This is a genomic window from Peribacillus sp. FSL E2-0218, assembly GCF_037992945.1.
Lineage (GTDB): Bacteria > Bacillota > Bacilli > Bacillales > DSM-1321 > Peribacillus > Peribacillus simplex_B.
In genome coordinates this window covers 3,203,432-3,261,102 of sequence record NZ_CP150304.1, presented here as the reverse complement: position 1 = coordinate 3,261,102, position 57,671 = coordinate 3,203,432, and the positions used below count along the sequence as shown (strand labels likewise).

The 57,671-nt window shown below is 44.5% G+C and carries 52 protein-coding genes (1 of these 52 cut by a window edge); 46 read left to right on the top strand and 6 right to left on the bottom strand.

Features of this window, described 5'->3' with window-relative positions:
* Positions 1-8 precede the first annotated feature (8 nt).
* The 17 genes from MHI53_RS15655 (at position 9) to MHI53_RS15575 (ending at position 18,745) form a co-directional block, all read left to right on the top strand.
* Entirely contained in the window at positions 9-626 is a 618-nt protein-coding gene (locus MHI53_RS15655) for a SpoIIIAH-like family protein (RefSeq protein WP_061144411.1), read from the top strand.
* A 596-nt stretch (positions 627-1,222) separates the two neighbouring features.
* Positions 1,223-1,714: an acetyl-CoA carboxylase biotin carboxyl carrier protein gene (accB, locus tag MHI53_RS15650; protein WP_061144410.1), complete on the top strand. Its 492-nt coding sequence runs from the start codon at positions 1,223-1,225 to the stop codon at positions 1,712-1,714.
* A 14-nt stretch (positions 1,715-1,728) separates the two neighbouring features.
* Complete coding sequence (gene accC / locus MHI53_RS15645) at positions 1,729-3,081, top strand: acetyl-CoA carboxylase biotin carboxylase subunit (protein ID WP_061144409.1); 1,353 nt, start codon at positions 1,729-1,731, stop codon at positions 3,079-3,081.
* Positions 3,082-3,109: 28 nt separating this feature from the next.
* The gene (locus tag MHI53_RS15640; protein ID WP_061144408.1) at positions 3,110-3,523 is read left to right on the top strand and encodes an Asp23/Gls24 family envelope stress response protein; all 414 of its coding nucleotides are present in this window, start codon (positions 3,110-3,112) and stop codon (positions 3,521-3,523) included.
* A 450-nt stretch (positions 3,524-3,973) separates the two neighbouring features.
* A complete protein-coding gene (gene nusB, locus MHI53_RS15635) occupies positions 3,974-4,366 on the top strand; it encodes a transcription antitermination factor NusB (RefSeq protein WP_061144407.1) in 393 nt (130 codons plus the stop codon).
* Positions 4,367-4,436: 70 nt separating this feature from the next.
* Entirely contained in the window at positions 4,437-5,312 is an 876-nt protein-coding gene (gene folD, locus MHI53_RS15630; protein WP_340371701.1) for a bifunctional methylenetetrahydrofolate dehydrogenase/methenyltetrahydrofolate cyclohydrolase FolD, read from the top strand.
* 150 nt (positions 5,313-5,462) lie between these two features.
* Positions 5,463-6,815: an exodeoxyribonuclease VII large subunit gene (xseA, locus tag MHI53_RS15625; protein ID WP_340371700.1), complete on the top strand. Its 1,353-nt coding sequence runs from the start codon at positions 5,463-5,465 to the stop codon at positions 6,813-6,815.
* Entirely contained in the window at positions 6,812-7,045 is a 234-nt protein-coding gene (locus MHI53_RS15620) for an exodeoxyribonuclease VII small subunit (protein WP_061144404.1), read from the top strand. The genes xseA and MHI53_RS15620 overlap by 4 nt, the downstream gene beginning before the upstream one ends.
* Position 7,046: 1 nt before the next feature.
* Entirely contained in the window at positions 7,047-7,940 is an 894-nt protein-coding gene (locus MHI53_RS15615; protein WP_340371699.1) for a polyprenyl synthetase family protein, read from the top strand.
* 246 nt (positions 7,941-8,186) lie between these two features.
* The gene (gene dxs / locus MHI53_RS15610) at positions 8,187-10,079 is read left to right on the top strand and encodes a 1-deoxy-D-xylulose-5-phosphate synthase (RefSeq protein ID WP_061144442.1); all 1,893 of its coding nucleotides are present in this window, start codon (positions 8,187-8,189) and stop codon (positions 10,077-10,079) included.
* Between the two features lie 4 nt (positions 10,080-10,083).
* The gene (locus tag MHI53_RS15605; protein WP_340371698.1) at positions 10,084-10,911 is read left to right on the top strand and encodes a TlyA family RNA methyltransferase; all 828 of its coding nucleotides are present in this window, start codon (positions 10,084-10,086) and stop codon (positions 10,909-10,911) included.
* A gap of 308 nt (positions 10,912-11,219) precedes the next feature.
* Positions 11,220-11,669, top strand: a complete 450-nt coding sequence (argR, locus tag MHI53_RS15600) for a transcriptional regulator ArgR (RefSeq protein WP_061144401.1) — start codon at positions 11,220-11,222, stop codon at positions 11,667-11,669.
* A gap of 21 nt (positions 11,670-11,690) precedes the next feature.
* Positions 11,691-13,406, top strand: coding sequence for a DNA repair protein RecN (gene recN / locus MHI53_RS15595; protein ID WP_340371697.1), 1,716 nt, complete (start codon positions 11,691-11,693; stop codon positions 13,404-13,406).
* Positions 13,407-13,576: 170 nt separating this feature from the next.
* Entirely contained in the window at positions 13,577-14,869 is a 1,293-nt protein-coding gene (gene spoIVB / locus MHI53_RS15590; protein ID WP_061144399.1) for a SpoIVB peptidase, read from the top strand.
* A gap of 340 nt (positions 14,870-15,209) precedes the next feature.
* A complete protein-coding gene (gene spo0A, locus MHI53_RS15585) occupies positions 15,210-16,001 on the top strand; it encodes a sporulation transcription factor Spo0A (protein ID WP_061144398.1) in 792 nt (263 codons plus the stop codon).
* 342 nt (positions 16,002-16,343) lie between these two features.
* Positions 16,344-17,921 carry a FapA family protein gene (locus MHI53_RS15580; protein WP_340371696.1) on the top strand — a complete coding sequence of 526 codons (1,578 nt, stop codon included), beginning with the start codon at positions 16,344-16,346 and terminating at the stop codon, positions 17,919-17,921.
* Positions 17,922-18,013: 92 nt separating this feature from the next.
* On the top strand, positions 18,014-18,745 hold the full coding sequence (locus MHI53_RS15575; RefSeq protein ID WP_340371695.1) for a glycerophosphodiester phosphodiesterase: 732 nt from the start codon (positions 18,014-18,016) through the stop codon (positions 18,743-18,745).
* Between the two features lie 243 nt (positions 18,746-18,988).
* Here the strand turns inward: MHI53_RS15575 and MHI53_RS15570 are convergent, their stop codons facing one another.
* Positions 18,989-19,225 carry a DUF2627 domain-containing protein gene (locus tag MHI53_RS15570; protein WP_061144395.1) on the bottom strand — a complete coding sequence of 79 codons (237 nt, stop codon included), beginning with the start codon at positions 19,223-19,225 and terminating at the stop codon, positions 18,989-18,991.
* A gap of 210 nt (positions 19,226-19,435) precedes the next feature.
* Here MHI53_RS15570 and MHI53_RS15565 point away from each other — a divergent pair, with 210 nt between their 5' ends.
* The 15 genes from MHI53_RS15565 (at position 19,436) to MHI53_RS15495 (ending at position 38,711) form a co-directional block, all read left to right on the top strand.
* On the top strand, positions 19,436-21,496 hold the full coding sequence (locus tag MHI53_RS15565; RefSeq protein ID WP_340371694.1) for a sigma-54-dependent Fis family transcriptional regulator: 2,061 nt from the start codon (positions 19,436-19,438) through the stop codon (positions 21,494-21,496).
* A gap of 402 nt (positions 21,497-21,898) precedes the next feature.
* Positions 21,899-22,996, top strand: a complete 1,098-nt coding sequence (gene bcd, locus MHI53_RS15560) for a branched-chain amino acid dehydrogenase (protein ID WP_061144393.1) — start codon at positions 21,899-21,901, stop codon at positions 22,994-22,996.
* 129 nt (positions 22,997-23,125) lie between these two features.
* Positions 23,126-24,547: a dihydrolipoyl dehydrogenase gene (lpdA, locus tag MHI53_RS15555; protein WP_061144392.1), complete on the top strand. Its 1,422-nt coding sequence runs from the start codon at positions 23,126-23,128 to the stop codon at positions 24,545-24,547.
* 24 nt (positions 24,548-24,571) lie between these two features.
* A complete protein-coding gene (locus MHI53_RS15550) occupies positions 24,572-25,567 on the top strand; it encodes a thiamine pyrophosphate-dependent dehydrogenase E1 component subunit alpha (protein ID WP_061144391.1) in 996 nt (331 codons plus the stop codon).
* A 12-nt stretch (positions 25,568-25,579) separates the two neighbouring features.
* Positions 25,580-26,563 (top strand): alpha-ketoacid dehydrogenase subunit beta, encoded by a 984-nt coding sequence (locus MHI53_RS15545; protein ID WP_061144390.1) that lies wholly within the window; start codon positions 25,580-25,582, stop codon positions 26,561-26,563.
* Positions 26,564-26,589: 26 nt separating this feature from the next.
* The gene (locus MHI53_RS15540; protein ID WP_340371693.1) at positions 26,590-27,885 is read left to right on the top strand and encodes a dihydrolipoamide acetyltransferase family protein; all 1,296 of its coding nucleotides are present in this window, start codon (positions 26,590-26,592) and stop codon (positions 27,883-27,885) included.
* Positions 27,886-28,212: 327 nt separating this feature from the next.
* A complete protein-coding gene (locus MHI53_RS15535; RefSeq protein ID WP_340371692.1) occupies positions 28,213-30,084 on the top strand; it encodes a methylmalonyl-CoA mutase family protein in 1,872 nt (623 codons plus the stop codon).
* A 1-nt stretch (position 30,085) separates the two neighbouring features.
* Positions 30,086-32,278, top strand: a complete 2,193-nt coding sequence (gene scpA / locus MHI53_RS15530; protein WP_340371691.1) for a methylmalonyl-CoA mutase — start codon at positions 30,086-30,088, stop codon at positions 32,276-32,278.
* Positions 32,278-33,399: a methylmalonyl Co-A mutase-associated GTPase MeaB gene (meaB, locus tag MHI53_RS15525; RefSeq protein ID WP_061144386.1), complete on the top strand. Its 1,122-nt coding sequence runs from the start codon at positions 32,278-32,280 to the stop codon at positions 33,397-33,399. The genes scpA and meaB overlap by 1 nt, the downstream gene beginning before the upstream one ends.
* 210 nt (positions 33,400-33,609) lie before the next feature.
* Positions 33,610-34,047, top strand: coding sequence for a BrxA/BrxB family bacilliredoxin (locus tag MHI53_RS15520; protein ID WP_061144385.1), 438 nt, complete (start codon positions 33,610-33,612; stop codon positions 34,045-34,047).
* 624 nt (positions 34,048-34,671) lie between these two features.
* On the top strand, positions 34,672-35,481 hold the full coding sequence (locus MHI53_RS15515) for a transporter substrate-binding domain-containing protein (RefSeq protein WP_061144384.1): 810 nt from the start codon (positions 34,672-34,674) through the stop codon (positions 35,479-35,481).
* Between the two features lie 127 nt (positions 35,482-35,608).
* Complete coding sequence (locus tag MHI53_RS15510; RefSeq protein ID WP_061144441.1) at positions 35,609-36,268, top strand: amino acid ABC transporter permease; 660 nt, start codon at positions 35,609-35,611, stop codon at positions 36,266-36,268.
* Positions 36,261-36,983 (top strand): amino acid ABC transporter ATP-binding protein, encoded by a 723-nt coding sequence (locus MHI53_RS15505; RefSeq protein ID WP_061144383.1) that lies wholly within the window; start codon positions 36,261-36,263, stop codon positions 36,981-36,983. The genes MHI53_RS15510 and MHI53_RS15505 overlap by 8 nt, the downstream gene beginning before the upstream one ends.
* Before the next feature lie 191 nt (positions 36,984-37,174).
* Positions 37,175-38,164: an aromatic acid exporter family protein gene (locus tag MHI53_RS15500; RefSeq protein ID WP_061144382.1), complete on the top strand. Its 990-nt coding sequence runs from the start codon at positions 37,175-37,177 to the stop codon at positions 38,162-38,164.
* Positions 38,165-38,195: 31 nt separating this feature from the next.
* Positions 38,196-38,711 carry a L,D-transpeptidase gene (locus MHI53_RS15495; protein WP_340371690.1) on the top strand — a complete coding sequence of 172 codons (516 nt, stop codon included), beginning with the start codon at positions 38,196-38,198 and terminating at the stop codon, positions 38,709-38,711.
* Between the two features lie 38 nt (positions 38,712-38,749).
* Here the strand turns inward: MHI53_RS15495 and prli42 are convergent, their stop codons facing one another.
* A complete protein-coding gene (gene prli42, locus MHI53_RS15490) occupies positions 38,750-38,845 on the bottom strand; it encodes a stressosome-associated protein Prli42 (RefSeq protein WP_155645590.1) in 96 nt (31 codons plus the stop codon).
* Between the two features lie 157 nt (positions 38,846-39,002).
* Between prli42 and mce the strand changes: the two genes are divergently transcribed.
* The 5 genes from mce (at position 39,003) to gndA (ending at position 45,506) form a co-directional block, all read left to right on the top strand.
* Positions 39,003-39,428: a methylmalonyl-CoA epimerase gene (gene mce / locus MHI53_RS15485; RefSeq protein WP_340371689.1), complete on the top strand. Its 426-nt coding sequence runs from the start codon at positions 39,003-39,005 to the stop codon at positions 39,426-39,428.
* Positions 39,425-40,978 carry a carboxyl transferase domain-containing protein gene (locus MHI53_RS15480; RefSeq protein ID WP_340371688.1) on the top strand — a complete coding sequence of 518 codons (1,554 nt, stop codon included), beginning with the start codon at positions 39,425-39,427 and terminating at the stop codon, positions 40,976-40,978. Before mce ends, MHI53_RS15480 begins: the two co-directional genes overlap by 4 nt.
* 197 nt (positions 40,979-41,175) lie before the next feature.
* Positions 41,176-42,294 (top strand): tripeptidase T, encoded by a 1,119-nt coding sequence (locus MHI53_RS15475; protein WP_061144378.1) that lies wholly within the window; start codon positions 41,176-41,178, stop codon positions 42,292-42,294.
* A 483-nt stretch (positions 42,295-42,777) separates the two neighbouring features.
* Positions 42,778-44,052, top strand: a complete 1,275-nt coding sequence (locus MHI53_RS15470; RefSeq protein ID WP_340373697.1) for a DNA polymerase IV — start codon at positions 42,778-42,780, stop codon at positions 44,050-44,052.
* A 41-nt stretch (positions 44,053-44,093) separates the two neighbouring features.
* A complete protein-coding gene (gene gndA, locus MHI53_RS15465) occupies positions 44,094-45,506 on the top strand; it encodes an NADP-dependent phosphogluconate dehydrogenase (protein ID WP_061144439.1) in 1,413 nt (470 codons plus the stop codon).
* A gap of 67 nt (positions 45,507-45,573) precedes the next feature.
* Here the strand turns inward: gndA and MHI53_RS15460 are convergent, their stop codons facing one another.
* Entirely contained in the window at positions 45,574-45,747 is a 174-nt protein-coding gene (locus tag MHI53_RS15460) for a hypothetical protein (RefSeq protein ID WP_034308217.1), read from the bottom strand.
* A 571-nt stretch (positions 45,748-46,318) separates the two neighbouring features.
* Between MHI53_RS15460 and MHI53_RS15455 the strand changes: the two genes are divergently transcribed.
* A complete protein-coding gene (locus MHI53_RS15455) occupies positions 46,319-46,543 on the top strand; it encodes a hypothetical protein (protein ID WP_061144376.1) in 225 nt (74 codons plus the stop codon).
* Positions 46,544-46,588: 45 nt separating this feature from the next.
* Here MHI53_RS15455 and zwf read toward each other — a convergent pair whose 3' ends face one another.
* On the bottom strand, positions 46,589-48,088 hold the full coding sequence (gene zwf, locus MHI53_RS15450; RefSeq protein WP_340371687.1) for a glucose-6-phosphate dehydrogenase: 1,500 nt from the start codon (positions 48,086-48,088) through the stop codon (positions 46,589-46,591).
* A 229-nt stretch (positions 48,089-48,317) separates the two neighbouring features.
* Here zwf and rnz point away from each other — a divergent pair, with 229 nt between their 5' ends.
* The 5 genes from rnz to MHI53_RS15425 all read left to right on the top strand — a co-directional run bounded on the left by rnz (position 48,318) and on the right by MHI53_RS15425 (position 53,183).
* Positions 48,318-49,259, top strand: a complete 942-nt coding sequence (rnz, locus tag MHI53_RS15445) for a ribonuclease Z (protein WP_340371686.1) — start codon at positions 48,318-48,320, stop codon at positions 49,257-49,259.
* Between the two features lie 64 nt (positions 49,260-49,323).
* Positions 49,324-50,142, top strand: a complete 819-nt coding sequence (locus MHI53_RS15440; RefSeq protein ID WP_061144373.1) for a phytoene/squalene synthase family protein — start codon at positions 49,324-49,326, stop codon at positions 50,140-50,142.
* A 212-nt stretch (positions 50,143-50,354) separates the two neighbouring features.
* On the top strand, positions 50,355-51,350 hold the full coding sequence (locus MHI53_RS15435) for an ABC transporter substrate-binding protein (RefSeq protein WP_340371685.1): 996 nt from the start codon (positions 50,355-50,357) through the stop codon (positions 51,348-51,350).
* 32 nt (positions 51,351-51,382) lie between these two features.
* Entirely contained in the window at positions 51,383-52,414 is a 1,032-nt protein-coding gene (locus MHI53_RS15430; protein WP_061144371.1) for an ABC transporter permease, read from the top strand.
* Positions 52,389-53,183, top strand: a complete 795-nt coding sequence (locus MHI53_RS15425; RefSeq protein WP_340371684.1) for an ABC transporter ATP-binding protein — start codon at positions 52,389-52,391, stop codon at positions 53,181-53,183. Before MHI53_RS15430 ends, MHI53_RS15425 begins: the two co-directional genes overlap by 26 nt.
* A 98-nt stretch (positions 53,184-53,281) precedes the next feature.
* On the opposite strand, the gene MHI53_RS15420 is transcribed toward MHI53_RS15425, so the two are convergent.
* Positions 53,282-53,836, bottom strand: coding sequence for a MerR family transcriptional regulator (locus MHI53_RS15420; RefSeq protein ID WP_061144369.1), 555 nt, complete (start codon positions 53,834-53,836; stop codon positions 53,282-53,284).
* A 232-nt stretch (positions 53,837-54,068) separates the two neighbouring features.
* Here MHI53_RS15420 and MHI53_RS15415 point away from each other — a divergent pair, with 232 nt between their 5' ends.
* A complete protein-coding gene (locus MHI53_RS15415) occupies positions 54,069-54,500 on the top strand; it encodes a VOC family protein (RefSeq protein ID WP_061144368.1) in 432 nt (143 codons plus the stop codon).
* A 108-nt stretch (positions 54,501-54,608) separates the two neighbouring features.
* On the opposite strand, the gene proC is transcribed toward MHI53_RS15415, so the two are convergent.
* A complete protein-coding gene (gene proC, locus MHI53_RS15410; RefSeq protein WP_061144438.1) occupies positions 54,609-55,454 on the bottom strand; it encodes a pyrroline-5-carboxylate reductase in 846 nt (281 codons plus the stop codon).
* 498 nt (positions 55,455-55,952) lie between these two features.
* Between proC and MHI53_RS15405 the strand changes: the two genes are divergently transcribed.
* Together MHI53_RS15405 and MHI53_RS15400 are read left to right on the top strand one after the other, a co-directional pair.
* Positions 55,953-56,921 carry an MBL fold metallo-hydrolase gene (locus tag MHI53_RS15405; RefSeq protein WP_340371683.1) on the top strand — a complete coding sequence of 323 codons (969 nt, stop codon included), beginning with the start codon at positions 55,953-55,955 and terminating at the stop codon, positions 56,919-56,921.
* A gap of 23 nt (positions 56,922-56,944) precedes the next feature.
* Positions 56,945-57,671 carry the 5' portion of an SDR family oxidoreductase gene (locus MHI53_RS15400; RefSeq protein WP_061144366.1) on the top strand. It continues 65 nt past the right edge of the window, so the window shows 727 of its 792 coding nt (coding positions 1-727); its start codon is at positions 56,945-56,947; its stop codon lies off the right edge, out of view.

The following is a 57,671-nucleotide window of genomic DNA, read 5'->3' as shown; positions in this document are numbered from 1 at the left end:
AAATTATCATGTTATTAAAAAAGCAAACGGTTTGGTTATTGACTATGCTAAGTCTGGTCGTTGTCCTTTCAGTCTATTATTTAACCGCTCCTGAAGAAAATGCTGCCGATATGACGGCAACGGAGCAAGCGGAAAAGGCGGAAAATAAGGCGGAAAATAAGGCAGAAAACAAAACGGAAATGAAAACAGACAACAAAGCTGACACAAAAGGTGAAAGCAAAGGGAATAAAGAATCGTCCAAAAATGCAGAAGGTTCATCTGTAACGATAGCATCAGGGGATGAATTCGAATCATTAAGGATGCAGATCGAGGATGAACGCGCAAAGCTGAATGAAGAATTGACAGAAAAGATGGGCAATACAGACCTTTCGGCTGAAGAAAGAGACGAAGCGTATGCTAAAATCGAACAATTAAGTGAAACGAAGGTTAAAGAAAATATCATTGAAAACTTAATTGTGGCCATGGATTATAATGCTGCATTGGTTCGCGTCGATGGTACGGATGTTAAGGTAAGTGTCAAGGCTGATAAACAAACAAAAACAGAAGCCAACAACATTATCCGCCTGGTCCGCAAAGAAGTGAGCGATGCACAAAATGTAGTGGTCGATTTCCAACCTGAAAAATAATCTCAAATCAGAAGGAAACTCTGATACACAACAGCTCTAGTTTGAAGGTCTCCCTTTATAAAAAAAGGGATTTTTTTTTTGTCTTTTTCTCGTTAGTGCATCAGGAGTAAATTTTAGAGGAAAAGCTTTTTTATGCCATTTGATAGTGGGAAATCAACCAGGTATAAAGAATATACTTTTCTAAAATAGTAATATAAAGGGGAGTAACTGTTACTCCAGAAGGATAATCGCTGAAATATCCAGGTAAATGCAAAGGAAATGAAGGGTAAAGAATTCACAATATTATAATAAAGGTGTAGAATGGAAGTATGGATATCAACTTGCAACTAATCTATCATTGAATTTGTATAAGCTAATATTGTATGATGTTAGAAGCTGGTCATAAACTTTTCAATTCTCTACAGGAAACAATATTTTGGGAAAGTGAAATTTCTGTTATAAAACAGGTAGCGTGAATTCGCTTTCGGATGGAGGACCGGCTTCATCTTGCAGAATTGGACAAGATAGAGATAAGCTGAGGGTAAGAGGGTATAAGATGTTACATAAAATATTATTGCCTCACAAACTCATATTAAATTAGACAAGGGGTGCACAAAATGAAAGTGCAAGAAATTCGTGAAATCATCAAGCTAGTCGATCAATCCAATATAAGTGAATTCGTTTATGAAAATGAAGGAACGAAAATTAAATTAAAGAAAACTGAAACGGTTACAGCCATCCAGCCGGCAATTTCTCTGGACGCCCTTCAAGCCAATGCAGCTGTCGAGGTTAAGCCTGCCGCTGCTCCTGAGGCGGTAAAAGCTGTTGAACCGGCAGCACCGGCTCCTGCCGTCTCTGAACGGGAAAATTTACATAAGATCACATCTCCTATGGTAGGGACATTTTACCAATCACCTGCACCGGATTCTCCGGCCTACGTAAAAGCGGGCGATAAAGTGACAACGGATTCGATTGTCTGCATCGTCGAGGCGATGAAACTCTTCAATGAAATCGAAGCCGAAGTTAGCGGTGAAGTCGTTGAAGTCCTTGTAAAAGAAGGACAACTTGTAGAATATGGTCAACCATTATTTTTAGTAAAGCCGGAATGAGGAGCTGTTTCTAAATGATTAAAAAGGTATTAATTGCCAATCGAGGCGAAATTGCTGTCCGAATCATCCGGGCATGCAAGGAGCTGGGGATTGAGACTGTAGCGGTTTATTCGGAAGCTGACAAAGAAGCCCTTCATGTCCAAATTGCCGATGAAGCCTATTGCATCGGTCCCAAACTATCCAAAGACAGTTATTTAAATACAACGAACATCATCAGTACGGCCAAGAAAACGGGATCGGATGCGATTCACCCTGGATATGGTTTCCTTGCTGAAAATGCGAATTTTGCGGAGCTTTGCCGTGAATGCAATATCATATTCATCGGTCCTAGCCCTGAAGCGATCAATAAAATGGGAACTAAGGACGTGGCAAGGGAAACGATGCGAAAAGCTGGGGTTCCGATCGTTCCCGGTTCCAAAGGCATCATCAAAGATACCGATGAGGGAGTGGCCCTTGCCAATGAAATGGGCTACCCAGTCATCATCAAAGCCACTGCCGGCGGCGGCGGTAAAGGGATCCGGGTCGCAAGGACCGAAGAAGATCTCATCAAGGGCATTAACATCACGCAACAGGAAGCCGCGACGGCATTCGGCAATCCGGGTGTTTATATTGAAAAATTCATTGAGGATTTCCGTCATGTTGAAATTCAAGTCATGGCCGATAACCATGGCAATGCCATCCATTTAGGTGAGCGTGACTGTTCCATTCAACGACGCTTGCAAAAGCTGGTTGAAGAAACTCCATCTCCGGCACTGGATGGTGAAACACGTGCGGAAATGGGGCAGGCTGCAGTTACGGCGGCTCTTGCGGTTAATTATTCAGGAGCCGGTACCGTCGAATTTATTTATGACTATGTGAATAGAAAATACTACTTTATGGAAATGAATACACGTATCCAGGTTGAACACCCAGTCACGGAAATGGTGACAGGAGTGGATTTGATCAAAGAACAAATCAAAGTCGCTTCAGGTGATAAACTATCCCTTTCACAAGAGGATGTAACGTTTAACGGCTGGTCCATCGAATGCCGGATCAATGCGGAAAACCCAGAAAAGAATTTTATGCCTTCAGCTGGAAAAATACACATGTATTTACCTCCAGGAGGGTATGGAGTAAGGGTGGACTCCGCAGCATACCCAGGGTACTCGATACCGCCATATTATGATTCCATGATTGCTAAATTGATTGTCCATGCACCGACAAGAGAAGAAGCGATCGAGAAAATGAAGCGCGCTTTAGGTGAGTTTGTCATTGAAGGAATCAGCACAACCATTCCGTTCCATATTAAGCTGCTTCAGCATGAACAATTCGTATCGGGAGAATTTAATACCAAATTCCTTGAAATATATGATGTAATGAACTCATAATGTAAAGGAAGACAGGAGGTGCTTTTGAATGAGTGAAATGGAAGGCCAATTACTCGAAATGAATGATTTTAATAGTGGACTAGGCAAAGTGGAGATTGCACCTGAGGTGATTGAGGTAATTGCGGGCATTGCTGCATCGGAAGTTGAAGGTGTTGCACATATGCGCGGTAATTTCGCTACTGGTGTAGTTGAAAAGCTTGGTAAAAAGAACCACGGTAAGGGTGTTAAAGTGGACTTGACGGGAGAATCGATCAAAGTCGAACTTTATTGCGTCATGAAATTTGGTGTTTCAATTCCGAAAGTTGCCCAAGAAGTGCAAGACAACATTCGTGAAGCCTTGTTGAACATGACGGCCATCGATGCTGGTGAAGTGAACATCCATGTAGTGGGCATAGCATTTGAAAACGCGAAGCAAGAAGCGGATTACGAACAAGAAGTGTAAGTGGCACCATTCGATTCACACCTGCAGAAACCCGGCAAAAAGCCGGGTTTTTGTTTGTTTGGATGCCGGCTCAATGATTGCATCGCTATTCATCCGGGCTGGACTGATAATATTATGGTAAATGAACATAATAAGGCGGTGTCTGGAAGTTTCCCTTTAATTCAAGGGTGATTTCTGTTATTGTGTAAAAGGTGAAATATGAGCATGAAAGCCAGGCAAGCACTTTTTTTGGCACATTCAAATGATTGAATCGTGTTTTCTTGCTGGAAAAGATCGGGGGATGATAGGTTAATCAAGGTGATTATGCCTTTTTCTCCTTTGATTTTGTGAAAAGCAGCTGAAATACGGAAAAACACGCTGTAAATCTTAATGTTTTTGAAAAAAAGTTATTTAATGTTCGTTTGTTCTGGCGTTTTCATATATAATAGTAGATGTTAAAGGAGTAAGATTATGAAAAGAAGAGTAGCCCGTGAAAAATCCCTTCAAGCACTATATCAGATCGATATTGCCAAGTCGGGTGCCGAAGAAGCAATGGAAAGCGTATTGGATGGCGCTCCTACTGATGAATATTTCAAGAAATTAGTCATGGGGATTACGGAAAATCGAGAACAGCTTGATGGAATGATCAGGGACAATTTAGAGAACTGGACGCTGGAAAGATTAGCGAACATTGATCGGAATTTACTGCGAATCGCGATTTATGAAATGGTTCACAGTGAAGATGTGCCTGTAAGTGTCGCAATGAATGAAGCTATTGAAATTGCTAAGAAATTCGGTGATGATCAATCAAGCAGCTTTGTGAATGCCGTTTTATCCAAAGTGAAGGTGAAAAGCGACAGCTAAGGCTGCAGTCTAAAGCCATGAATCTCCCGGCAATTTCTTTAGCAAAAATTAACTTGGGAGGAATATACACATGTCAGCTCAAATCATTAATGGTAAAGAAATTGCAGAGGCAGTTAGGCAGGAAATCAGCAAGGAAGTTCAACATTTACGTGAAAAAGATATGGTCCCGGGTTTGGCTGTCATTCTCGTCGGTGATAACCAAGCCTCACAGACTTATGTACGTAATAAGCAAAAAGCCTGTGAAGACGTGGGGATGCATTCCGTTTTGATCAAAAAGCCTGCAGATCTATCTCAGGAGGAATTAATGCAGAGCATCAATGAACTGAACCAGGATGAAAGCATCCATGGCATATTGGTGCAGCTGCCATTGCCAGGGCATATTTCTGAAAAGGCGATCATCGAAGCGATTTCCCCGGAAAAGGATGTGGATGGGTTCCATCCGATTAACATTGGGCGGATGATGACTGGTCAGGATGCTTTCTTACCTTGTACGCCATACGGGATTATGGTGATGCTTGAGCATATCGGCTATGAGCTTGAAGGAAAGCATGTGGTCATTGTCGGAAGAAGCAATATCGTCGGGAAACCAGCCGGACAATTGTTTTTAAATGCGAACGCAACCGTTACATACTGTCATTCTAAGACAAAGGATCTTGCGTATTTCACCAAGCAAGCCGATGTGGTCGTGGCAGCTGTCGGTAAGAGGGATACGATCACAAGTGATCATATTAAAGAAGGTGCGGTCGTCATTGATGTTGGGATGAACAGGAATGATGAAGGAAAGCTTTGCGGTGATGTGGCGTTTGAAGAAGTGAAAAACAAGGCTTCATACATTACCCCTGTTCCTAAAGGCGTCGGTCCCATGACGATTACGATGCTTATGAAGAATACGGTCAAATCTGCTCAAAAAACATTTGAACAGAGAAAATCAGCATTAAAAAGCTGAAAAAAGCGTTAAAACATTTAAAGAAGCGGACCTCTTGTTTTATAATAACGGGAGACCGCTTTTTTCCATTCATAAATTTTAATGACGTATTACGTGTAACCTATAGGTGAGCTTTCTTTATATCCGATTCCCGTCGGAAGGAGACATGATATGAGTAACCAGCAATATTTGAGCGTGTCGGCATTAACGAAGTACATTAAAAGGAAGTTTGACGTCGACCCCCATTTACAAAATGTGTACATAAAAGGTGAAATTTCGAATTTTAAACAACATACGAGCGGACATATGTATTTTACGCTCAAGGATGAAAAGGCCCGCCTCCTCTCCGTTATGTTTGCCGCTAATTCCAAGGGGATGAAATTCATGCCCGAAAATGGAATGAAGGTACTTGTAAAGGGTGATATTTCATTATATGAAGCGAGCGGACAGTATCAGCTTTATGTGAAAAGCATGGCCCCGGACGGAGTGGGCGATTTGTATCTGGCTTATGAGCAGCTGAAGAAAAAGCTGGAAGCGGCAGGGTTGTTTTTGGCCGAACATAAGAAAATGATTCCACAGTACCCTAAATCGGTAGGGGTCATAACCTCTCCGACCGGTGCTGCATTGCGGGATATCCTGACGACCATCAAGCGGAGGTACCCTATTGCGAAGATCATCGTATACCCTGCGCTTGTCCAAGGGAATAATGCCGCTAAATCGATTGCAAAAGCGATCTCGATGGCTAATGCAAGGGCGGAGAGCGATGTGCTCATAGTCGGAAGGGGCGGCGGTTCGATCGAGGAGCTATGGGCTTTCAATGAAGAAATCGTGGCTGAATCGATCTATGATTCCGATATTCCGATCATTTCCGCTGTCGGACACGAAACTGATTTTACGATTGCTGACTTTGTCGCTGATATGCGTGCGCCGACACCGACCGGTGCCGCAGAGCTAGCGGTGCCGCATCTCAATGAAATACTGGAACGCCTGATGAACCGAAAGAATCGCTTGACCCGTTCGATTCGTGAGGCGGTGAATTTTGAACGCACCAAATTGACGAGGCTGGAGAGATCCTATGCTTTCCGTTATCCTCATAAAATGTATGAACAAAAGCTTGAACAGCTTGACAGGACGAAGGACAGGCTTTTGAAGACAAGTACCCGGTACTTCTTGAAAAAGAAGGATGGGCTAAACCAGTTGAACGATATTCTTAAGAAGCAGCATCCTGAACAAGCGGTAAAAAATGCTCAGGAAGAATTGCAGCAGCATGAAAAAAAATTGCGTCGGGCGATGGAAGCAATCTATCGGCATAAATCGCAGCAATTCGTCCATATGACGGCCACATTATCTGCCCTCAGCCCGTTGAAAATCATGGAGCGGGGCTATGGGTTGGTTTTTACTGGAGATGAGACGCTCGTGAAAAGCACGCAGCAGGTATCCATTGGGGAGAAGATAGCCGTTTCCATAAAGGATGGCACTCTTGAGTGTGAAATTAAAGATATTAAGGAGCGAATTGAACCATGACAAAAAAACAGGAAGCTACATTCGAAGAAGCGATGGAGAATCTGGAAAAAATTGTGGAACAGCTTGAAGAAGGAGATGTGCCCCTTGAAGAAGCCATTTCCATATATAAACAAGGTATGGACTTATCCAGGCTGTGTCATACGAAGCTTAAGGCGGTTGAAGATCAGCTGACCCAAATTTTACGGGAAGACGGGGAACTTGAAAACTTCGTTGTCCAGGAGGAAGAATAACATGAGTCCAACATCCTTCGATCTTTTTTCTAAAGAATACAAAGCAATAATCGAAACGGAAATCATTGAATACGTTAAAAAGCTTGAAGCTCCGGCTGTGGTGAAAGAGGCGATGGCCTATTCACTCGAAGCCGGCGGAAAAAGAATACGCCCTTTATTGGTTTTTGCAGTGTTGGGGGCATTCGGGAAAAACTTGAGAATGGGAATTCCGGCAGCGGCAGCGATTGAAATGATCCATACCTATTCTTTAATTCATGATGACCTTCCCGCGATGGATGATGATGATCTCCGCCGCGGAAAACCGACGAACCATAAAGTATTTGGTGAGGCCGTAGCCGTTCTTGCCGGTGATGCCTTACTTACATATAGCTTCCAATTGATCTCGGGTATGAACGATCCCGAGGTGACGGCCCAAATGAAACTGGACCTTGTAAGCGAAATCGCCAAGTCTGCCGGAGCAGAGGGGATGGTTGGCGGTCAAGTCGCCGATATGGAAGGGGAAGATAAGCAGTTGACCCTCAGGGAATTGGAGTATATCCATGAACATAAAACGGGCAAGCTGCTGACGGCAAGTGTTCTCTCCGGAGCCATATTATCAGGAGCGAATGGAGAGCAGCTTCAGCATTTACGTAACTTTGGCTATCACCTAGGGCTTGCTTTTCAGATACGGGATGATATTCTGGATATTGAAGGATCTGTTGAGTTGATTGGCAAGCCGGTTGGCAGTGATGAAGGAAACCATAAAAGCACATATCCTTCACTGCTTTCGCTCCAAGGGGCGAAGGAGAAGCTTGAACAGCATATTGGCCTTGCCCATGCCTCTTTAGCAAAAACGGCCCTGGAAACCGATTTGCTGAATGAGCTGACGGATTTAATAGCCACCCGAGATCATTGATTGTGGCTAAATTTGTTATCAATTAAGGTTTTATGGTATACTCATTGTGCAAAAATATGTGAAAAACAAGATCGCTTTTTAATGGAGTTACGTGATTAAATAGGTAATGAAGCCGCCGAAATCACCTGGGTGTTGGCGGCTATTTTTAACTTAAAACCAATTTTTCGGTCAAGTCTTCAATATATCCCTCTTGATGAGGATTTGTTTTGCTTCCAACCGAAAATGACAGAAAGTGAGTGGTCCTATTTGGATCTTCTATCTATAAAAGACCCTTCTTTTTTGAAGAAGATGAATAATGAAGAACTAGTCGAGTTAAGTGTGGATATTCGTAAATTCCTTGTAGAAAAACTATCGGTCACCGGCGGGCACATCGGCCCCAATTTAGGAGTCGTGGAATTGACCATTGCTTTGCATAAAGAGTTTGACAGTCCCAATGATAAAATCCTTTGGGATGTCGGACATCAATCATATGTCCACAAAATCCTGACAGGCAGGGCTGGGGAGTTCGATTCCTTAAAGAAATACAAAGGGCTGTGCGGCTTTCCGAAAATGATTGAAAGCCCCCATGATGTATGGGAAACCGGCCACAGTTCAACTTCCCTTTCGGCTGCCATGGGAATGGCTGCTGCCCGTGATATCAAGGGTGAAAAAAGTTTCATTTTACCTGTAATCGGTGATGGAGCCCTTACAGGCGGCATGGCACTTGAAGCCTTGAATCATATCGGGGACGAAAAAAAGGACATGATCGTCATTCTTAATGATAATGAAATGTCGATCGCCCCTAACGTTGGAGCATTGCACACCATATTGGGAAGATTGCGTACGGCAGGTAAATATAACTGGGCAAAAGATGAATTGGAGCTGCTATTGAAAAAAATTCCTGCCGTCGGAGGAAAGCTTGCAGCTACGGCCGAACGCTTGAAAGATAGCATGAAGTATTTATTGGTTTCAGGAATTTTCTTCGAAGAACTCGGTTTCACATACCTTGGCCCTGTAGATGGCCATAATTATGAAGAACTGCTGGAGAATTTAAGATATGCGAAGAAAACGAAGGGACCGGTCCTGCTGCATGTCATCACGAAAAAAGGCAAGGGCTATTCCCCAGCCGAATTGGACACTACAGGAAATTGGCATGGGACAGGCCCATACAAGATCGAAACAGGCGATTTCGTCAAATCCCCTACTAAAGGGCCTGCGTGGAGTGCGCTTGTGAGCGATACCGTCAGCAGGCTTGCCCGTGAAGACGAACGGATAGTCGCCATAACGCCTGCCATGCCTGTCGGTTCGAAATTGGTGGGATTTGCTCAAGAATTCCCTGAACGTTTCTATGATGTAGGGATTGCCGAGCAGCATGCTGCCACTTTTGCAGCTGGCTTGGCTACGCAAAACATGAAACCATTCCTGGCCATTTATTCGACCTTTCTCCAAAGGGCCTATGACCAAGTGGTCCATGATATCTGCCGCCAGAATTTGAACGTATTCATAGGCATCGATCGTGCCGGGTTGGTTGGCTCCGATGGGGAAACGCACCAAGGCGTTTTCGATATTGCTTTCTTACGGCACGTTCCGAATATGGTATTGATGATGCCTAAGGACGAAAACGAAGGTCAGCATATGGTCAATACGGCCATAAGCTATAATGATGGCCCCATCGCTATGCGTTTCCCGCGCGGAAATGGCTGGGGCGTTGCGATGGATAGCGAATTGAAGCAGATACCAATCGGATCATGGGAAGTTCTGAAAGAAGGAACGGATGCTGCCATCTTGACGTTCGGCACAACGATTCCGATGGCCCTTGAGGCTGCAGAACGGCTGGAGAAAGAGGATTATTCCGTTAAGGTGATCAATGCCAGGTTCATAAAACCTTTGGATGAGAAGATGCTAAGCAGCCTACTCGGTGAAAAAATGCCGATCCTGACGATAGAAGAAGCTGTGCTGCAGGGCGGTTTTGGAAGTTCTGTACTGGAATATGCACATGATCAGGGCTTTTATGGAGCCATCATCGATCGAATGGGCATTCCGGATTATTTCATTGAACATGGAAGTGTCGATGAATTGCTGGAAGAAATTGGCTTAACGACCGAAATTGCCATTAAAAAGATAAAAATGATAACACCCAAAAAAGAAAAAAGGGCCTGACAATATGAAAGTAATGAAAGAAAGAGTAGATGTATTGCTTGTAGAACAGGGCTTGGCCGATACACGTGAAAAAGCTAAGCGGATGGTTATGGCCGGTCTTGTCTACGCGAATGAAGAGAGGTACGAAAAGCCGGGGGAAAAGGTGCCAGTCGATCTCGAATTTACGATCAAAGGTAAAGTCATGCCTTATGTGTCAAGAGGCGGGCTGAAACTGGAGAAAGCCTTAAACGAATTCGACTTGCAAATGGACGGAAAGATCCTCCTGGATATCGGATCATCAACTGGCGGGTTCACCGATTGCGCTTTGCAAAATGGTGCGACGATGTCTTATGCACTGGATGTCGGCTATAATCAACTTGCCTGGAAGCTTAGGCAGGATGAACGGGTAAAAGTGATGGAACGGACTAACTTCCGCTATGTTACACCGGCAGATTTGGATGGGGAGATGCCGAACTTTGCAAGCATCGATGTTTCTTTCATCTCGCTCACCTTAATTTTACCTGTGTTAAAGACCCTGCTGGTTCCTAACAGTGACGTCGTTGCCTTAGTGAAACCGCAATTCGAAGCTGGAAAGGATCAAGTGGGAAAAAAGGGAATTGTTCGTGATCCTAAAATTCACAAGCAGGTGCTGGATAAAATCATTTCTTTTGCAAAAAAAGAAGGCTACGATATTATGGATGCCTCCTTCTCGCCAATTACAGGCGGCGATGGAAATATTGAATTCCTGCTTCATTTACATTGGCAAGGATCCAAAGAAGATGGAGAATTCAAGCTATCCAAAACGGTTGATGAGATCGTTTCGGAAGCACATGCCCAGTTTAAAAAAGAATAGCTTGAACTTTAGAGGGCTCCTTTGGCTGAATGGTTGGCTAAAAGGAGCTTTTTACCTTCTGGGGAATCTTTTGAAGGAGCCTTGGCAGCATAGAAACAAATAATGAAAGCACAACGCATGCCATTTAGAGAAAAAATTGTACAATTGCATAAAAATCCGCTACCATTAATATTAACCACCGTAAGGGGGGGCTATTTGCACACAGTGAAGATTGCGAAGCCTTACTAAACCGGAAGCTTTATCCATGATATGAAAGTGATGCGCATGACCAATAGATGAACAACAGTTGAGAAGAGGTGCTTCTGCTTATGAATAAAGGGCAACGACATATAAAAATTAGGGACATTATCACCAATAACGATATCGAGACGCAAGATGAGTTGGTTGAAGAACTGAAATTGGCTGGATACAACGTGACTCAGGCCACGGTATCGCGGGATATCAAAGAGCTCCATCTTGTAAAGGTCCCGTTAACGGATGGCAGGTATAAATACAGCCTGCCTGCCGATCAACGCTTCAACCCGCTTCAAAAATTAAAGAGAATCCTTGTTGATGCTTTTGTACGCATCGATGCAGCGAACAATTTACTCGTCATGAAAATGCTTCCGGGTAATGCCCAGGCAATCTGTGCATTGATTGATAATTTGAATTGGCAAGAAATACTCGGAACGATCGGCGGCGATGATACGTGCTTGATCATTTGCCGCTCTGAGGAAGATGCAAAGATCATTTCCGGCAAATTCTTGGACATGCTCTAATAATTTTGTGAGGTGACCCGTTTGTTAACAGAACTATCGATTAGGAATTTTGCGATCATAGACAGCCTGTCCGTTTCGTTCGAGAAAGGCTTGACTGTCTTGACCGGTGAAACAGGGGCAGGTAAATCAATTATTATAGATGCCGTCCACCTTTTGGTTGGGGGGCGTGGTTCCTCCGAGTTTATTCGTCATGGAGAGTCAAAGGCGGAAATAGAAGGGCTGTTTCAAATAGATGATGAAAAACATCCGGTCTTTGCCAAGGCGGAAGAATTCGGCTTGGACATGCATGATGGGATGGCCATTCTTCGAAGAGACATCTCGCTTAGCGGAAAAAGCGTATGCCGGGTAAATGGAAAACTGGTGACGATTGCCATTTTACGTGAGATAGGGCGAACTCTGATTGATATCCATGGCCAGCATGAACATCAGGAATTAATGGATGAACGACTCCATTTGCCGTTGCTGGATCAATTTGGCGGTGAAAAAATCGCGTCTGCACTTACCGAATACCAAAAGCTATATAAACAATATGAATCCGCTTCGAAGCAATTGAATGATTTAAGTCAGAATGAGCAGCAAATGGTGCACCGTCTTGACTTGATCCAATTTCAATTCGATGAAATCCAAAAAGCCGACTTGAAACTTCAGGAAGATGAAGAATTGATGGAAGAGCGGAAAAAAATTAATAATTTCGAGAAAATCCATGAAGCGCTGCAAACGAGCTATAATGCATTAAACGGTGAGCAGCATGCAATTGATTGGCTGTCGGTAGCCATGAATAACATGGAAGAGGCGGCAGGGCTGGATGAGGGGCTACAAGCCAGCTCAGAAATCGTCTCCAATAGTTACTTCCTGCTCGAGGAAGCCGTATCGAATATCCGAGATCAATTGGATTCCTTGGATTATGATACGGAACGTGTTGAATTCATCGAGGGACGCCTAAATGAAATAAATCAATTGAAACGGAAATACGGACGGTCCATCGAGGAAATCCTCGAATATGGCGCAGGCATTGAAGAGGAAGTCGAAAAGCTGCTTAATAGGGAAACGCATATCGCTAAGCTTGAAAAGGAAATGAAATCGATTAAGGCCGATTTAATTGTTGAAGCAAAGAACCTGTCTGAATTACGCCAGGGGTTCGCTCAACAGCTTACAAAAAAAATTCATCAGGAATTAAAAGATTTATACATGGAAAAAACAATTTTCGAACCTCATTTCCATCAAACGGCTTATACGTTCGATGAGTTGTCAGATAAGGGAATCAATCAGTCCGGGCTGGACTCCATGGAATTTTATATTTCCACGAATCCCGGCGAACCATTAAAACCCCTTTCCAAAATTGCCTCGGGGGGAGAGCTGTCGCGGATCATGCTCGCGCTGAAAAGCATTTTTTCCAAGCATCAAGGCATTACTTCGATTATATTCGATGAAGTGGACACTGGTGTCAGCGGGCGGGTTGCACAATCCATTGCCGAGAAGATTTATAAAGTGGCCACGGGGTCTCAGGTTTTGTGCATATCTCATTTGCCACAGGTCGCAGCCATGGCGGATACCCATTTATTCATTGCGAAAAATGTCAGGGCAGGACGGACGAATACCTCCGTGAAGCCTTTGATTGAAACGGAAAAAATAAAAGAAATCGGCAGGATGATTTCGGGGGTCGAGATTACCGACTTGACGAAGCAGCATGCCAATGAGTTAATACAGCTGGCCAAAAGGCTGAAGATCACTTCTTGATGGGCGCGTAAGAAGATTATGAACATTTATTAACTTCCTCATAAGCATTCATTGTAAAGCTATCCAAAAACGGATAGCTTTTATTTTTTGCTCCTGTTATAAATGATTGTCATGAGGGCTAAATTAAAGGTGTAGCCATAAAGTTTCAGAGAGCGAGGAGAGTGAATGGATTGAAATTTGTATGGATAAACAGGATCATCGGTGGAATTCTCCTTGTTTCGCTATTAACATTAGGGTTATACCAGCCATCTCGTGAATATTTTTTAATTCCAAATCATCTTGTACTATTTGAAGGAAGTCAATATAGTATTTCCAAATCATTGCCTGTTTCTGCAAAAGCTTCGGGATCCAGTGACGGGATTTCGCTTCATGATGAGCAAGCTTCAATTACGCTTGGTGCCGAGAAACCAGGAACGAACGAAGTGTTACTTGATGTGGCGGGATTGCCTGCCAAAAAGGTCGACATTCGGGTGTTGAAGGACTTTAAAGTCATGCCCGGGGGCCAATCCATCGGGGTGAAACTTAATACTCTTGGGGTGCTCGTTGTAGGTCATCATCTCATTGATACTGCGCAGGGGAAAAAATCACCAGGAGAAAAAGCGAAGATTGAAATCGGCGATATTATTACAGAAATCAATGGTCAGACGATAAAGAAGATGGGGGATGTAACCCCTTTTGTTCAGCAGGCAGGTGAGAAGGGGGAAGCGTTGAAACTTGTCATCAATCGTGATAACGAAGTGCTTCATAGTACCCTTTTACCTTTGAAAGATAAGAATGAAGGAACATACAAATTGGGTTTATATATCCGTGATTCAGCAGCTGGCATAGGAACGATGACCTTTTATCACCCGGATTCGAAAAAATATGGGGCATTGGGACATGTTATTTCTGATATGGACACGAAAAAACCGATTGTTGTAAAGGATGGACAAATTGTTCAATCGACGGTCACTTCCATTGAAAAGGGAAGTAATGGTGACCCGGGAGAAAAATTGGCACGCTTTTCATCCAATAAAGAAAAAATAGGCAATATCAATCGAAATAGTCCCTTTGGAATCTTTGGAAAATTAAATCAGGATTTCAAAAACGGAATCAGTGACAAAGCACTTCCCATCACCCTTTCCCATGAGGTAAAGGAAGGACCAGCAAAAATCCTGACTGTGGTGGATGGCTCCAAAGTAGAAGAATTCGATGTGGAAATCGTCAGTTCCATCCCTCAAAAATTTCCTGCCATCAAAGGAATGGTCTTGAAAGTGACGGATAAAGAATTGCTTCAAAAAACGGGCGGGATCGTTCAAGGTATGAGCGGCAGTCCTATCATACAAAATGGGAAATTAATCGGTGCAGTCACCCATGTATTTGTCAATGATCCTACAAGTGGGTATGGAGTCCATATTGAATGGATGTTAAACGAAGCCGGTATCAATATATACGACAAAGATAATTATGAAAAGGCAAGTTGAAGACCGGGTATCCTTTAGGATGCCCTTTTTTTGATTGAGCCACGGAGAGAATAGCGGCAAATAAGGAGAAGCGAAGGATTTACAGCTGTTTTATTTAAAAAGTAGGAGGTTTTTTTGAAACGATGTGATAAAATGATAACGATGTGAAGATTTTTCGACAATCGATTTATTCGAATAGCAAACGAAGTCGAAAACAAGAGATATCGGGAGAATAATATTGAATTCCTTATATTTTTTCAAAAATAAAAGGAATTTAGTTTCCATTGTCGAAAAGTTCAATTACAATAGAATTTAGTCATATAGAAAAAAAGACCAATTGTAGTTGAGGAGGAAATCAAGCGTGAAAAAAATTAAGGTGTGCGTTGTAGATGATAATAGAGAACTTGTTGGCCTTCTGGAAGAATACATTTCTGCACAGGAAGATATGGAGGTAATCGGGGTAGCCCATAACGGTCAAGATTGCCTGGGGATGCTGGAAAACGTTGATCCCGATATATTGATCCTCGATATTATCATGCCTCATTTAGATGGGTTAGGTGTATTGGAGAAGCTTCGTGAAGTAAAACGGGGTGCCATGCCTAACGTAATTATGCTTACTGCCTTTGGTCAAGAAGATGTCACGAAAAAAGCCGTTGATTTGGGCGCGTCCTACTTCATCCTGAAGCCTTTTGATATGGAGAATTTGGCCAATCATATTCGTCAGGTGAGCAATAAAGGGCAGGCAGTATTGAAAAATCATAGCCAATTCAGTTATCGTCCCCAAAATGAATCCAAGCCCAAGAACCTGGATGCCAGCATTACAAGCATTATCCATGAGATTGGTGTGCCTGCACATATTAAGGGTTATTTGTATTTAAGGGAAGCCATATCCATGGTGTACAACGATATTGAACTGTTGGGGTCGATCACCAAAGTGTTGTATCCGGATATTGCCAAAAAATACAATACAACCGCCAGCCGTGTTGAGCGTGCCATCCGCCATGCGATTGAAGTGGCCTGGAGCCGCGGTAACATCGAATCCATTTCATCCCTATTCGGTTATACCGTCAGCATGACTAAGGCAAAGCCTACGAATTCCGAATTCATCGCGATGGTCGCCGACAAGCTCCGTCTTGAACATAAAGCTTCTTGACAGGGATACGGGGAACCTGTTGATAAGATTCGTATGTAATCCATTGATCAGATAAAGGCTAGAGCCGCTAAAGATAAATAAGAATCCCCTTGCTGGTGGCACTAGACAGGAAGAAGATGCTTGTGGTTTTGCAACTTCGACTTTTTACATGCCGGCTAAAAATTAAACGCCTTTTATTTATTGGATTTTGCAGGAAGAATCCAATAAATAAAAGGCGTTTTTGTTTGTAATGTTATCAGAATATTCAGTGTTATGGAAAAGGTGGTTCCTTTTGTGGCTTTTATCTTAATTTTTAGATTATAATCATAGGTATATATAATCGTACGATGAGGGGGGATGTACTTGATCTTTGAAGAAAATGAGCATTTTGTATTAGAATCGGCGTCAGGATTGGTATATATAACCGTTTTTCTGAAGGGCTTTTCCATTCTGGGTTTTAACCCAGTCCTGCTCAAGTTCCCACAAATCATGCTGGAGCATGTAAAAGACTTAAAACAAGCCCTGACGGAGGCTACCGGGGAGAGAATTCCGGTGGGCCGGCTGAAACCCATAATCGAGTTGGACATGGCTGAGGATAAAATGTCTGCACGTGTAAAACTCAATTGTTCAGAAGCTCACCTTAAAGAAAATCATTCAGCCATCGTGGGAAATATTCTCGAGAGCCTTCAAAAGGAACATATTACAGACGGCATATTGATGAATGTTTTGCAAAACGAACTGACCATCAACGATCGTAAGGTCATTGCGATTGGGAAAGAACCAGTCCATGGCAAGGATGCCGTCGTTACCTATTTTAAACGATCGGAACGAAAACCTGCGGTCAGGGAAGATGGTAAAGCTGATTATTATGATATGAGTTTTCTTGATGAGGTGAAGAAGGGCGATTGGCTCGGTGAAAGGATACCGCCTTCCTCAGGAGAAATGGGGCAGTTGATTACAGGGGAGCTTGCGTTGCCTAGAAAAGGAAAAGACAAACACCTTGTTTATGACAAAAAAACGGTTGAGCCATATGAGGAAGACGGTAAGATCGTACTCAGGGCGTTGATTGACGGGGTAGTGGACTTCAGGGATGGGAAGATCACGGTAGGCCCCCACTTATCGATTGATGGAGATGTAGGGATTGAAACCGGGCATATCGAATTTGATGGAAGCGTTACGGTTAAAGGGACAGTCGTGGACCATTTTTCCGTGACGGCTACAAAGGATATTTCCATACTAAGTGAGCTCGGTATAAGCAATGTGAAAGAAATCAAATCAAAAGAGGGAGACGTTTTCATTAAAGGCGGCATATTCGGTAAAGGCCTATCAAAGGTTTCTGCAGAAAGGAACATTTTTGTGAAACACGCCAATGAATGCCACTTGACGGCAGGGGAAAATATACATATCGGATCATATTCACTAGGCAGCTTCCTTAAAGCAAAGAATATTTTCACTGATGAAAAAAAGGGGAAATTGATTGGCGGCGTTATCGAAGCTCAAGCAAAGGTGAGGGCGGCAGTGATCGGTAACCGTATGCAACGGAAAACGGTCATTAATGTTAAGGGGTTTAACCGTAATCTTATCAAGGATGAATTGAACCAGATCTTGCTTTTATATAAATCAAAGCTTGAACAATTGGAATTGATCAAGGAAAGGCTTGAAGTGTATGAGATGTTTCTTGGTGAATGGACTGAAGTGCAGCATTTCCAATATGAACAAACCAGAAAGCGGTTGGAAAGTATGCTCGCCCAAATTTTTCAAATTGATGAGGAACGGAAATCGATCATGGATATGCTTGAATCTAAAGGGGAAGGGGAAATCATGATTGGACAAATGGCGTTTCCCGATACACGGTTGCAAATCAAAAGTCTGGAAAGGAAATTGAATGTTATGACGAAAGGAACCTTTTATGCCGAAAATAATCACCTGCATTTTGATTGAATTCCGCTGAAGGCTTGATATTGATGTAAATATTTTTGCTTTGCTTTTCATAAATTGGGATATGACGGTTTATGAGAGGTGGGGGCGTTAACATGACCTTAATCTTTGCTCATCGAGGCTCGGCAGGAACACATCCGGAAAATACGATGTCCGCATTCAATGAAGCGGTACGCGTCGGAGCGGATGGAATTGAAACGGACGTCCAGCTCTCGAAAGACGGGGAAGTGGTCATCATCCATGACGAGAAGCTCGACCGAACGACAAATGCATCGGGATATGTGAAGGATCGGACACTGCGGGAGTTGAAAACCCTCAATGCATCCTTCGGTACAAAGGGGAAATGGGGAAGAGAAAAAATACCGACCCTCGTGGAATTATTGAACTGGCTAAGCCATAATCAGTTGTTGTGCAATATTGAATTGAAAAACACGCTTTTTCTGTATCCAGGCTTGGAAGCGAAGGTCATACAACTCGTCCGTGCCTACAAAATGGAGGATAGGATCATTCTTTCTTCCTTCAATCATTATAGTTTGGTGACTTGTCACCAATTAGCGCCTGAACTGGAAACCGCACCGCTTTATCGGGATGGTCTTTACATGCCGTGGGTTTATGCAAAGGCAATTGGCGGAAGCGCCATCCACCCGAATATTCGTGCTGCCCCCGATGTCATCATTCAAGCCTGTTTGAGCATGGGTATGCCTGTACGGCCCTATACCATCAATAAAGCAGCCGAAATGAGGCGATTATTCGACTTGGGATGCAGCGCCTTCATCACCGATTTTCCGGAAGAAGCGGTTCGGGTCAGGGAAGGACATCATAGGTAGTATAGAAAAGGCTCTTTTCGTAAAGATTGTTGTTTTTTAATTTTAGGGCAGGGGAGCAGATTCCTGCAGGTGCAGCGGGACAGGTGCGGCTAAAACGGGCGTTCAAGCCGGGGAGGCTTACCGTTTAGCCCTCTGTCATGCTGAAACCAACCACTGCATGACTTGGCGAATAACAATAAAGTATGAAAATGGCCAATAAGAAGAAGGTGCCCATATTTTGAGAGGGCACCTTCTTTTTAAGAATCAAAACTTATTGAACCTGCTTTGGACTTTGTTTTGTTTTCGATCCCGATGAAGGATGAACCCTGCAATAAAGGCAATCCCGCCAATGGTAATGATCAGGCCGATCAAGAATTGCATCCAAAGGAGTGGATAGGGAGGCTGTAAAATACCGAACACCATGTCCCTCATTATTTTTATGCCATAGGCGGCAAAGGCGCCGGGTATAAAAAGAATCATAAAAGCGAGTAAGCGTTTCATGCGGTCAAATCCCTTCCGATAATTCCGTCTTAAAAAAATGATAAAGGATATAAAAAATTTGTCAAGTTTCGGGAATGCAGAAAAGGACTGGAAGCTGCAAGCTGAATGACTGTTTTTCAAGGGATTTCAATATGGTAAAATGAGGGGAGAGCACGAAAAGGATTGTAGGGAGATTTTCTCATTGGGGATTAGTTGGAAGGGAGATGGCTCATGCAAAAGGTCATGATAGTAGGAGGGGGCGTCGGGGGCACAACCGTGTTGAAACTCCTTTCGGAAAGTGAAGTATTCTCGATGGTTTGTATGGCTGATACGAATGGATTAGCAGAAGGGATGCTGGTTGCAAAAGAACGAAGGATTCCTACAGTGACTAGCTGGAGCGAGGGGATGAACGAGGATCTGGACATCATCGTCGATACCACGGGAGATCCATCAGTCTATAAAGAGATCAAAAGGGAGATGGGCGAAAAAACGATCCTCATTCCTGGCAGCGTAGCCCTCATCATGTCCAAGCTATTTGAAGAAAAAAATCGGTTGATCAATAAATTGGAGAACGCTTCGGCAAAAATGGACTTGATCCTTAATACGACCAGTGAAGGAATGGTCGTGATCGACCATGACGGATTGGTCGTCATGTTCAATGATAGTGCCGAACGAGCAGCGAATGCAAAACGTAAGGATGTCATTGGCAGGCACATTACAGATCTCGTCCCTTCAACGGGGTTATTGCGTGTCATGGAAACGAACCGGAAAGAAGTAAATCAACGAATCATCCTGGATAATGGATTGGAGCTCATTGCGACAAGAATTCCTCTCGTAAATGCCGAAAAGCAAGTAATCGGTGCGTTTTCCATGTTCAGGAACAAGACGGAAGCGGTACAATTGGCGGAGCAAATCACGGATTTGAAAGAAATTCAGACGATGCTGCAAGCGATCATTCAATCCAGTGATGAAGCCATTTCAGTCGTTGATGAGAAGGGTAGGGGACTTTTGATCAATCCTGCGTATACACGAATCACTGGCTTGACAAAGACCCAAGTGATTGGGAAGCCGGCCTCCATTGACATTTACGAGGGCGAGAGCATGCATATGAAAGTGCTCCAGACAAAAAAGCCTGTAAGGGGTGTCAATATGCGTGTCGGCCCGAAGCATAAGGAAGTCATTGTGAATGTTGCTCCGATCATTGTCGATGGACACCTGAAAGGAAGTGTGGGCGTCATTCATGATGTTTCGGAAATTCAAAACCTGACGCATGAATTGAACCGGGCACGACAGATCATCAGGACGCTACAGGCCAAATATTCCTTTGATGATATAATAGGGGCTTCCGAAGAGATGAAGCTTCCCGTTGAACAGGCGAAATTATCGGCAAGGACACCGGCGACTGTCTTATTGAGGGGCGAATCAGGGACAGGCAAGGAGCTTTTTGCCCATGCCATCCATAATGCGAGCGATAGGAAATTCAATAAATTCGTTCGAGTCAATTGTGCAGCCATCTCTGAATCATTACTGGAAAGTGAACTGTTCGGATATGAAGAGGGAGCCTTTACAGGAGCAATCAGGGGCGGAAAGGTCGGTTTTTTTGAAGAGGCCAATCAAGGGAGTATCTTTTTGGACGAAATTGGCGAATTGCCAGCCAATATCCAAGCTAAATTGCTTCGGGTTTTACAAGAGCGGGAAATCATCAGAGTAGGCGGAACAAAGCCAATTGCCATCAATGTCAGGGTCATAGCCGCCACGAATATCAATCTTGAAAAAGCGATAAGAAATGGAACTTTCAGGGAAGACTTATATTTCAGGCTGAACCGCATGCCCATTTTCATCGCTCCCCTTCGAAAGCGAAAGGAAGATTTGAGGGAACTGGCGGAACATTTAATCCATAAAATCAATCAGGAGTATGGCAGGAGCATAGAGGGAATCACCGATGCTGCCATAGAGAAGATGCAAAACTATGACTGGCCGGGGAATGTCAGGGAACTGGAGAACATTTTAGGACGGGCGATCATTTTCATGAAATTGAATGAGACAACCATTGATATCCAGCATATTCCGGATTTTATCGAAACGATATCATTCAAACATGATAAAGAAGCGACGACGAAGCCGCCTTCATACGTATCAGGTAAAAAGCTATCGGAGATAATAGACCAGTATGAAGCAGAAATCATCGAGCAGGCGGTACATACCTTTAATGGAAATAAAACGCTTACGGCAAAAGCGCTGGGGATTTCAGTCAGAAATCTATATTATAAAATGGAAAAATTAGAACTATGATAATTATTGCACGCAAGATATTGCGCAGTGTGCAAGATGATGCATGGAATTTTCTGATTTATTTTAATTTAGGTGAGAATTCACTTCCGGCATGAAATTTTTTTAATTTTGGTATAGGCTATAATGGGTAAACTTTTCAACAGGCATCCACATTCTGTTGTGACCGGGGCTTTTGGCATCCTTTTATTGGCATGTTATTTGCATATTTATTGAAGTGTACGCAATGAGTTAAGGCGTACGATAGGCGGCAAAGTTTCATGTTACGAGCGCACTTTTTCCAGTGGGGAAAATATCATGTAAGCAGCAAATTTAAATCCAAATGAACGTAGTAACCGGTAAGGCTGAACCTTTTCATCCTTGCATAAACTGTCACGCATTAAAACACCTAGGGAGGATTTCTTTATGGAAATTTTTAAATATCTTGAGAAGTATGATTACGAACAATTGCTATTCTGTCAGGATAAACAATCAGGATTGAAAGCGATCATAGCCATTCATGATACGACGTTGGGACCAGCGCTTGGCGGTACGAGGATGTGGACGTATGCTTCCGAGGAGGATGCAATCGAAGATGCCTTGAGGCTCTCAAAAGGAATGACCTATAAGAACGCGGCTGCCGGGTTGAATTTAGGCGGAGGGAAAACCGTCATCATCGGCGATCCGCGTAAAGATAAAAATGAAGAAATGTTCCGTGCCTTCGGAAGGTATATCCAAGGGTTGAACGGACGTTATATAACAGCTGAAGATGTAGGGACAACGGTGGAGGATATGGATCTTATACATGAAGAAACGGATTTTGTAACCGGGATTTCCCCTGCATTCGGTTCTTCAGGCAACCCGTCCCCTGTAACGGCTTATGGCGTTTATCGCGGAATGAAGGCCGCGGCAAAAGAAGCTTTCGGCACGGATTCATTGGAAGGGAAGGTCGTTGCCGTTCAAGGAGTCGGGAATGTAGCCTATAACTTATGCCGTCATCTTCATGAGGAGGGAGCTAAGCTCATCGTTACGGATATCAATAAAGATAGCGTGGCCCGTGCGGTTGAAGCGTTTGGCGCAACTGCCGTGAATACGGATGAGATTTATGGAGTCGAATGCGATATCTATGCACCTTGTGCATTAGGTGCCGTCATCAATGATCAAACCATCAACCAAATCAAGGCGAAGGTCATTGCAGGAGCAGCCAATAATCAATTGAAGGAAGCTGTTCATGGTGACCAAATCCATGAGAAGGGCATTATCTATGCTCCTGATTATGTCATTAATGCAGGCGGAGTCATAAATGTCGCCGATGAGCTTTTAGGGTATAATCGGGAAAGAGCCCTTAAGAAGGTGGAAATGGTTTATGACACCATTGAACGAGTGATCGAGATTGCAAAACGTGATCAAATTCCAACTTATAAAGCGGCGGACCGGATGGCAGAGGAACGAATTGCACGAATGAGGAATTCAAGAAGCCAATTTCTGCAAAATGAAAAGCATATCTTGAATGGACGTAAATGATTTCAATGATGCAACATCAAGATTCCTGTGATTATTTTCAAGTGAACACAGGAATCTTTAACATGGATAACGTAATAAATAGGGACAGGGAAATCAGGACCCATTGTTTAATAGTGAGGAGGAGTCATTTTGGCTGAAGAATTTGACCTCGTTATCCTCGGAGGAGGAACTGGCGGGTATGTGGCTGCAATAAGGGCTGCTCAATTAGGTTTGAAAACGGCTGTCGTGGAGAAAGGAAAACTCGGCGGTACGTGTCTACATAATGGATGTATCCCTTCAAAAGCACTTTTAAGAAGTGCGGAGGTGTATCAGACTGCCGTGAAAAGTGAGGAATTCGGTATTGTTACCGGAGATGTCCAGGTGGATTTCTCAAAGGTGCAGGACAGGAAAAATAAAGTCGTCGAACAACTTTATAAGGGTGTCCAGCACTTGATGAAACAAGGGAAGATAACGGTGTATGAAGGATTGGGGCGTATCCTTGGTCCATCGATCTTTTCGCCGATGCCAGGAACGATTTCCGTGGAAATGAACAATGGCACTGAAAATGAAATGCTGATTCCCCAGAATATCATCATCGCTACCGGTTCACGTCCAAGGACACTTCCAGGATTGCAAATCGATGGCGAGTTGGTGCTTACTTCGGATGAAGCTCTTAAGCTTGAGAGCCTGCCAGGTTCGATCATAATTGTAGGTGGCGGAGTCATCGGGATTGAATGGGCATCGATGCTGAATGATTTTGGTGTGGACGTAACGGTACTGGAATATGCGGATAGGATCATTCCGACCGAGGACAATGATATTTCAAGTGAAATGAAGCGTCTCCTCAGCAAGAAAGGCGTCAAAATCGTCACGGGAGCCAAGGTGCTGCCGGAAACCCTGAAAAAGGATGGTTCAGTAGCCATTTCTGCAGAAGTAAATGGAGTGACACAGGAATTCACGGCTGAAAAAATGCTAGTTTCCGTAGGCCGATCGGCAAATGTTGAAGGAATCGGCCTTGAAAATACTGATATCGTGAAAGAAAAGGGCTTCATTGAAACCAATGAGTTCTTCCAAACGAAGGAAACGCATATCTACGCGATCGGGGACTGTATCGGCGGTTTGCAATTGGCTCACGTCGCTTCACATGAAGGGATTACAGCCGTTGAACATATGGCTGGTCAAAAACCGGAACGATTGGATTATTCACTTATATCTAAATGTGTATATTCAAGTCCTGAAGCGGCCAGCGTCGGCTTGACAGAAGAGCAGGCGAAAAAGGAAGGGTACGAGCTTAAAATTGGTAAATTCCCATTCCGGGCCGTCGGTAAGGCACTTGTTTTCGGGGAAGCGGATGGCTTCGTCAAAATCATTGCAGACAAGAAAACGGATGATATCCTGGGGGTTCATATGATAGGACCGCATGTCACGGATATGATTTCCGAAGCTGGTCTTGCCAGTGTGCTTGATGCGACGCCTTGGGAGATAGCAAAGACCATTCATCCGCACCCAAGTCTTTCCGAAGCAATCGGCGAGGCTGCGCTTGCTGTCGATGGACTTGCCATTCATTCATAAAGAATAAGGTCAGGAGGTTTTATGATGTCAGAAAAACGTCATGAACAATTAGGCTTAAATGAAGAAACGGTTCTGGATATGTACCGGACCATGCTATTATCCCGGAGGATAGATGAGCGGATGTGGCTGTTGAACCGATCCGGGAAAATCCCCTTCGTGATTTCCTGTCAGGGGCAAGAAGCTGCACAGGTCGGGGCAGCGTTTGCGCTTGATCGGCAAAAGGATTATGTATTGCCATATTATCGGGATGTAGGTGTAGTGCTGACCTTTGGAATGACTGCAAAAGACTTGATGCTATCAGGCTTCGCGAAAGAGGAAGATCCCAATTCCGGCGGCCGTCAAATGCCTGGCCATTTTGGTCAAAAGAAAAATAGGATCGTCACTGGTTCATCACCTGTTACGACACAGGTCCCGCATGCAGTCGGGATTGCCCTTGCAGGGAAGATGGAAGGGCAGGATTTGGTAACCTTCGTAACGTTCGGGGAAGGCTCATCAAATCAGGGTGATTTTCATGAAGGTGCAAACTTCGCAGGTGTACATAAGCTACCGGTGATTTTCATGTGTGAAAATAATAAGTATGCGATATCGGTTCCTATTTCGAAACAGCTTTCGTGTGAAAATGTTTCCGATAGGGCAATAGGCTATGGCATGCCCGGCATAACAGTGGATGGAAATGATCCATTGGAGGTATATGCGGCAGTGAAAGAAGCGGCAGACCGTGCGCGAAGGGGAGAGGGACCTACCCTGGTGGAAACCGTTTCCTATCGGCTAACGCCACATTCCAGTGATGATGATGACCGGAGCTACCGGACTGCCGACGAAGTGGCCGAAGCAAAAACAAAGGATTCCATCAAAACGTTCGGAGCCTATTTGAAGGAAGTGGGCATCTTGGACGATGAGTCTGAAAAACTAATGAATGATGAAGTCATGAAGATAGTCAATGAAGCGACTGATTATGCTGAAAATGCTCCATATCCGAAGGCTGAAAGTGCGATGAACCATGTGTATGCACAAAAGTAAGGGGGTAATAGAATGCCAGTGATTTCTTATATAGATGCCGTAACGATGGCAATGAGGGAAGAGATGGAAAGGGATTCCCGTGTATTCGTACTAGGGGAAGATGTTGGTAAAAAAGGCGGCGTCTTCAAAGCCACCAATGGTTTATATGAGCAATTCGGTGAAGACAGGGTCATTGATACCCCGCTGGCCGAATCTGCCATTGCAGGGGTGGGAATTGGGGCGGCCATGTATGGGCTACGGCCAATTGCGGAAATGCAATTTGCCGATTTCATCATGCCTGCCATTAACCAAATTGTTTCGGAGGCAGCGAAAATTAGATATCGCTCTAATAATGACTGGAGTTGCCCCATGGTAATTCGTGCTCCATATGGTGGAGGAATCCATGGAGCCCTGTATCACTCCCAATCGGTGGAAGCCATTTTTGCCAATCAGCCTGGATTGAAAATTGTGATGCCATCCACGCCATATGATGTCAAGGGCCTGCTCAAAGCAGCCATTCGCGATGAAGATCCCGTGCTTTTCTTTGAACATAAACGCGCCTACCGCTTGATCAAGGGAGAGGTGCCAACCGAAGATTATGTACTGCCCATCGGTAAGGCGGATGTGAAAAGGGAAGGAGAAGACATAACGGTCATTTCTTATGGACTATGCGTGCATTTTGCCCTCCAGGCTGCAGAAAAATTGGCAGCAGATGGGATTTCCGCACACGTTCTGGATTTGCGGACGGTCTATCCTTTAGACAAGGAAGCCATCATCGAAGCAGCCTCGAAAACGGGGAAAGTGCTTCTGGTTACCGAGGATAATAAGGAAGGGAGCATCATGAGTGAGGTGGCAGCCATCATCGCCGAAAATTGCCTGTTCGATTTGGATGCTCCTGTAAGGAGATTGGCCGGACCTGATGTACCTGCCATGCCTTATGCCCCTACGATGGAAAAACATTTTATGGTCAATCCCGATAAAGTGGAAAAAGCGATGAGGGAATTGGCAGAGTATTAATGACTGTTAAGAAGGAGGAACGATTTATGGCTATGGAATTAATGAAGATGCCTCAACTAGGCGAAAGCGTCACAGAAGGAACCATCAGTAAATGGCTTGTTAAGCCTGGCGATCATGTCACGAAATACGACCCGTTGGCTGAAGTGATGACGGATAAAGTAAATGCTGAGGTTCCTTCTTCCTTTACCGGCATCATCAAGGAACTGAAGGCGGATGAGAACCAAACGTTGGCCGTCGGGGAAGTCATTTGCTCGATTGAAGTTGAATCGGCAAACACGGATAACGAAAATCAAGGACAAGCAGCTACTCAAACGGAAGAAAAAGCTGGAGCGCCCGTTACAGGAGAAGTACAGCAAACAGCCGACCAATCAAGGAAGGCTCGGTATTCACCTGCCGTATTGAAGCTTTCCCAGGAGCATGGAATCGATCTTTCCAAAGTGAAGGGTACGGGGAGTGAAGGGCGAATCACCCGCAAGGATTTACTTAAGCTTGTAGAGTCCGGGAACGTTCCTGGCGCTGATGAACCATCCCAATCAACAGAGGCTGCCCCGGTGGAAGAAGCCCCTGCAATGACTCGGCGCCCAGCAATAGAAGGTACCGTGCCACAGGTTCCGACTGCTGCTGGCGATAAGGAAATTGCCGTTACCGGCGTGCGTAAAGCAATCGCCTCCAATATGTTAAAAAGCAAGCACGAAATACCGCATGCTTGGACGATGGTGGAAGTGGACGCAACCAATATGGTAAAACTGCGTGATAATCTTAAATCCGGCTTTAAACAAAAAGAAGGATATAATTTGACGTACTTTGCCTTTTTCGTAAAAGCAATCGCTCAAGCATTAACGGAATTTCCCGAGCTTAATTCAATGTGGGCAGGAGATAAAATCATCCAAAAGAAAGAGATCAATATATCGATTGCCGTTGCGACGGAGGATGCCTTATTTGTGCCTGTCATCAAAAATGCAGATGAAAAATCAATTAAAGGAATTGCAAGGGAAATTCAAGAGCTTGCCTCAAAAGTGAAGGCCGGAAGGTTAAAAGCGGAGGATATGCAGGGCGGCACCTTCACGGTGAATAACACGGGGTCATTCGGTTCCGTGCAGTCCATGGGAATCATCAATTATCCACAGGCGGCCATCCTCCAAGTCGAAACGATCGTAAAACGTCCAGTTGTGATTAATGACATGATTGCGGTACGGGATATGGTGAATCTCTGCCTGTCTCTTGACCACCGTGTTTTGGACGGTCTTGTATGCGGCCGGTTCCTTGCCAGGGTCAAAGAAATCATCGAAAATATTTCCAAAGATAACACTTCAATATACTAAAAGAAAGAAAAAGGAAGGCCGGTTTAAATAGGTCCTTCCTTTTTTTGTCCGCCGTTTTCCTTAGAAAAACATCGACAAAAATTTTATTTTTGCTATTATTTGAATATAGAGCTGTTCTAATACAGGTATTAGATACTGTACTTCACCTTTCGTAGGTAAAAAAGTTCCATTACCTTAAATTGCAAGAAAATTATGATAGAATGTTAGTATGATCCAGATCATATCGATGGGAGGGTGGCTTTCTTATCTAAACTGACTGAGCGTTCGTTCTCCGCAAAAAAAAGGATAGGACGTTCGAGCTGACTCACGATAAGAAAGCGATTACAAGTGGAGCTTAAAGATGTAAAAAACATAACCTTTCCGAAGCCTTCTTTTGCGGAATGGAAAGAAGCTGTGGAAGTCACTTTAAAAGGAAAAACGATTGAACAATTAAAAACGCATACATATGAAGGCATCACCCTTGATCCCCTCTATACGGCGGATTCAAGAGCAAAAAAACCGGAATTACCAGGATTCTTTCCTTTCACGCGCGGAACATCTCCCATGGGTTATCATGAAAAACCTTGGCTAGTCGTCCAGCCTGTAAGCGGTAACACGGCGGAAGAGGCAAATGAAAAAATGCTGGCAGCATTCAAGCGCGGCCAAAATTCCGTCGCATTCCCGGCTCGAATGCTTGCTGAGGGGGCAAGGTTTGTAAATTTGACCAAGAACATTCCGCTAAAGGACATACCGGTTTTCATTGATTTAAAGGGGGGCCAAAAGGAATTCCTGCCACAATTCAAAGCTGCGGCCGAATCCCAAAATGCCCAATTGACAGGCGTGCTTGCTGAAGACCCGATCGGCCAATGGCTCATAGGCGGCCAGATGCCGGTAGATACGGATGGTTACTTTGCAAAATGGCTGAAAACGATTGAAGAGTATCAAAAGATAGGTCAAGATTTAAAAACCGTCCTGATCAATACGGCGATATACCATAACGGCGGAGCCAATGCCCTGCAAGAAATCGCGTACGGGTTATCGGCTGCTGTCCAATATTTATCGGAAGGGCAAAAACAAGGCCTGTCTATCGCTTCCTTGGCCGAAAAATTCGTCTTTTCTTTTGCAGTGGACTCCAATTACTTCATGAACATCGCTAAATTAAGGGCTGCGAGGCGGCTTTGGGCCTGTCTTGCAGAAGCCTTCGAGACAGCCCCGGAACATTTTAAAATGGCGATACATGCCGTTACGTCCGAATTGACGGAAACGCTGTATGATGAGCATGTCAATATCCTTCGGACCACCAACCAAGCCTTTGCGGCTGCCATTGGGGGCATTGAGTATCTTCAAATCCACCCATTCAATCATGCTAGTGGCGGAACGGATGATTTTTCGGAAAGGATCGCCCGTAACACACACTTGATACTGAAAGAAGAAACGAATATAACGACCGTCGTCGATCCTGCAGGCGGTTCTTGGTATGTAGAGCAATTAACGGATGAATTGGCTGAAAAAGCTTGGGGAAAATTTCTTGAAATCGACGAAGCAGGCGGGATATTGGCGATAATCAAGCAAGGAACCCTTCAGAAGGAACTAACGGATGTCTTCCAAAAAAGAATCCAAAATGCAGCTTATAGAAAAGAAAGCATGATCGGGACGAATGTATATCCCAATCCAGCAGATCGGATCAAAGCACCTGCACATGCTGACCGTGAATCATATATGAAGACAGGGAAACCGATGGATATTATGCCGATTACCTTGGAGCGGTTATCTGTCCAGTTCGAACGGATCAGACTGAGCAGTGAAAGGCATAAGGTCAATGGCGGTGCGTCACCGAAAATCGGATTGATTAATTTGAAAGACATCAAATGCTATAAGCCGCGTGCCGATTTCATAAAAGGGCTTGCTGCGGCAGGAGGCATCGAAACGCTGGAAAGTGAAGGATGTCAAACCATTGAGGAAGCAGTCGAATACGTGGCTTCGACCAATCTTGCCATCTATTGTGTTTGTGCCAGCGAAGCCGACTGCAGCGATTTTGCGGCACCTGTCATTAGTATAATTAAAAAGCAATTCCCACATATCCTGATTTATTGCGCCGGCAAGCAGCAAAAGGAAACGGAAATCGCACTAAGCGAAGCTGGTGTCAAAGATTTTATCCATATAAAAACGAATGCCATAACCATTTTAGAGGAATTATTGCATGAGCTAGGGGTGAAATGAAATGAAAAAACCGAATTTTTCAACGATAAACCCAATCAGGACTGAAGGAAAAGGGAACCTTGAGGCTTGGAAAAAAGAAGCTGAAAAAGCCGTTGGAGAGAAAATTGATGATTTATTGTTTGAGACGAATGAACAAATAAAGGTCAAACCGCTTTATGTAAAAGCGGATAATAACGATTTGGAGCATATGGATAGTATGCCGGGCATCGCTCCATTTACAAGGGGACCCTATCCTTCGATGTACGTCAACCGTCCTTGGACGGTACGCCAATATGCAGGTTTTTCGACTGCGGAGGAATCCAATGCGTTTTACAGGCGTAACCTGGCGATGGGGCAAAAGGGACTTTCCGTTGCTTTTGATTTAGCCACACACCGTGGATATGACTCCGATCATCCCCGTGTTGTCGGTGATGTGGGGAAGGCGGGTGTTGCCATTGATTCCATTCTTGATATGAAAATCCTTTTCGACGGGATTCCGCTCGATCAGATGTCTGTTTCAATGACCATGAACGGTGCCGTCTTACCCATTCTGGCTTTTTACATCGTGACAGCTGAGGAGCAAGGCGTCACACAGGATAAACTATCAGGTACGATCCAGAATGACATCCTAAAGGAATATATGGTTCGGAATACGTATATTTATCCCCCCGAAATGTCGATGAAAATCATCGCCGACATTTTCGAGTATACATCCAAATATATGCCGAAATTCAATTCCATCTCCATCTCCGGTTATCATCTGCAAGAGGCTGGCGCACCGGCGGATATCGAGCTTGCCTATACGCTGGCAGATGGCCTGGAGTATGCGCGTACGGGCATGAAAGCAGGCATAGCAATCGATAAGTTCGCTCCGCGGCTATCATTCTTCTGGGCTGTAGGGCTGAACTACTTCATGGAAGTGGCGAAAATGAGGGCGGCTCGTTTCATCTGGTCGAAACTGATGAAACAATTCGAACCGAAAAACAAAAAAGCGATGGCATTGAGGACCCATTCCCAAACCTCTGGCTGGAGTCTCTCCGAGCAAGATCCGTTTAACAATGTCGCGCGGACGTTGATCGAAGCACATGCCGCTGCCCTTGGACATACACAGTCCCTGCATACGAATGCTTTGGATGAGGCCATTGCCCTGCCTACCGATTTTTCGGCACGGATTGCGCGTAACACACAACTATATTTGCAGGAGGAGACGGGAATTACAAAGGTCATCGATCCGTGGGCAGGTTCATACTATGTGGAAGCGCTTACGGAAGAACTGATCGAGCGTGCCTGGTCCCATATCGAAGAAATCGAAGAGCTTGGAGGAATGGCTAAGGCGATTGAAACCGGACTGCCAAAAATGAGAATCGAGGAGGCAGCGGCAAAACGGCAGGCTAAAATCGATTCCCAAGATGAAACGATCGTGGGCGTCAATAAATATCGTTTGAAAAAAGAAGATGCCATTGAAATACTGGAGATCGATAATACCGCCGTGCGCGAAAGCCAGCTTAAGCGTTTACGTGAATTGAAGGGGAAACGCGATCAAGCAAAGGTGGATGAAGCCCTTCAGGCGTTATCCGTGGCTGCCGGAACCGGCGTGGGGAACCTGCTTGAATTGGCTGTGCAGGCTGCTAGGGTAAGGGCCTCGTTAGGTGAAATCTCGGATGCGATCGAAGAGGTTGCCGGCCGCCACAAGGCCACGATCCGTTCCATCAGCGGCGTTTATAGCGCTGCATACTCCAGAGAAGCGGAGATAGAGGAAGTTGTCCGCATGACGGAGGAATTCCTTGAAAATGAAGGAAGAAGACCGCGTTTGCTCATGGCGAAAATGGGTCAGGATGGTCATGATCGCGGAGCAAAAGTGGTGGGAACCGGGTTTGCAGATTTGGGCTATGATGTCGATATCGGTCCATTATTCCAAACACCGGAAGAAACGGCGCTGCAGGCCGTCGAAAATGATGTGCACGTAGTGGGCATGAGCTCACTGGCTGCCGGGCATAAGACCCTGTTGCCGCAGCTTATGGCTGAACTGAAAAAGCTTGGACGTGAAGACATCATCGTGATCGTTGGCGGTGTCATCCCTGCACAGGATTACGAGTACTTAATGGAAAATGGTGCTTCTGCCATTTTCGGACCTGGAACGGTCATTCCCCAGGCAGCGAAAAAGGTGCTTTTCGAAATATACAGACGCCTGGGATATGAAGAAGTGGCCCAATAATGAGTGATCACAAGAAGCCGGAATGGTTTGATCCTAACAATCAGGAGGGTTTTGCTTCATCATTAAAACCAGGTGTGGAATTGGCCGCCGACCGCAACAAAGGATCAACAAGCAAATTCGTTAAAAAGCAGGATGCCTCCGTATCGGTCCAAGAATTGAAAAAGGGAATTTTATCAGGGGACCGGGCAAGGCTCGCTAAAGGAATTACATTGATTGAAAGCAACGCTGCCCATCATTTTGATTTTGCACAGGAATTGCTGCATTCCGTCCTCCCCCATACAGGCCGGTCGATAAGAATCGGGATTTCAGGAGTGCCAGGTGCGGGGAAAAGCACATTCATCGAAACGTTTGGAAGCTATTTATGTGACAGGGGCCATAAGGTTGCGGTCCTTGCGGTCGATCCGAGCTCGTCCATTAACGGGGGGAGTATCCTTGGCGATAAGACGAGGATGGAGGAGCTGGCAAGGAATCCCCGCGCCTTCATCAGGCCCTCGCCTTCAGAAGGTACTTTGGGCGGCGTTCATCGCAAAACAAGGGAAACGATGCTGCTTTGTGAAGCGGCAGGATTTGATGTCATTCTTATTGAAACGGTCGGTGTGGGTCAAAGTGAAGCGATCGTCCGAAGCATGGTGGATTTCTTCATGCTCCTTGTCCTGACAGGCGCAGGCGATGAATTACAGGGAATGAAAAAAGGGATCATGGAGCTTGTGGATGGAATTGTGGTCAATAAAGCCGATGGTGATAATGTCCCGCTTGCGACTAGAACGAAGTCCGAATATAACAGAATACTGCACTTTCTCCAGCCAGCAACGAAAGGGTGGGCAGGGAAAGCCTATACATGTTCTGCCATAACCGGAAAAGGAATACCCGAGCTTTGGGATGTATTGACGGATTTTTCCGATACGACAAAGAAATCTGGTGTTTTCCAAGAACGGAGAAGGATGCAAGCCAGGGAATGGCTTTATTCGTTAATGGATCATCAGCTTAAAAGGATGTTCTATAAAAATGAAGCCATCAAGGAGCTGCTCCCCATCCTCGAAAATGAGGTGATGTCGGGTAATAAAACGGTCACCGCTGCCGTTAAGCAGGCATTTCAAGCTTTTATGGACACACTTAAGTGAAAAAAGGAGGGGGCACGCATGGTTTATGCATACCTCCTCCTTTTGTGTGAAGTGAAGCTTTCTCGCTGTTACCCATATGTTTCCCAGTTCCATTTCTTTTTAAACTTGTTTGTCTGAACCTTTAGGAGAAATAGCAGGTAAATTTATTGAATCAGGATGTGGCAATTGTTATGATAGGATGGAAGAGAAAACTTGGAAGGGGCATAAACCATGAATATGGATTTTAATTTTTTGATGAACGATGTGGTCAAACAGGCTCGCGATGAGATTAAGACTGCTGGATATACAGAATTGACGACTCCCGAGGAAGTGGAAGAAGTATTCGCACAAAAAGGAACCACGCTTGTCATGGTCAATTCCGTTTGTGGCTGTGCCGGGGGAATAGCGAGACCGGCTGCAGCACATGCAATCCATAATGATAAACGCCCGGACCAGCTTGTAACTGTTTTTGCAGGGCAAGATAAAGCGGCAACGGAGAAGGCGCGCGATTACTTCGAAGGTTATCCGCCATCCTCCCCATCATTCGCATTGCTTAAGGATGGAAAGATCATCACGATGATAGAGCGCCATGAAATAGAAGGGCATCACCCGATGTCAGTGGTTGAAAAATTACAAGACTACTTCGATCAATATTGCGAAGAAGTGTAAGTCCTATACTTATGAAGCAAAAGGGGTTCGGGATTCCGGACCCCTTTTGCTATTCTGCGAAAGAACCCATCTTTTATGCGAGGAAGTGCATAGGGTGATCTTTGCATATTTTCCCTGGCAGGCAAGAAAGTCCCCGTACAAATTTTACATAGCTGCAAAAACTTTGACCGTTTCGCGTATGTTGTTGCGATTCACCAAGTCATGCGGTGTGGTTGATTTCCCTCGGGTGCTGAGCCCACATGGAGACTCACCTACGCTCCAATCAAGCTTCCATCATTTCTTTGTAAAAATCCGAAAAGAGCTTTAACCTAAGTCGAAGGTCTGGACCCAGCCACGATCGGCGGGTTTTTCCATTCATGAATCTGCATAAAAAAGAAACATTTAGGAAAAAAGATAAACAAGGGTGCCAGATAGGCAATGATAGTGGAAATATAATGGTCGCTGCAACGGAAATTATATTAATATTCTGAAAAATGAATCTATTATTTACGTTATTGAATAATTTTTAGAGTGTGTTAAAATACAAAATAGTGTATGAATATTAGTTATTTAAATTAATTGATATTTCAACTAAAACCAAATTTTATAACAAAAAATTGAAAATATCATTTTGGAGGAATAATTATGAAGTTGAAAAAACAGTTAGCGTTGTTGCTTGCTACCGTATTATTGGTTGGCATTTTAGCGGCATGCGGGACATCAGAGAAAGAAGATAAGAGCACAGCTGGCAATGGGGACAAAAAGGTACTGGTAATGGGTACATCTGCGGATTATCCGCCATTTGAATATGTTGAAACTTCCAAAAGTGATGAAATAAAAGGGTTTGACATTGATATCGCAAAAGCGATCGGAAAAAAATTAGGATATGAAGTCCAAGTGAAGGATATTGATTTTAACAGTCTTGTTCCTGCGCTTGAAAACAAATCCATCGATTTTGTCATTTCTGGAATGACTCCTACAGAAAAACGTGAACAATCCGTCGATTTCAGTGATATTTACTATACGGCTAAAAACATGATCATTACGACACAGGATAGTAAAATCAAAACGGCTGAAGATTTAAAAGGAAAAACGGTAGGCGTACAGCTTGCATCCATTCAGGAGACATTGGCGACAGACTTGAATAAAGACAAGAGTCTTGGGATGAAAATCGAAAAACGGAATCGGATTCCAGAGGTTGTTCAGGAAATGTCGACAGGTCGTTTTGACGCCGTCATCATGGAAGATACTGTGGCAAAAGGCTATCTAAAAGACAATAAAGATTTGGTTGGCTACTTAATCAAGTCTGATGAACAAGATGCCGGTTCAGCCATCGCCTTCCAAAAAGGAAGCAAGCTGACTGACCAGTTCAATGCTGAATTGAAGAAAATGGAAGATAATGGTGAGATGGAAAAATTAATCCTGAAATGGTTCGGTGGCAGCGAAACTGAATAATACAGAGAGAGAGGAAAAGCGTTCAGAAGTATAGAGTATGCCTTCTGAGCGTTTTTCCGCGCTTTGTTGCCGTTTAAATGAAGCAAGGAAGGTCAACGGAGACCGTCTTTTAGAGAGGATGAATGGAGTGAATCTGGAATTTGATAGGATCATGCCCTCCCTTCCATATATTATGGAGGGAATACCGACCACATTAAAGGTAGTGGCGGTTGCGGCAGTAATCGGATTTGTTTTGGGAATACTATTATCTATACTTAAAATCAGTAGAATTAAGCCATTGAATTGGATTGCGGACTTTTATACATCCATTTTCCGCGGTACACCTTTAGTGCTGCAATTGATGTTAATCTATTTTGGTTCACCGCAAATACTTGGAATTCAAATCGAAGCATTCCAAGCTGCATTTTTAGCATTCGGACTTAATTCTGCCGCATACATCTCTGAAATCATCAGGGGAGGCATTTTAGCTGTCGATAAAGGGCAGCGAGAGGCTGCATTGGCACTTGGGGTTCCTTACTCTGGGATGATGCTCAACATTATCCTGCCGCAAGCCATCAAGAATATCCTGCCATCCCTTGTGAACGAACTGATTTCCTTAACGAAGGAATCGGCTGTCGTCACGATCATTGGGTTAGGGGATATCATGCGCCGTTCTTATATTGTCGGCGGTGAGACCTATAAATTCTTTGAACCGATTTTATTTGCCGGTCTCATTTATTATGTGATGGTCATGATTCTTACCATCTTAGGCAAAGTGATTGAAAGGAGAATGAGACGCAGTGATTAAAATAGATGGACTCAAAAAAAATTATGGTAAGCTTGAGGTGTTGAAAGGAATCAGCACCGAGATTGCCCAGGGTGAAGTGTTGGCCATTATTGGACCATCAGGATCAGGGAAATCAACGTTCTTGCGCTGCATTAATATGCTGGAAACCCCTACGGATGGTCGAATTTCGTTCAAAGATCAAGTGATCACCGATAAAAAGACCAATATCATGAAGGTGCGCGAGAATGTCGGTATGGTATTTCAGCACTTCCATTTATTCCCCCACAAGACCGTGCTCGAAAATCTGACATATGCACCGATGAAAGTGAAAAAGCTATCAAAGGGCGAGGCAGTAAGGCAAGCACGTGAGCTCTTGACCAAAGTGGGCTTGGCCGAAAAAGAATCTTCCTATCCGAATCGCCTATCAGGGGGGCAAAAACAAAGGGTTGCCATTGCACGGGCATTGGCCATGAATCCGGAGGTCATGCTTTTCGATGAGCCGACTTCAGCTCTTGATCCCGAGATGGTGAAGGAAGTGCTTGAGGTCATGAAGTCATTGGCACATACAGGAATGACCATGCTGATCGTGACACATGAAATGGGATTCGCCAAAGAAGTGGCCGATCGCGTTCTATTCTTGGATGAGGGCCTGCTCGTTGAGGAAAGTGCGCCGAATGAATTCTTTTCGAATCCGAAAAGCCAGCGAGCAAAAGACTTCTTGGAAAAAGTTTTATAAGTGGAGAAAATAGGATATAATCAAGAAAAAAGGTGACAGGTAGGTTGCCTTTTTTTATTTTATTCCTATAACGTATTCTTGATGGAATGTATTTAGAAATATCGGAAAATTCCAGGTCAAAGGACTGTGAAAAATTCTGTAATCCTGATAGTATTATAATAGATAGCGAAAGAGCCAGGTGATACATAACAATGTTTAAAATCGGATACAGAACGATTAAAACTGCTTTAGGGGCTACCTTGGCAATCATTATTTCACAAATGCTTAATCTGGAAAATTTCGCGTCTGCGGGAATCATCACGATTTTATGTATCCAGGTTACGAAAAAGAAGTCGGTGTATGCTTCCTGGCACCGGTTTTTAGCTTGTTTAATCGCCATGACCTATTCTTTCCTTATGTTTCAATTCATCGCCTTTCATCCGCTGATCATAGGACTGATTCTTTTGATTTTCATTCCGACGACCGTTGCCTTGAAGATTAATGAGGGAATCGTTACGAGCTGTGTCATCATCTTACATCTATATGGATCGGGACACATCACTTTTTCCTTGGTGATGAATGAAACGATATTGATTGCCGTCGGGATCGGGGTAGCGCTTGTCATGAATCTGTACATGCCTAGTGTGGATGATAAGCTGCTGGACTATCAGGAGCGGATCGAAACGAACTTCAGTGAAATTCTGATGGGGATCGTCCGTTATCTCCGGGATAATGATCACACATGGGGGGGAAAGGAAATCACTGAAACGGCCGATCTTCTTAATGAAGCCAAAAGCCTTGCTTTCCGGGACGTGGAGAATCACTTTCTAAGGGAAGAGGATCTGTATTACCATTATTTCAAAATGCGTGAAAAGCAATTTGAAATAATTGAACGTATTCTTCCCCTAGTCACGAATATTCCGTTGGTCGTCAAGCAAAGCGGCATCGTGGCGAATTTCATACAAGACCTGTCCGAAAACGTCCATCCCCAAAATACGGCCATCATTTATCTGAACAAGCTTGAAGAGCTGGAGATCTTTTTTAGGGGGATGGCCCTTCCGCAGACAAGGGAAGAGTTTGAATCCAGGGCCGCATTATTGCAGCTCATGAAGGAAATGGAGCGCTATTTATTGCTGAAGCATTCCTTCAAGGGATTGCCCAAACTTAGCAATCACCGAATGAAGAAGAGGCACTTGGCTTAAACTAAGCAAAAAAGTAAAGGAATTGATACAAATGAGATGGATCCTTTCTTTCATGCTTATGTTTTCGTTGTGGCCGCTATCTGTACATGCCGAACCTCACTCGGTTAAGCCTGGCAATCCTTTCATCATCATTAATAAAGCCAGCAACAAATTGGCGTTCATCGATGATAATGAGGTCAAGGAGATTTTGCCCGTCGGTACCGGGAAGAGTCAGGAGCTGACACCCGAAGGGATATTCACCATTAAGGTCAAAGCCGTCAATCCTTATTATCGAAAAAAGAATATCCCCGGCGGCGATCCAAGGAATCCATTGGGGTCGAGGTGGATTGGATTTGACGCAAGGAACACCGATGGGAGGATCTATGGCATCCATGGTACGAACCAACCTTCCTCGATTGGTAAATTCATTTCAAACGGCTGTGTACGCATGCATAAATCCGATGTGGAACGTTTGTACGAAAAAGTGAATGCCGGCACAAAGGTGTTGATCACCCATTCATCCGAGGATTTCAAAACATTGGCAATGAAGAGTGGCGCAATCAAATAAAGAGGGAAGCCTAGGCTCCCCTCTTCATTTGATATCTATTACAAAAGAAATGCAATACCCGACAATAACGTTGTTAATATCATTGAGATAAGCATTAAATATACAACGATTTTTCTCATTTTTTTGTTTCCCATATGCTCTCTCCCTCATAACAGTTTAATTGATTTCATTTTAACGTGTACGTTTAGCAGACACAAGTAAAAGTGTAATGTTCCTATTATTTTGAATCTTAGGTCTTTGGAATGTTAGTCATATTTTAATAGAATCAACCAATATTGGTTAGGGGGATGGATGATGATTAAAAATATCGATCATATCGGCATTGCGGTCAAGTCACTGGATGATTCGTTGCCGCTTTACACGGAAACGCTGAAGTTGGAACTCGAAGGGATCGAGACTGTCGAAAGCCAAGGTGTGAAAGTGGCCTTTATTATGGCAGGCAATACCCGTTTGGAATTATTGGAAGCGTTATCACCGGAAAGCCCGATTGCTAAATTCATTGAAAAGCGTGGTGAGGGTATCCATCATGTCGCCCTTGGAGTAGACGATATCGAAGCCCGAATCGAAGAATTGAAACAATCAGGATTACGGATGATCGATAATACATCGCGGAAGGGAGCGCACGCAGCGGATGTTGCTTTCGTTCACCCCAAATCTACTGCAGGTGTATTATACGAGCTCTGTGAACAAGCATCACCGAAGGAGGAGCAAGGATGACAGACGACATCTATGGAGCGATCAATGATTTATATGACAGACGCCGTAAAGTAGAAATGGGCGGCGGTGAAGAAAGAATCGATAAGCAGCATGAAAAGGGAAAACTTACGGCAAGGGAAAGGATCGATCTTTTAGTGGATCCGGGATCGTTCATCGAACTTAATCCCTTCATTAAACATCGTAACACCAATTTTGGCATGGAAAAGGAAGAAGGGCCGGGAGAAGGGGTCGTTACGGGCTATGGAAAAGTAAACGGGCGTGATATCTATTTGTTTTCACAGGATTTCACTGTATTTGGCGGAGCACTGGGAGAAATGCATGCTCTGAAAATTGCCAATGTCATGGATTTGGCAGCGGAAAATGGAGCGCCTTTCATCGGATTGAATGATTCTGGCGGGGCGCGCATTCAAGAAGGTGTAGTTTCTCTTGACGGATATGGTCAAATCTTTTACCGTAACTCGATTTATTCAGGCGTCATCCCGCAAATTTCCGTTATCATGGGCCCTTGTGCAGGAGGAGCCGTATATTCCCCAGCGATAACCGACTTCGTTTTCATGGTGGAAAAAACGAGCCAAATGTTCATTACTGGACCAAAAGTGATTGAGACGGTTACAGGGGAAAAGATATCATCAGAAGGATTGGGCGGAGCGACTGTACATAATACCATTAGCGGTAATGCCCATTTCAAAGGCGCATCTGAAGAACAAGTTCTGGCTGACGTTAGACGTCTCCTGAGCTATTTACCACAAAACAATGAAGAAAAGCCGCCGGTTCTGGAAAGTGACGATGGAGATGACTATCGTCCCGATTTAACGGATGTTGTCCCTTTTGAAGGAATCCGCCCATATGATGTTCGGAAAGTGTTGGAGCAAGTCGTAGATGAGGGGTCCTTCATGGAAGTGCAAGAGGGCTTCGCGAAAAATATCGTGATTGGCTTGGCCCGAATCAAGGGGAAATCGGTGGGGCTTGTTTGTAACCAGCCAAAAGTGTTGGCTGGCGGACTGGATATTGATTCATCCGATAAGGCTGCCCGCTTCATTCGTTTTTGTGACTCATTCAACATTCCCTTGATTACATTTGAAGATGTTTCAGGATTCTTCCCGGGCGTCAAGCAGGAGCATGGCGGGATTATCCGCCACGGAGCAAAGCTTCTCTATGCATACTCCGAAGCAACCGTGCCAAAATTGACGATCATCCTGCGTAAAGCATACGGCGGGGCGTATGTGGCCCTAAATAGTAAGTCCATTGGGGCGGATCTTACGTTTGCTTGGCCGAATGCCGAAATTGCGGTTATGGGCTCTGCTGGAGCGGCAAATATCATTTTTGCCCGTGAGATACAAAACAGTCAAGATCCAGAAGCTACTCGTGCGGCTAAAATTGAAGAATACCGGGAGAAATTCGCTAATCCATATGTCGCTGCCAGCCTTGGTATGGTGGATGATGTCATTGATCCCCGGGAAACCAGGATCAAGATCATCCAATCGCTTGAAATGCTCCGCAACAAAAAAGAAAAGCGTCCATGGAAAAAACACGGCAATATTCCGTTGTAATCCGTACGAGAAAGAACCTGAACGATATCTGTTCGGGCTCTTTCTGCTATGCAGGGAGAGAGCGATAAGTACGTTCGCTCACGATTTTTTTGGAACTGAAAAGCAAGGGAAGGAGCGATGGACTGTCACATTATTTGCCGGAGCGCCGCTTTTAGAAGTATAATTAAAGTGGAAAACTTTTTTGGAGGTTTTATTTTATGATTAATGAAGAACGTATCGTAAGTGAATTTATGGAATTGGTACAAATTGATTCCGAAACGAAAAATGAAGCAGCCATCGCCAAAGTCCTGAAAGAAAAATTCACGGCATTAGGTGTAGAGGTTTTTGAAGATGATACAACAGCCGTTACCGGTCATGGTGCAGGCAATTTAATATGTACGCTTAAAGGAACGAAGAAAAACGTAGATACCATCTATTTCACTTCCCATATGGACACGGTCGTTCCTGGTCAGGGCATCAAGCCTTCCATTAAGGATGGATACATAGTGTCAGACGGTACGACCATTTTGGGAGCGGATGACAAAGCGGGATTAGCGGTCATGTTAGAAACGCTTAAAGTGTTGAAGGAACAGAATATTGAGCATGGAACAATCGAATTCATCATCACGGTCGGGGAAGAATCCGGCTTGGTTGGAGCCAAGGCGATGGATCGCTCCCTTGTAACCGCTAAATTCGGTTTTGCGCTTGATAGTGACGGAAAAGTGGGAAATGTGGTGGTCGCTGCACCTACTCAGGCGAAAGTGTCTGCAACCATTTTAGGCAAGACCGCCCATGCTGGTGTGGCTCCTGAAAAAGGAGTTTCGGCGATAACGATTGCGTCCAAAGCGATTTCAAGAATGCCATTGGGCCGCATCGACGAAGAAACGACAGCTAACATCGGCCGTTTTCAGGGAGGACAGCAAACGAATATCGTTTGTGACCATGTAGAAATCCTTGCAGAAGCAAGATCATTAATTCCTGAAAAGATGGAAAAACAGGTAGCAAGAATGAAAGAAGCATTCGAGACGGCAGCCATTGAAATGGGCGGACGGGCTGAAGTGGAAGTTACCGTCATGTATCCAGGGTTCAAATATGGTGCTGGTGATCATGTCGTCGAAGTCGCAAGAAAAGCAGCGGAAAAAATCGGCCGTCCATGCGAGCTAGTCAAAAGCGGCGGCGGAAGCGATGCGAATGTCATTGCCGGTTTTGGGATTCCTACTGTAAATCTTGCCGTCGGCTATGAAGATATCCATACAACGAATGAAAGAATTCCGGTTGAAGAATTGACGAAACTTGCTGAAATGGTCGTCAGCATTATTCAGGAAGTATCCGCGTAATAGCGAAAAATGGTGAGGGGATGTGGGGCTTTTCTTTTCCATCGAGAAGATACTTACCCCATAAGCATCCCCTGTTTTCTTCGGAAATGTCTTTTTAAGGGACGGATGAACGGACTTGATTTGAAGATAGAGATTGAGTGGATCGGATTAAGGCGGGTAACCGGTTTTATTGCGATGGGCGTTCAAGTATTGAGGGAAGACATGTACAGTCATCAATGAAATGATGGCTGTTTTTCTTGAAGCGACAAACACCAACTTTGGATAGGTTAATGTGTTTATATTTTTGGCTCTTTTCGTATTTTTATATCGAAACGATTTAACGGGGGATTGGAGCAGCGGGACAGGTGTTCCCGCCGAGGAGGCCAACCGCCCGCCCTTTGGATAAGCGAGCTTTCGAGGGGAAATCAACCACACCGCATGGCTTGGTGGATAGCATGAATTATGCGAAAACAGCCTTATTTTTTCAAGGATGTGACGGTCAATATGAAGGATATGTACCCAAAAAATGGCAGGGTCATTCTCCATGTAGACATGAATAGTTTCTATGCTTCGGTGGAGATGTCCTATGATGTTTCTTTGAAAGGTAAGCCGCTTGCCATCGCCGGTAATGTCGAAGAGAGAAGGGGCATAATCGTCACCTGCAGCTATGAAGCGAGGAAGTTTGGGGTCAAAACGACGATGCCGATATGGCAGGCGAAAAAACTCTGTCCCCAATTGATCATTCAGAAGCCTAATTTTGAGCGTTATCGGAAGGCGTCACTGGCCATTTTTGATTTATTAAGGCAATATACAGAGATGGTTGAACCGGTTTCAATCGATGAAGGGTATCTGGATATTAGCGAATGCGCCGAATTGGGCTCACCTTTGGAAATAGCAAAAAGCATTCAGGAACGGATTTATAACACGATGGATCTCCCGTGCAGCATAGGGATTGCACCTAATAAATTCCTGGCCAAAACGGCCTCGGATATGCAGAAGCCAATGGGTATCACCGTTTTAAGGAAGAGGGACATTCCCGAGAAGCTTTGGCCACTGCAAGTCGGCGAAATGCATGGCATCGGCCAAAAAACCTCCGAAAAACTTCATGCGATCGGCATCATTACGATCAAAGATCTTGCCCAATCCCGGGACAGTCAGCTTAAACAATTGCTTGGGATAAATGGAATCCGTTTGAAAGACAGGGCAAATGGCATTGATTCGAGGATCGTGGATCCCGAATCGATTTTTGATCATAAGAGCATAGGAAACTCGACCACACTCCCGCATGACTCCACCAACCAAAAAGAACTGCTCGGTGTCCTGGAAAAGCTTTCGGGGAAGGTGGCTGCCCGTTTGAAAAATAAACGTCTCCTTGGCCAAAAAATAGGGGTGACGATCCGTTACAAAGATCGCCGCACCATTACGAGAAGCCGGACCGTCTCCAACCCGGTGTTTGAAAAAAAGGACATATTGGCTGGAGCGACCGATCTTTTCATGAAAAATTGGAATGGCGAAGGAATCAGGCTTCTCGGTGTAACCGCCCATGATGTCATCGAGAAAGAGTCTGCCTTCATGCAACTGGATATTTTTTCCTTCCAAAAGGAGGCAGAAAAGGAACCGTTGTATGAAGCGATGGAACACTTGCAAAATAAGTACGGAGAAAATATTATTAAAAAGGGAATACCCTTGAAGCACGGTTCGATCGGAACAGACACGAGCTTCAGTAAAGACTTCTTCGAGCAATCAAGGAGGAAGGATCCTCCAGGTGGCAAAGAATAGCTTCTGGGCTGTGAAAAGATATAAAGAAGGGAAAGATGATCATGACAAAACAACAGATTGGTGTTATCGGACTCGCAGTAATGGGTAAGAATCTTGCATTCAATATCGAGAGCAGAGGCTATTCCATATCCGTTTATAATCGCTCAGGTTCAAAAACGGATGACATGATGAAGGAAGCGGAAGGCAAAAATGTCAAAGCGGCGTATACGCTTGAAGAATTCGTCGATTCATTGGAAACGCCACGCAAAATTTTATTGATGGTTAAAGCCGGCGCGGCCACAGATGCAACCATCGAGCAATTAAAACCGTTACTTGAAAAAGGTGACATCGTCATTGATGGCGGTAATACGTTCTTCAAAGACACTCAACGCCGCAATGAGGAACTTAGCCAGCTCGGCATCCATTTCATCGGTACAGGCGTCTCGGGCGGGGAAGAAGGAGCGCTAACGGGTCCCTCCATCATGCCTGGCGGTCAAAAAGAAGCATATGAACTGGTTGCACCGATCTTGAAGGATATTTCAGCTAAAGTCGATGGTGATGCTTGCTGTACGTATATCGGGCCGGATGGAGCAGGTCATTATGTGAAAATGGTACATAACGGGATCGAGTATGGCGACATGCAGCTAATTTCCGAATCTTATTTCCTTATGAAAAATCTTCTTGGACTTTCTGCTGAGGAATTCCATGAAGTATTCACCGAATGGAATGAAGGGGAACTTGATAGCTATCTGATTGAAATCACCGCTGATATCTTCAAAAAGTATGATGAAGAAACAGGGAAACCGATGGTTGATGTCATTTTGGATAAAGCCGGCCAAAAGGGAACCGGGAAATGGACAAGCCAAAGTGCCCTTGATCTTGGTGTACCGCTGCCAATCATTACCGAATCCGTATTCGCCCGGTTCATTTCGGCCATCAAGGACGAACGTGTCGAAGCGAGCAAAATCCTGCGCGGTCCAAATGCCGAAAGCTTTACAGGCGATAAGAAGGCTTTGATCGAAAGCATTCGTAAAGCACTTTATATGAGCAAAATCTGTTCCTACGCGCAAGGATTCGCTCAAATGAAAGCAGCGTCGGAAGAAAATGACTGGAACTTGCAATATGGTGATATCGCGATGATTTTCCGTGGCGGCTGCATCATCCGTGCGCAATTCCTGCAAAAAATCAAGGATGCCTACGATCGTGAAGCGAACCTGAACAACCTCCTGCTGGACCCTTACTTCCAAGGAATCGTTGAAAGCTACCAAGGGGCGTTACGTGAGGTCGTATCAACGGCGGTAATGAACGGGATACCGGTTCCTTGCCTATCATCTGCCCTTGCTTATTTCGACAGCTATCGCACTGAAACGCTGCCAGCCAATTTAATTCAAGCGCAACGTGATTATTTCGGAGCTCATACGTACCAACGTATCGATAAAGAAGGTACATTCCATACTGAATGGATGGAAAAATAAATCAATATTGCCGGCTTTTGTCTAGGCATGTAAAAAAGAGAGGGCGCAAGGGCGCCCTCTCTTTTCGTTATCTCCGATGCTCCACAAGGTCAATGACCCCTAACACAACATGTGCCAAACCGAAACCAAAGACGGTATTGGCGACCATTTTGTTTGATCCGCGAGTCTGCTTCATGGCATAACCCGCTGCTGTTACGGCTGTCCCTAACGCTGTTGGAATTAATCCTTCACGAATGTCCATCGTTTAATCCCTCCACATCGAAGTTGGTGCATCTCATCATGAAGCACCTTTCTTAGTGTAACCTCGGCAAGACCATACCATTCCTGTCCATTAAACAGGTTCATGGCTTCATTGTAGCATACCGGGAGCATTTACATGAGCCTGCACAGTTCGTCACCTAGTTTTCATTAGAATGAACAGATTAACAACTCCAGTTGGCTGTCACCATTTAATGATCTTCCGGCTAAGCATGAATTCTACTTCGATGGGGGCTCCGAGGAATTTTAGTAACGCTAAAAACTACGAATTTTCACCAAAGTTATTTCTACGGCGGGATCAATTGCTAGGATAACATGAACTAATGAGGGAAGAACAGAAGAGGTAGTAGTCAATAATAAGACGATCCCCTGTAACTTACAATGAATAGTGGGCTGGGGTACACCCTGGCCAGGGATGGAGGCACAGCATAGAAGACGGAAATGGAATGGGTAAGAAAAGAAATCCCTCCCTTTTTACTGGAAAATATAGTATGATATTTTCATGCTTTATTTCCAATAAGGTTTAAACACCATCGTAACAAGGAATATAAACCATGAAAGCTAAGGACGCAATCCATGATACAGTCGGCAGTCAAGAGAGAAGGAGCGGGATGACCATGTTTATCATCTGGTTGGCTATTGCCATTTTTTTATTTTTTATTGCTTTAGAACTTGGTGTTTCTTATTGGCTCAATTCCGAAATGGATGAAAAACTGTCTAAACCTCAGGTAATGCTTCATAATATCCGGGAGAAATTAGTCAGGAAGCGTGTTTCATGAATGAAGAAGGGGATGCAGAGTTCACTCTGCATCCCCTTCGTTCAATCAATTGCTCTCGGTTGTATCTTTCTTGATTTGCCACCAAACATGTCCGTCATCGGCTAAAAGATCATCGGATGCAAGCGGACCTGTAGATCCTGCAGCGTAGTTCGGGAAAGACTCTTCTTTCGTATGCTCCCATGCATCGGAAATCGTGTCGACAAACTTCCATGAAAGGGCAACCTCGTCCCAATGCGTGAAGTTTGTAGCATCTCCGCGCATGCTATCAAACAAGAGCTTCTCATACGCCTCTGGGGAATTGATATGCTCGATCCCTTTGTTGGATACTGTCAGCTTCATTGGCTTCGTATTTGAAGTCGTTCCGGATTTCTTGACATTTAAGTATAGTGTGATGCCCTCATCAGGCTGGATATTGATAACGAGCAAGTTCGGGTTCAAGGTTTCTTCCGTTTTGTAATACAAATTCATCGGAATATCCTTGAATTGGACAACGATATTCGTTGATTTTACATCCATCCTCTTACCGGTGCGGATATAAAAAGGAACACCTGCCCAGCGGAAATTATCAATCAGCAATTTCCCTGCAACATAAGTTTCCGTATTGGAATCAGGATTTACGTTATGTTCGTTGCGGTAACCCGGCAGTGTTTTTTCATCCACCGTTCCTTCCCCATATTGGCCGCGGATGAAGTATTTATCGACTTCGTCGACCTTCATTGGCCGCAGCGAACGCAATGCCCGCACCTTTTCGCTGCGGATCTCTTCCGTCGTCAAGGCGATCGGAGGCTCCATGGCAAGCAAGGCTACCATCTGAAGAAGATGATTTTGGACCATATCCCGTAGTGCGCCGCTCGTTTCATAATAACGTCCGCGTTCTTCAACGCCTAGCGTCTCACTGGAAGTAACCTGGATGTTGGAGATATATCGATTATTCCAAAGCGGTTCGAATAGCGCATTCGAAAAACGGATGACTTCGATATTTTGAACCATCTCTTTACCTAAATAATGATCGATACGGTAAATTTCGTCTTCGGCGAAGGCCGTGCGGATCTGCTCATTCAATTTTTGGGCTGTATCGAAACTATGTCCAAATGGTTTTTCAATGACCAGGCGCTTATACCCTTTCGATTCAGTCAGGCCTTGCGCCTTGATTTGTTCGGCAATCGTCCCGAAAAACTCAGGTGCCATCGCTAAATAGAAAATGCGGTTTCCCTCTAATTGATATTGACCATCCAATTCCTCGGCAATCCCTTTTAATTGCTGATATGACTCCGAGCTCGAAACGTCATGGGAATGATAATGGAAATGGGAAATGAATTCATCGACTTTTTCTTCCGCGTGACCGAACGTAAGAATGGAGTCTTTGACACTTGATTGAAACTCCTCGTTCGTCAAGGATCTCCTTGCTACACCCACTACCGCGAATTTGTTGATTTTATCTTTTTGAAACAGCCGATATATGGAAGGAAACAATTTCCTTTTTGCCAAATCTCCAGTAGCACCAAAGATCATGATCAATGCCGTTGGTTTATTATTTTCTGTCATGTTAAAACCTCAACTTTCCGTTAATTCTATCTCTAAAGTTGGAATTCCCGTATGTGTACCAATTTCTAATTTTACGATTAGCTTTCCCTCAAAGCAATCAATTTGCGCATTTTTTCTTATATTTCATAAAAAGTTTAATCTGATCGCGGTTTTAGTCGGTCATAAATGAAAGAACCTCCATGGTTATGCTATAGTTAAGCTATTAACGTTGGCAACGGAGGTAGGATCAGTGGATTTTGTTTTATTGGGTACAGGCGCCGGTGTACCGGCCAAGGCGCGCAATGTGACGTCAATCGCCCTGCAATTACTGGAAGAGCGGGGGACCGTTTGGTTATTCGATTGTGGTGAAGCGACACAACATCAAATTTTAAAAACGGCAGTCAAACCGCGAAAGATCGAAAAGATATTCATCACCCACTTACATGGCGATCACATCTTCGGCCTCCCTGGGCTGTTAAGCAGCAGATCTTTTCAGGGCGGAGTGGAAAAATTGACCGTATATGGTCCAAAAGGGATCGATGCTTATATTAAGACAAGTATACTTGTGAGTGGCACTCATTTGAAATATCCATTGGAAATTGTCGAAATCGAAGAAGGCATCGTGTTTGATGATGACCAATTCACCGTGACGGCCATGCCGCTGGATCATGGCATATTCAGTGTCGGTTACCGGATTAAAGAGAAGGACCGTCCAGGAAGTCTGCGTGTGGACCTGCTGCATCAAGCTGGCGTTAAACCAGGTCCGCTTTATAAAGCATTGAAGGATGGGCAAACGGTCCGACTCGAGGATGGCCGTGTCTTGAACGGGAAAGATTATTTGGGGGCTCCGCAAAAGGGACGGATCATCACGATCTTAGGAGACACAAGAGTGTGTGATAATGCCCTGGTACTTGCTGATTCGGCAGATTACCTGGTTCATGAAGCTACATTTTCTGCAGAAGAAACGGAAATGGCCTCTAGTTATTACCATTCGACAACCGTTCAGGCTGCAACAACGGCCTTGAAAGCAGGAGCCAAGCATTTAATCCTTACCCATATCAGCTCACGGTATAGCATCGAGGATTCGGAGAGGTTAAAGGATCAAAGCAAGGCAATCTTCGCAAATACGATCATGGCAGAAGATTTGATGACGATCAAGATTCCTTTATATGCTGAGAAAGAGGGAAGCTGAAATCAACTCGAATGTTTGATATAATGATACAACTGTTCATTGGATATTTAAAGGAGTGTAACCTATGACTGATCAAAGCAACTTACATACTAAAGCAATGGATTTCCTTTTAAAGACAAGCCGTACTTTTTTCATTCCGATCAGCTATCTCCCAAAAGGATTACAAGAGGCGATCGGAGCTGCCTATCTGTGCATGCGTGCCATTGATGAGATCGAGGATCATCCAGGCCTCCCGGCAGACAATAAGATTTCCCTGTTACAGGCGCTAAGCGGGCTGCTTAAGGTGGATTACCGTGAAGAAGAACTTCAATCGTTATTCAAGCCATATAAGGACGATTTGCCCGAGGTGACCTTGCTTTTGGCTGATTGGATTCAGTATTGTCCTCAAGGAGCGAGAGCCAAAGTTTTGGAGTCCACACGGGAAATGGCCGAAGGCATGGCGAAATGGGTGAAGAAGGACTGGCAAATACATGATGAAGCAGAGCTTGATGATTACACCTATTATGTTGCAGGTTTAGTGGGGGTCATGCTTTCTGATATGTGGAACTGGTTTGATGGAACCGAAACGGATCGTGAACTTGCCATCGCATTCGGCCGTGGGCTCCAAACGGTCAATATTCTGCGTAACCGGGAGGAAGATGCAGAACGCGGGGTGAATTTTTATCCGGATGGCTGGGGCTTCGAAGAGATGCTATCGCATACGGAACATAATTTAGCACTAGCGGATTCTTATATTGCGGAGATAGAAACGAAGGAAATCATCCATTTCTGTAAAATCCCTTTGGAATTAGCAAAAGCTACATTGAAGGCATTAAAAGAGGGCAAAGAAAAAATTGATCGTGCCACTGTAACCGAGATCGTGAATCAAGTTGTCGAACATTGACCATTCCAAAAAAAGCTGCCGTGAAAAGGTGATATTGCCTTTCGCGGCAGCTTTTTTTGAATTCTATCATCCGATAACTCAAAATATTCTAAAAAGTTAAAAAATATATTGGAATAATTGGGACTAAACGATTATAATTTAACACATATACGCGAAAAAACTGGCGTGAGTGGAAAGTGCTGATCTTAATAAGTAAAAAGCGGGGGGAAAATATGAAAAAGAAATTATATTCGACATTAGCAATGACTTTAGTAGCAGGATTAACATTGGCTGGGTGCGGGAGTGACAAGGAAAAAGATACGGCGAAGGATGGAAACAAAACGGAAACGTACGATATCGGAGTGACCCAATTCGTTCAGCATGACTCACTGGATCAGGCATATAAAGGGTTCAAGGCGGCATTGAAGGACAGTGATGTCAAGGTCAAGTATGATCTCCAAAATGCGCAGGGCGATCAAAACAACAATCAGACAATTGCCACTAACTTTGTTGGCGATAAAGTCGATTTGATTTTTGCCAATTCGACTCCAAGTGCCCTAAGTGCTTTAAATGCGACAAAGGATATACCGATCGTATTTACATCGGTCACAGACCCAGTGGCGACGGAACTGGTTACCTCTTTGGACAAACCAGGCGGGAATGTGACAGGTACGACCGATTCACATCCGGAAGCGATTGCCAAATCCATGAAATTCCTGGCGGAAGAACTGGGCGCCAAGACAGTTGGAACCGTTTATAATACAGGGGAGCAAAATTCCGTCGTTCAAATCAAAAACGTGAAAGAAGAGGCGAAGAAGGCGGGATTGAAAGTCGTGGAAGCATCCGTTTCCACTTCAGCCGACGTTAAACAGGCAACGGAATCATTAATCGGGAAAGCGGATGCTTTTTATATCATTACCGATAATACTGTAGTCTCGGCATTGGAATCGGTCATTTCGGTTGCGAATGACGAAGATATCCCGCTGTTCGTTGGCGAGCTTGATTCCGTGAATGCCGGCGGCTTCGCAGCCTATGGCTTCAGCTACTTCGATATTGGCTATGAAGCTGGGCAAAAAGCGGTTGAAATCTTGAAGGATGGCAAAAAACCTGGAGATATCCCGGTTCAATATCCACAAAAACTGAAGTTGGTCATCAATGAAAAGGCAGCAAAAGAAATGGGTGTTGAAATAAAAGAGGAATGGAAAGCAGATGCTGAGTTTGTAAAATAAACGCTGCTTTTGTTCGGGGAAGGAAGAAGAATATGCCTACAGCCTTATTCAATTCTTTTGAGTCGGGAATGATTTACGCGATTATGGCACTTGGTGTCTATTTAACATTCAGGATCCTCGACTTCCCGGATCTGACGGTCGAAGGAAGTTTCGTGACCGGTGCCTCCGTATCCGCCATTATGATCGTTAACGGATACTCGCCGATCGTGGCCACCTTATGTGCGCTGCTGGCCGGATTCATCGCTGGGGCCATAACGGGGCTCCTTCATACCAAGGGGAAGATCAATCCGCTCCTGGCAGGTATCTTGATCATGATCGCCCTCTACTCCATCAATTTAAGGATCATGGGGGCCTCCAACATCCCTTTGCTGTCCCAGACTACCATCATCACGAAAATCCAGGATGCCTTTGCCGGCACTGGGTTGGACAATATGTTGAATGGTCTTTTATCGATCGTTGGCCTCGGCGACAGCCTGCCGAAAACGTGGTCGGTTTTGATCGTCATGCTGATCATGGCGTTAATCATTCAAGTGGGGATGTCCGCTTTTTTAAAAACGGAGATAGGTCTTGCGTTACGGGCGACGGGGGATAATGAAGCGATGGTCAACAGTTTTTCCGCCCATACCGGCAACATGAAGATTCTGGGGCTGGCAATCGGCAATGCACTTGTCGCTTTCTCGGGATCTCTTGTTGCCCAATATAACGGCTTTAGCGATATTGGCATGGGAATTGGTATCATCGTCATCGGATTGGCCTCCGTCATCATTGGCGAAGCGTTGTTTGGTGCAAAAACGATTGCCCGTGCGACGCTTGCGGTGATCGGTGGAGCGATCATTTACCGCATCGTCGTGACCTTGGCCCTTCGGGTGAAATTCCTTGATACAGGTGATGTTAAATTAATTACGGCACTAATTGTGATCGGGGCACTTGTCATTCCGAAAATTTCCGATAAACAGAAGGAAAAGAGCCGGAAGAAAAAGCGCCTCAAGGAAATTCAATTGCGCCATGGAGGCACTCTATCGAAAGGCGGGGAAGGATATGCTTCGGTTAAATCAGATTTATAAGGTCTTCAATGAAGGGACACCGGACGAGAAGCTTGCCCTTGGGAATCTTGAATTGCATATGACAAAAGGAGAGTTCGTAACGGTCATCGGAAGTAACGGTGCCGGGAAATCGACATTGATGAATATGATTTCCGGTAAAATCCTTCCTGATGCCGGTGAAGTGTTCATTGATGGACAGAACGTTTCTGCGATCGAGGAGCATGCCCGTGCCAAAATGATCGGCCGTGTGTTTCAGGATCCGATGCTCGGTACGGCCCCGCATATGACAATCGAAGAAAATATGGCCATTGCCTATGGCAGGACCAATAGAAGAGGCCTCGGCTTCGGCGTGACCAAAAAACGGAAGGAGCTATTTAAAGAAAGCTTGGCTACTCTCCATTTAGGATTGGAAAATCGCATGACTGCCAAGGTCGGATTATTATCAGGCGGGGAGCGTCAGGCCTTATCCTTGTTGATGGCCACCTTCACCGATCCGAAAATCCTGCTTCTTGATGAACATACAGCCGCTCTCGACCCGTCCAGGGCAGAGCTTGTAACAAATCTGACGAAGGAAATCGTCGAAAAAAACCGGTTGACGACCTTGATGGTCACTCATAATATGCAGCAGGCAATAGATCTTGGAAATTCCTTGATCATGATGGATAAAGGGCAGATCATCTTTGAGGCAAGAGGGGCTGATAAGCAGAAGCTTACGGTTGAAAAACTGCTTAACGAATTCCAGCGGATTAAAGGCGAGAAAATGATCAATGACCGTGCCGTTTTAATCTAAGATGAAAAGGCCTGACCCAAAGGTGAAGCGAACCTTGGGTCAGGCCTTTTCAATGTATGGACCGGTAAGGAAATGGCGTCATTGTGCCAATCATGAATTTAATCGCTGTCTGCCGTGCTCCATGAAGCCGAATCACTCTTTCGGCCATTGCCGAAAATCATTTTCATGAACGGTCTTTTTTTCGTTTTTTTGGTGGCGGCGGTTTCTTCAGCAGCAAGGAAGTAATCAAATGGCGGGACTGTTGGCGTTTCTAGCGCTTCGATTCGGGCTTCGAGCTTTTTTACGAGTTTGTGCATTTCTTCCATTTCACTTCTGTGCTGTAAAAGCTGATAGGATACCACATCATCCGCTTTTGTTTTCAAACCATTTTCAAGCCGGATGACCCGTTCCATCAGCTGTTCATGTTCTTTTGACATTTCAGGGTGTTTCTGGACGGTTGCTTTTCTGATTTTACTCTCTGATATGCTGACCTTCTGGAGAATGATGCCCTCGTTCAGCTGATTTTGGATTTTTCTTAACAAGGCAATGTCTTCCTCTGAAAACTGGTAGTGGCCAAGCTGATTCCGTTCTACTTCCATGTTCAATTGGCTAACCCAACGTTGGATTGTACTATGGGAAACATTCAGTAACCGGGCAACTGCACTTGTATTCATCGAAATTCCCCCTTTATGGTTGTTGAATTCGATAAGGAAGAAGCAATTCCTTTACAGTTGACAAAACTTGTATCCATTCGGCAAAGAAAGTGGATTTCCTACGTAATTTGCATGAAGGATCAATCAATGAGGCAATTTCCTAAGGAGAGTTTGCTGGCTGGCTCATTCTGAAAAAGGATATTTGCTTTTGATGTCGAATACCCCTTGCATAACCAAAAAAAGGAGGAATACCATGAACAGGATTAACCTTATTACGTTAGGTGTAAAGGATATGAGTAAATCTTTAACATTTTATCGGGATGGATTAGGGTTTCAGACATCGATTAAAGAGGATGCGCCTTCCATTGTTTTTTTCAATAATGCGGGAACGAAACTTGCTTTGTACCCTTTAGAGGAGTTAACGAAAGATATCAGCGAGCTGGAGCCACCGAAGCGGGGTGGATTTTCGGGCATCACGCTTGCTTACAATGCCAAATCGGTTGAAGAAGTGAATGAGGTGATGGCAAAGGCCGAAAAGGCAGGAGGGATAATCGAGAAAACACCTCAAGAGGTGTTTTGGGGAGGATACAGTGGCTACTTTTCCGATCTTGATGGGTACTATTGGGAGGTGGCGTATTCGAAGGATTGGCGTTTTGATGACCAAGATATGCTGATCATAGAGTGAGCGTTTAAATGGTTGCACCCGCAGGTATTCCTTCATCCTGAAAAAAGCTGTTGCCTCGCCACTCCAAGCAAGATAGGGGGGCGAGACAACAGTTCATCCTCATCGGCCCTACTGGGGGACGACATATTTAGCAAGTTCTTTGCTTATTTGATCACCCATTCGCTTCGATTGCTCAGTCGCTTCCTGTACACAGGCAATGAAGGCTTCCTGTACTTGGTGAGCTTGCAGCTGTTTCAAACCTGCTTCAGTCGTGCCGCCTGGTGAGGTTACTTCCTTCCTGAGCACGGCAGGCGTTTTAGGGGACTTCTGCAACATATCGGCCGCACCCAGCAATGTTTGAAGAATCAATTGTTTCGCCGTTTTGGAATCGAGACCAATCGTTTCGGCTGATCGTTCCAATGCCTCGACCAGGTAATAAATATAAGCCGGACCGCTGCCTGATAAGCCCGTTACCGCATCGAGCTGACTTTCTTCAACGATTGCGACCGTTCCTACCGTTTCAAACAGGGTGATGGCCGTTTGTAATTGCGCCTCTTTCGTATGGCCATTAGCGGCAAGTGCCGTTGCTGACTTTCCTACGGTTGCCGATGTATTGGGCATGGCTCGGACGATGGAGAATTGCTTGTTGGCGATTCCCTCCAAGCTAGATGTGTGAACGCCGGCCACTACGGAAATGAACAGCATTTCTTCACGAATGTAATCTTTTATTGATTGCATCGTTTCTAACATATCTTTCGGTTTCACTGCGAGGACGACAAGGTCCGCGTCCTGCAATAATGCCTGCAGCGATCTTGTAGTGGTCACCCCATACTGTTCCTTTAAATAATTGAATCTGTCATCATTTGTTTTATTCGTTACGAAAATATTTGCAGGCTGTATTACCTGTTGCGTCACCAGCCCCGAAATGATTGCTTCTGCCATCGATCCAGCGCCGATGAATGCGATTTTCTTCATGATTTCCGCTCCTTTTCTTCTTTCTAAAAACAAAAAGACCCCTCATCCAATAAAGGACGAAAGGTCTCGCTTCCGTGGTACCACCTTTGTTCAGCTTCCTAATAAACAGGAATGCTGCACTCGCATCCTCTAACGCGGGATTTACGTCAGGTTTTCCTGAAGGCTCATAAGGTAGGTTCAATCATGAGAGGGCGATGAAGCCTTTCAGCACATTCCGGGCTTCATTCTCTTTACGCCATCAATAAATTTACTTGGCCTTACTCAAAGCCATGCCGTCTTTAATTACTTGTGATTATGAAGGATATATCGTTACTCTGTCAATGATAATATATGTATCGGCGTCAAAAAATAGACATGAATTATGTGAAAATAATGACAGTATTAAAAAATATATGTAAAATAGTGATTATACATTGATTTACTTGTTATGTGTACTAAGAATTTGGTTTGATGAAAAAAATTTTTTATATAAATATAATTTCTAAGGTGGAAATGATTATGGTGAACTGGAATGGAGATATTGCAAAAATTGCTTTGCCCACACCGTTTGCAGTGGGTGATGTAAATGTTTATGTAGTGAAGGGGGATGCATTAACCCTCATTGACACGGGCGTTAAAACGAAACGATCAAAGGAAGCGTTGACTCAAGGACTTGCGGATTTGGGCCTGGAGTTGACCGATATCGAACAAATCATCTTGACACATCATCACCCCGATCATGCCGGCGCACTCGACTTCTTTGCAAAGGAAATCCCGGTCTATGGACATAAAAACAATCAGCGCTGGCTCGCCATAAGTGATGATTTCCTTGAAAACCATAATCGTTTCTTCCTTGATTATGCCTCGAAGTTTGGAGTCGCCGAAGAGTTGAAAAATAAATTGATCCATCATCGCGACGAAATCCGTTTCCTTAGTGAACGAAAGCTGCAGGGGTATTTGGCCGAGGGCGATGAACTGCCTGGACTTCCAGGCTGGAAAGCGATTGAGACTCCAGGGCACGCCCAAAGTCATTTATCCTTTTATCGCGAAAGTGACGGTGTCATGATTGCCGGTGATCACTTGCTTGCCAAGATTTCACCTAATCCGCTGATGGAACCGCCTATCCTTCCGGGGGGGATAAGGCCGCGGCCATTACTGCTATATAATGCTTCACTTCAGAAAATATTGGGCTTTTCCATATCGATGGTCTACTCGGGACATGGTGATGAAGTGAAAGGCGATGCGGTGGCCGACCTGATTCAATATAGATTCGAGCGGCAGCATAATCGGGCGATGCAGGTGAAAAGCATGCTTTCCGATAAGCCGTTGTCGGTCTTTGAGGTGTGTAAGCAGTTGTTTCCGAAAGTATATCTTCAGGAAGTGGGCCTTACACTTTCGGAAACGATCGGTCAGCTGGACTATTTGGAAAATCTGGGTGAAGTCGAAACGGAAATCCAAGCTGGGGTCATTCTTTATTCAATCGCTTAATGGTCTAAAAGGAGGGAAACTTTTTGAAAAACTTGCAAGGGAAAGTAATCGTGATCACCGGTTCTTCCGGAGGGATTGGCAAGGAAGTGGCTATCGAAGCGGCAAAGCAAGGCGGCCGTCTTGTGCTTTTGGCGAGAAGCCTGGATAAATTACAACAGGTAAAGAATGAGCTAATCACTCGTTATGGGATCGATGCATATGCCTTTAAGCTTGACGTGTCAGATACCGAGCAAATCACATCGGTATTTCATGACATTCATACGCAAATAGGTGAAGTGGACGTATTGGTCAATAACGCTGGCTTCGGGACATTTAAAGAAGCGCAGGATACGGGAATAGACGAAACGAAAGCGATGTTTGCCGTCAATGTGATAGGATTAATGGCCTGTACAAAGCAAGTCCTTCCCTATATGAAGCAGAGGAAATCAGGGCATATCATCAATATTGCTTCACAGGCAGCTAAAATTGCCACTCCTAAATCAACTTTGTATTCTTCGACTAAATTCGCCGTACTCGGCTATTCAAATGCTCTTCGGCTCGAGCTGATGGAAGATCATGTTTATGTAACCACCGTCAACCCAGGGCCGATAGAAACGAATTTCTTCGGCATTGCCGATGAATCGGGTACATATGTAAAGAATGTTGAAAAATTCATGCTTAAACCTGAGCGTGTCGCGACTAAAATCGTCGCGGCGATGCTGACGAACAAGAGGGAAATCAATCTCCCAGGCTGGATGGATTTTGCTGGGA

Bases quoted from the DNA above. Each gene is read 5' to 3' on its own strand.
- meaB (WP_061144386.1), top strand. From the start codon at position 32,278: ATGAGTGATCACAAGAAGCCGGAATGGTTTGATCCTAACAATCAGGAG.
- gndA (WP_061144439.1), top strand. From the start codon at position 44,094: ATGACAAAACAACAGATTGGTGTTATCGGACTCGCAGTAATGGGTAAG.
- MHI53_RS15640 (WP_061144408.1), top strand. From the start codon at position 3,110: ATGAGTGAAATGGAAGGCCAATTACTCGAAATGAATGATTTTAATAGT.
- MHI53_RS15480 (WP_340371688.1), top strand. From the start codon at position 39,425: ATGACAGACGACATCTATGGAGCGATCAATGATTTATATGACAGACGC.
- prli42 (WP_155645590.1), bottom strand. From the start codon at position 38,845: ATGGGAAACAAAAAAATGAGAAAAATCGTTGTATATTTAATGCTTATC.
- scpA (WP_340371691.1), top strand. From the start codon at position 30,086: ATGAAAAAACCGAATTTTTCAACGATAAACCCAATCAGGACTGAAGGA.
- MHI53_RS15545 (WP_061144390.1), top strand. From the start codon at position 25,580: ATGCCAGTGATTTCTTATATAGATGCCGTAACGATGGCAATGAGGGAA.
- folD (WP_340371701.1), top strand. From the start codon at position 4,437: ATGTCAGCTCAAATCATTAATGGTAAAGAAATTGCAGAGGCAGTTAGG.
- xseA (WP_340371700.1), top strand. From the start codon at position 5,463: ATGAGTAACCAGCAATATTTGAGCGTGTCGGCATTAACGAAGTACATT.
- MHI53_RS15540 (WP_340371693.1), top strand. From the start codon at position 26,590: ATGGCTATGGAATTAATGAAGATGCCTCAACTAGGCGAAAGCGTCACA.
- accB (WP_061144410.1), top strand. From the start codon at position 1,223: ATGAAAGTGCAAGAAATTCGTGAAATCATCAAGCTAGTCGATCAATCC.
- MHI53_RS15495 (WP_340371690.1), top strand. From the start codon at position 38,196: ATGAGATGGATCCTTTCTTTCATGCTTATGTTTTCGTTGTGGCCGCTA.
- MHI53_RS15620 (WP_061144404.1), top strand. From the start codon at position 6,812: ATGACAAAAAAACAGGAAGCTACATTCGAAGAAGCGATGGAGAATCTG.
- MHI53_RS15655 (WP_061144411.1), top strand. From the start codon at position 9: ATGTTATTAAAAAAGCAAACGGTTTGGTTATTGACTATGCTAAGTCTG.
- zwf (WP_340371687.1), bottom strand. From the start codon at position 48,088: ATGACAGAAAATAATAAACCAACGGCATTGATCATGATCTTTGGTGCT.
- bcd (WP_061144393.1), top strand. From the start codon at position 21,899: ATGGAAATTTTTAAATATCTTGAGAAGTATGATTACGAACAATTGCTA.
- accC (WP_061144409.1), top strand. From the start codon at position 1,729: ATGATTAAAAAGGTATTAATTGCCAATCGAGGCGAAATTGCTGTCCGA.
- MHI53_RS15405 (WP_340371683.1), top strand. From the start codon at position 55,953: ATGGTGAACTGGAATGGAGATATTGCAAAAATTGCTTTGCCCACACCG.
- MHI53_RS15415 (WP_061144368.1), top strand. From the start codon at position 54,069: ATGAACAGGATTAACCTTATTACGTTAGGTGTAAAGGATATGAGTAAA.
- MHI53_RS15440 (WP_061144373.1), top strand. From the start codon at position 49,324: ATGACTGATCAAAGCAACTTACATACTAAAGCAATGGATTTCCTTTTA.
- proC (WP_061144438.1), bottom strand. From the start codon at position 55,454: ATGAAGAAAATCGCATTCATCGGCGCTGGATCGATGGCAGAAGCAATC.
- MHI53_RS15550 (WP_061144391.1), top strand. From the start codon at position 24,572: ATGTCAGAAAAACGTCATGAACAATTAGGCTTAAATGAAGAAACGGTT.
- MHI53_RS15420 (WP_061144369.1), bottom strand. From the start codon at position 53,836: ATGAATACAAGTGCAGTTGCCCGGTTACTGAATGTTTCCCATAGTACA.
- MHI53_RS15575 (WP_340371695.1), top strand. From the start codon at position 18,014: ATGACCTTAATCTTTGCTCATCGAGGCTCGGCAGGAACACATCCGGAA.
- argR (WP_061144401.1), top strand. From the start codon at position 11,220: ATGAATAAAGGGCAACGACATATAAAAATTAGGGACATTATCACCAAT.
- mce (WP_340371689.1), top strand. From the start codon at position 39,003: ATGATGATTAAAAATATCGATCATATCGGCATTGCGGTCAAGTCACTG.
- MHI53_RS15615 (WP_340371699.1), top strand. From the start codon at position 7,047: ATGAGTCCAACATCCTTCGATCTTTTTTCTAAAGAATACAAAGCAATA.
- MHI53_RS15515 (WP_061144384.1), top strand. From the start codon at position 34,672: ATGAAGTTGAAAAAACAGTTAGCGTTGTTGCTTGCTACCGTATTATTG.
- MHI53_RS15430 (WP_061144371.1), top strand. From the start codon at position 51,383: ATGCCTACAGCCTTATTCAATTCTTTTGAGTCGGGAATGATTTACGCG.
- MHI53_RS15455 (WP_061144376.1), top strand. From the start codon at position 46,319: ATGAAAGCTAAGGACGCAATCCATGATACAGTCGGCAGTCAAGAGAGA.
- MHI53_RS15470 (WP_340373697.1), top strand. From the start codon at position 42,778: ATGAAGGATATGTACCCAAAAAATGGCAGGGTCATTCTCCATGTAGAC.
- MHI53_RS15435 (WP_340371685.1), top strand. From the start codon at position 50,355: ATGAAAAAGAAATTATATTCGACATTAGCAATGACTTTAGTAGCAGGA.
- MHI53_RS15500 (WP_061144382.1), top strand. From the start codon at position 37,175: ATGTTTAAAATCGGATACAGAACGATTAAAACTGCTTTAGGGGCTACC.
- MHI53_RS15605 (WP_340371698.1), top strand. From the start codon at position 10,084: ATGAAAGTAATGAAAGAAAGAGTAGATGTATTGCTTGTAGAACAGGGC.
- MHI53_RS15475 (WP_061144378.1), top strand. From the start codon at position 41,176: ATGATTAATGAAGAACGTATCGTAAGTGAATTTATGGAATTGGTACAA.
- MHI53_RS15425 (WP_340371684.1), top strand. From the start codon at position 52,389: ATGCTTCGGTTAAATCAGATTTATAAGGTCTTCAATGAAGGGACACCG.
- MHI53_RS15570 (WP_061144395.1), bottom strand. From the start codon at position 19,225: ATGAAACGCTTACTCGCTTTTATGATTCTTTTTATACCCGGCGCCTTT.
- MHI53_RS15460 (WP_034308217.1), bottom strand. From the start codon at position 45,747: ATGGACATTCGTGAAGGATTAATTCCAACAGCGTTAGGGACAGCCGTA.
- nusB (WP_061144407.1), top strand. From the start codon at position 3,974: ATGAAAAGAAGAGTAGCCCGTGAAAAATCCCTTCAAGCACTATATCAG.
- MHI53_RS15565 (WP_340371694.1), top strand. From the start codon at position 19,436: ATGCAAAAGGTCATGATAGTAGGAGGGGGCGTCGGGGGCACAACCGTG.
- MHI53_RS15520 (WP_061144385.1), top strand. From the start codon at position 33,610: ATGAATATGGATTTTAATTTTTTGATGAACGATGTGGTCAAACAGGCT.